Annotated in this window: 68 protein-coding genes, 2 tRNA genes and 1 pseudogene (1 of these 71 running past the window's edge); all 71 read left to right on the top strand. The window is 38.1% G+C overall.

Annotation, left to right across the window (positions count from 1 at the left end; all coding sequences use genetic code 11):
- Positions 1-666 carry the final stretch of a protein translocase subunit SecD gene (gene secD / locus PHO70_03120; GenBank protein ID MDD5431959.1) on the top strand. The gene continues 1,539 nt to the left of window position 1, outside the view, so only the last 666 of its 2,205 coding nucleotides appear in the window; its start codon lies off the left edge, out of view; its stop codon occupies positions 664-666.
- Between the two features lie 61 nt (positions 667-727).
- Complete coding sequence (mfd, locus tag PHO70_03115; GenBank protein MDD5431958.1) at positions 728-2,635, top strand: transcription-repair coupling factor; 1,908 nt, start codon at positions 728-730, stop codon at positions 2,633-2,635.
- A complete protein-coding gene (locus PHO70_03110) occupies positions 2,619-3,572 on the top strand; it encodes a peptidyl-prolyl cis-trans isomerase (protein MDD5431957.1) in 954 nt (317 codons plus the stop codon). Before mfd ends, PHO70_03110 begins: the two co-directional genes overlap by 17 nt.
- 102 nt (positions 3,573-3,674) lie before the next feature.
- On the top strand, positions 3,675-4,631 hold the full coding sequence (pdxA, locus tag PHO70_03105) for a 4-hydroxythreonine-4-phosphate dehydrogenase PdxA (protein ID MDD5431956.1): 957 nt from the start codon (positions 3,675-3,677) through the stop codon (positions 4,629-4,631).
- Positions 4,604-5,398 (top strand): 16S rRNA (adenine(1518)-N(6)/adenine(1519)-N(6))-dimethyltransferase RsmA, encoded by a 795-nt coding sequence (rsmA, locus tag PHO70_03100; protein ID MDD5431955.1) that lies wholly within the window; start codon positions 4,604-4,606, stop codon positions 5,396-5,398. The genes pdxA and rsmA overlap by 28 nt, the downstream gene beginning before the upstream one ends.
- 211 nt (positions 5,399-5,609) lie before the next feature.
- A tRNA-Thr gene (locus PHO70_03095) sits at positions 5,610-5,682 on the top strand.
- A gap of 48 nt (positions 5,683-5,730) precedes the next feature.
- A complete protein-coding gene (rpmG, locus tag PHO70_03090; GenBank protein ID MDD5431954.1) occupies positions 5,731-5,880 on the top strand; it encodes a 50S ribosomal protein L33 in 150 nt (49 codons plus the stop codon).
- A 50-nt stretch (positions 5,881-5,930) separates the two neighbouring features.
- Positions 5,931-6,002: transfer RNA gene (locus PHO70_03085), tRNA-Trp, on the top strand.
- A gap of 27 nt (positions 6,003-6,029) precedes the next feature.
- Positions 6,030-6,221 carry a preprotein translocase subunit SecE gene (secE, locus tag PHO70_03080; protein MDD5431953.1) on the top strand — a complete coding sequence of 64 codons (192 nt, stop codon included), beginning with the start codon at positions 6,030-6,032 and terminating at the stop codon, positions 6,219-6,221.
- Complete coding sequence (nusG, locus tag PHO70_03075; GenBank protein MDD5431952.1) at positions 6,218-6,745, top strand: transcription termination/antitermination protein NusG; 528 nt, start codon at positions 6,218-6,220, stop codon at positions 6,743-6,745. The genes secE and nusG overlap by 4 nt, the downstream gene beginning before the upstream one ends.
- A gap of 4 nt (positions 6,746-6,749) precedes the next feature.
- Positions 6,750-7,178: a 50S ribosomal protein L11 gene (gene rplK / locus PHO70_03070; GenBank protein MDD5431951.1), complete on the top strand. Its 429-nt coding sequence runs from the start codon at positions 6,750-6,752 to the stop codon at positions 7,176-7,178.
- Positions 7,179-7,186: 8 nt separating this feature from the next.
- On the top strand, positions 7,187-7,870 hold the full coding sequence (gene rplA, locus PHO70_03065) for a 50S ribosomal protein L1 (GenBank protein ID MDD5431950.1): 684 nt from the start codon (positions 7,187-7,189) through the stop codon (positions 7,868-7,870).
- Positions 7,867-8,394: a 50S ribosomal protein L10 gene (rplJ, locus tag PHO70_03060; protein ID MDD5431949.1), complete on the top strand. Its 528-nt coding sequence runs from the start codon at positions 7,867-7,869 to the stop codon at positions 8,392-8,394. The genes rplA and rplJ overlap by 4 nt, the downstream gene beginning before the upstream one ends.
- 14 nt (positions 8,395-8,408) lie before the next feature.
- Positions 8,409-8,798 carry a 50S ribosomal protein L7/L12 gene (gene rplL / locus PHO70_03055; protein ID MDD5431948.1) on the top strand — a complete coding sequence of 130 codons (390 nt, stop codon included), beginning with the start codon at positions 8,409-8,411 and terminating at the stop codon, positions 8,796-8,798.
- A gap of 42 nt (positions 8,799-8,840) precedes the next feature.
- Positions 8,841-12,245, top strand: coding sequence for a DNA-directed RNA polymerase subunit beta (rpoB, locus tag PHO70_03050; protein MDD5431947.1), 3,405 nt, complete (start codon positions 8,841-8,843; stop codon positions 12,243-12,245).
- Positions 12,245-16,297, top strand: coding sequence for a DNA-directed RNA polymerase subunit beta' (gene rpoC, locus PHO70_03045; GenBank protein MDD5431946.1), 4,053 nt, complete (start codon positions 12,245-12,247; stop codon positions 16,295-16,297). The genes rpoB and rpoC overlap by 1 nt, the downstream gene beginning before the upstream one ends.
- Positions 16,298-16,300: 3 nt before the next feature.
- Complete coding sequence (gene rpsL, locus PHO70_03040) at positions 16,301-16,675, top strand: 30S ribosomal protein S12 (protein ID MDD5431945.1); 375 nt, start codon at positions 16,301-16,303, stop codon at positions 16,673-16,675.
- Positions 16,676-16,691: 16 nt separating this feature from the next.
- Positions 16,692-17,162: a 30S ribosomal protein S7 gene (gene rpsG / locus PHO70_03035; protein MDD5431944.1), complete on the top strand. Its 471-nt coding sequence runs from the start codon at positions 16,692-16,694 to the stop codon at positions 17,160-17,162.
- A 3-nt stretch (positions 17,163-17,165) separates the two neighbouring features.
- Positions 17,166-19,259: an elongation factor G gene (gene fusA / locus PHO70_03030; GenBank protein MDD5431943.1), complete on the top strand. Its 2,094-nt coding sequence runs from the start codon at positions 17,166-17,168 to the stop codon at positions 19,257-19,259.
- Positions 19,260-19,283: 24 nt separating this feature from the next.
- On the top strand, positions 19,284-20,486 hold the full coding sequence (gene tuf, locus PHO70_03025) for an elongation factor Tu (GenBank protein MDD5431942.1): 1,203 nt from the start codon (positions 19,284-19,286) through the stop codon (positions 20,484-20,486).
- Positions 20,487-20,501: 15 nt separating this feature from the next.
- Positions 20,502-20,801 (top strand): 30S ribosomal protein S10, encoded by a 300-nt coding sequence (gene rpsJ, locus PHO70_03020; GenBank protein MDD5431941.1) that lies wholly within the window; start codon positions 20,502-20,504, stop codon positions 20,799-20,801.
- Between the two features lie 56 nt (positions 20,802-20,857).
- On the top strand, positions 20,858-21,493 hold the full coding sequence (gene rplC / locus PHO70_03015) for a 50S ribosomal protein L3 (protein MDD5431940.1): 636 nt from the start codon (positions 20,858-20,860) through the stop codon (positions 21,491-21,493).
- Positions 21,494-21,496: 3 nt separating this feature from the next.
- Positions 21,497-22,201 carry a 50S ribosomal protein L4 gene (rplD, locus tag PHO70_03010; GenBank protein MDD5431939.1) on the top strand — a complete coding sequence of 235 codons (705 nt, stop codon included), beginning with the start codon at positions 21,497-21,499 and terminating at the stop codon, positions 22,199-22,201.
- Positions 22,198-22,476: a 50S ribosomal protein L23 gene (rplW, locus tag PHO70_03005; protein MDD5431938.1), complete on the top strand. Its 279-nt coding sequence runs from the start codon at positions 22,198-22,200 to the stop codon at positions 22,474-22,476. Before rplD ends, rplW begins: the two co-directional genes overlap by 4 nt.
- Before the next feature lie 17 nt (positions 22,477-22,493).
- Positions 22,494-23,327: a 50S ribosomal protein L2 gene (gene rplB / locus PHO70_03000; GenBank protein ID MDD5431937.1), complete on the top strand. Its 834-nt coding sequence runs from the start codon at positions 22,494-22,496 to the stop codon at positions 23,325-23,327.
- Between the two features lie 2 nt (positions 23,328-23,329).
- The gene (rpsS, locus tag PHO70_02995; protein MDD5431936.1) at positions 23,330-23,617 is read left to right on the top strand and encodes a 30S ribosomal protein S19; all 288 of its coding nucleotides are present in this window, start codon (positions 23,330-23,332) and stop codon (positions 23,615-23,617) included.
- A 1-nt stretch (position 23,618) separates the two neighbouring features.
- Positions 23,619-23,957, top strand: coding sequence for a 50S ribosomal protein L22 (gene rplV / locus PHO70_02990; protein MDD5431935.1), 339 nt, complete (start codon positions 23,619-23,621; stop codon positions 23,955-23,957).
- A 4-nt stretch (positions 23,958-23,961) separates the two neighbouring features.
- Positions 23,962-24,648: a 30S ribosomal protein S3 gene (gene rpsC, locus PHO70_02985; GenBank protein ID MDD5431934.1), complete on the top strand. Its 687-nt coding sequence runs from the start codon at positions 23,962-23,964 to the stop codon at positions 24,646-24,648.
- A 19-nt stretch (positions 24,649-24,667) separates the two neighbouring features.
- Positions 24,668-25,084, top strand: coding sequence for a 50S ribosomal protein L16 (gene rplP, locus PHO70_02980; GenBank protein MDD5431933.1), 417 nt, complete (start codon positions 24,668-24,670; stop codon positions 25,082-25,084).
- Between the two features lie 32 nt (positions 25,085-25,116).
- Complete coding sequence (rpmC, locus tag PHO70_02975) at positions 25,117-25,305, top strand: 50S ribosomal protein L29 (GenBank protein MDD5431932.1); 189 nt, start codon at positions 25,117-25,119, stop codon at positions 25,303-25,305.
- A gap of 4 nt (positions 25,306-25,309) precedes the next feature.
- On the top strand, positions 25,310-25,588 hold the full coding sequence (rpsQ, locus tag PHO70_02970; GenBank protein ID MDD5431931.1) for a 30S ribosomal protein S17: 279 nt from the start codon (positions 25,310-25,312) through the stop codon (positions 25,586-25,588).
- Positions 25,585-25,953 (top strand): 50S ribosomal protein L14, encoded by a 369-nt coding sequence (gene rplN / locus PHO70_02965; GenBank protein ID MDD5431930.1) that lies wholly within the window; start codon positions 25,585-25,587, stop codon positions 25,951-25,953. The genes rpsQ and rplN overlap by 4 nt, the downstream gene beginning before the upstream one ends.
- The gene (rplX, locus tag PHO70_02960; protein ID MDD5431929.1) at positions 25,953-26,264 is read left to right on the top strand and encodes a 50S ribosomal protein L24; all 312 of its coding nucleotides are present in this window, start codon (positions 25,953-25,955) and stop codon (positions 26,262-26,264) included. The genes rplN and rplX overlap by 1 nt, the downstream gene beginning before the upstream one ends.
- A gap of 1 nt (position 26,265) precedes the next feature.
- Positions 26,266-26,817 carry a 50S ribosomal protein L5 gene (rplE, locus tag PHO70_02955; GenBank protein ID MDD5431928.1) on the top strand — a complete coding sequence of 184 codons (552 nt, stop codon included), beginning with the start codon at positions 26,266-26,268 and terminating at the stop codon, positions 26,815-26,817.
- 6 nt (positions 26,818-26,823) lie between these two features.
- Positions 26,824-27,009 (top strand): type Z 30S ribosomal protein S14, encoded by a 186-nt coding sequence (locus PHO70_02950; GenBank protein MDD5431927.1) that lies wholly within the window; start codon positions 26,824-26,826, stop codon positions 27,007-27,009.
- Between the two features lie 31 nt (positions 27,010-27,040).
- Entirely contained in the window at positions 27,041-27,436 is a 396-nt protein-coding gene (gene rpsH / locus PHO70_02945; protein MDD5431926.1) for a 30S ribosomal protein S8, read from the top strand.
- 16 nt (positions 27,437-27,452) lie between these two features.
- The gene (gene rplF, locus PHO70_02940; GenBank protein ID MDD5431925.1) at positions 27,453-27,998 is read left to right on the top strand and encodes a 50S ribosomal protein L6; all 546 of its coding nucleotides are present in this window, start codon (positions 27,453-27,455) and stop codon (positions 27,996-27,998) included.
- A 26-nt stretch (positions 27,999-28,024) separates the two neighbouring features.
- Positions 28,025-28,387 carry a 50S ribosomal protein L18 gene (gene rplR, locus PHO70_02935; GenBank protein ID MDD5431924.1) on the top strand — a complete coding sequence of 121 codons (363 nt, stop codon included), beginning with the start codon at positions 28,025-28,027 and terminating at the stop codon, positions 28,385-28,387.
- 20 nt (positions 28,388-28,407) lie between these two features.
- The gene (gene rpsE / locus PHO70_02930) at positions 28,408-28,890 is read left to right on the top strand and encodes a 30S ribosomal protein S5 (protein MDD5431923.1); all 483 of its coding nucleotides are present in this window, start codon (positions 28,408-28,410) and stop codon (positions 28,888-28,890) included.
- Between the two features lie 165 nt (positions 28,891-29,055).
- A pseudogene (gene rplO, locus PHO70_02925) lies at positions 29,056-29,493 on the top strand (50S ribosomal protein L15).
- The gene (gene secY, locus PHO70_02920) at positions 29,486-30,832 is read left to right on the top strand and encodes a preprotein translocase subunit SecY (protein ID MDD5431922.1); all 1,347 of its coding nucleotides are present in this window, start codon (positions 29,486-29,488) and stop codon (positions 30,830-30,832) included. Before rplO ends, secY begins: the two are co-directional and overlap by 8 nt.
- Complete coding sequence (locus PHO70_02915; GenBank protein ID MDD5431921.1) at positions 30,833-31,498, top strand: adenylate kinase; 666 nt, start codon at positions 30,833-30,835, stop codon at positions 31,496-31,498.
- Positions 31,479-32,231: a type I methionyl aminopeptidase gene (gene map / locus PHO70_02910; protein MDD5431920.1), complete on the top strand. Its 753-nt coding sequence runs from the start codon at positions 31,479-31,481 to the stop codon at positions 32,229-32,231. The genes PHO70_02915 and map overlap by 20 nt, the downstream gene beginning before the upstream one ends.
- A gap of 18 nt (positions 32,232-32,249) precedes the next feature.
- Positions 32,250-32,468: a translation initiation factor IF-1 gene (infA, locus tag PHO70_02905; GenBank protein MDD5431919.1), complete on the top strand. Its 219-nt coding sequence runs from the start codon at positions 32,250-32,252 to the stop codon at positions 32,466-32,468.
- Positions 32,469-32,515: 47 nt separating this feature from the next.
- Positions 32,516-32,629 carry a 50S ribosomal protein L36 gene (rpmJ, locus tag PHO70_02900; protein ID MDD5431918.1) on the top strand — a complete coding sequence of 38 codons (114 nt, stop codon included), beginning with the start codon at positions 32,516-32,518 and terminating at the stop codon, positions 32,627-32,629.
- Positions 32,630-32,711: 82 nt separating this feature from the next.
- A complete protein-coding gene (gene rpsM / locus PHO70_02895; GenBank protein MDD5431917.1) occupies positions 32,712-33,122 on the top strand; it encodes a 30S ribosomal protein S13 in 411 nt (136 codons plus the stop codon).
- A gap of 42 nt (positions 33,123-33,164) precedes the next feature.
- Complete coding sequence (gene rpsK, locus PHO70_02890) at positions 33,165-33,554, top strand: 30S ribosomal protein S11 (protein MDD5431916.1); 390 nt, start codon at positions 33,165-33,167, stop codon at positions 33,552-33,554.
- A 3-nt stretch (positions 33,555-33,557) separates the two neighbouring features.
- Positions 33,558-34,184 carry a 30S ribosomal protein S4 gene (rpsD, locus tag PHO70_02885; GenBank protein MDD5431915.1) on the top strand — a complete coding sequence of 209 codons (627 nt, stop codon included), beginning with the start codon at positions 33,558-33,560 and terminating at the stop codon, positions 34,182-34,184.
- Positions 34,185-34,247: 63 nt separating this feature from the next.
- Complete coding sequence (locus PHO70_02880; GenBank protein MDD5431914.1) at positions 34,248-35,237, top strand: DNA-directed RNA polymerase subunit alpha; 990 nt, start codon at positions 34,248-34,250, stop codon at positions 35,235-35,237.
- A 43-nt stretch (positions 35,238-35,280) separates the two neighbouring features.
- Positions 35,281-35,847 (top strand): 50S ribosomal protein L17, encoded by a 567-nt coding sequence (rplQ, locus tag PHO70_02875; GenBank protein ID MDD5431913.1) that lies wholly within the window; start codon positions 35,281-35,283, stop codon positions 35,845-35,847.
- A gap of 18 nt (positions 35,848-35,865) precedes the next feature.
- Positions 35,866-37,041: a pyridoxal phosphate-dependent aminotransferase gene (locus PHO70_02870; protein ID MDD5431912.1), complete on the top strand. Its 1,176-nt coding sequence runs from the start codon at positions 35,866-35,868 to the stop codon at positions 37,039-37,041.
- A gap of 3 nt (positions 37,042-37,044) precedes the next feature.
- Positions 37,045-38,298: a 3-isopropylmalate dehydratase large subunit gene (locus PHO70_02865; GenBank protein ID MDD5431911.1), complete on the top strand. Its 1,254-nt coding sequence runs from the start codon at positions 37,045-37,047 to the stop codon at positions 38,296-38,298.
- Between the two features lie 15 nt (positions 38,299-38,313).
- Positions 38,314-39,360 carry a type IV pilus twitching motility protein PilT gene (locus tag PHO70_02860; protein ID MDD5431910.1) on the top strand — a complete coding sequence of 349 codons (1,047 nt, stop codon included), beginning with the start codon at positions 38,314-38,316 and terminating at the stop codon, positions 39,358-39,360.
- A gap of 114 nt (positions 39,361-39,474) precedes the next feature.
- Positions 39,475-39,975: a 3-isopropylmalate dehydratase small subunit gene (locus PHO70_02855; protein MDD5431909.1), complete on the top strand. Its 501-nt coding sequence runs from the start codon at positions 39,475-39,477 to the stop codon at positions 39,973-39,975.
- Complete coding sequence (locus tag PHO70_02850) at positions 39,976-41,067, top strand: isocitrate/isopropylmalate dehydrogenase family protein (GenBank protein ID MDD5431908.1); 1,092 nt, start codon at positions 39,976-39,978, stop codon at positions 41,065-41,067.
- The gene (locus tag PHO70_02845; GenBank protein MDD5431907.1) at positions 41,064-41,984 is read left to right on the top strand and encodes a malate dehydrogenase; all 921 of its coding nucleotides are present in this window, start codon (positions 41,064-41,066) and stop codon (positions 41,982-41,984) included. Before PHO70_02850 ends, PHO70_02845 begins: the two co-directional genes overlap by 4 nt.
- A 7-nt stretch (positions 41,985-41,991) precedes the next feature.
- On the top strand, positions 41,992-43,281 hold the full coding sequence (gene lpdA, locus PHO70_02840; GenBank protein ID MDD5431906.1) for a dihydrolipoyl dehydrogenase: 1,290 nt from the start codon (positions 41,992-41,994) through the stop codon (positions 43,279-43,281).
- Between the two features lie 2 nt (positions 43,282-43,283).
- On the top strand, positions 43,284-44,027 hold the full coding sequence (lipB, locus tag PHO70_02835; GenBank protein MDD5431905.1) for a lipoyl(octanoyl) transferase LipB: 744 nt from the start codon (positions 43,284-43,286) through the stop codon (positions 44,025-44,027).
- 52 nt (positions 44,028-44,079) lie between these two features.
- On the top strand, positions 44,080-44,310 hold the full coding sequence (locus tag PHO70_02830; protein MDD5431904.1) for a lipoyl domain-containing protein: 231 nt from the start codon (positions 44,080-44,082) through the stop codon (positions 44,308-44,310).
- 156 nt (positions 44,311-44,466) lie between these two features.
- On the top strand, positions 44,467-44,691 hold the full coding sequence (locus PHO70_02825; GenBank protein ID MDD5431903.1) for a helix-turn-helix domain-containing protein: 225 nt from the start codon (positions 44,467-44,469) through the stop codon (positions 44,689-44,691).
- 10 nt (positions 44,692-44,701) lie between these two features.
- The gene (locus tag PHO70_02820) at positions 44,702-45,721 is read left to right on the top strand and encodes a hypothetical protein (protein MDD5431902.1); all 1,020 of its coding nucleotides are present in this window, start codon (positions 44,702-44,704) and stop codon (positions 45,719-45,721) included.
- A 3-nt stretch (positions 45,722-45,724) separates the two neighbouring features.
- Positions 45,725-46,963: a beta-ketoacyl-[acyl-carrier-protein] synthase family protein gene (locus PHO70_02815; GenBank protein ID MDD5431901.1), complete on the top strand. Its 1,239-nt coding sequence runs from the start codon at positions 45,725-45,727 to the stop codon at positions 46,961-46,963.
- Position 46,964: 1 nt separating this feature from the next.
- Positions 46,965-47,711 (top strand): 3-oxoacyl-[acyl-carrier-protein] reductase, encoded by a 747-nt coding sequence (gene fabG / locus PHO70_02810; GenBank protein MDD5431900.1) that lies wholly within the window; start codon positions 46,965-46,967, stop codon positions 47,709-47,711.
- Between the two features lie 17 nt (positions 47,712-47,728).
- Entirely contained in the window at positions 47,729-47,983 is a 255-nt protein-coding gene (locus PHO70_02805; GenBank protein MDD5431899.1) for an acyl carrier protein, read from the top strand.
- A 1-nt stretch (position 47,984) separates the two neighbouring features.
- Positions 47,985-48,434 carry a 3-hydroxyacyl-ACP dehydratase FabZ gene (gene fabZ, locus PHO70_02800; GenBank protein ID MDD5431898.1) on the top strand — a complete coding sequence of 150 codons (450 nt, stop codon included), beginning with the start codon at positions 47,985-47,987 and terminating at the stop codon, positions 48,432-48,434.
- A 146-nt stretch (positions 48,435-48,580) separates the two neighbouring features.
- Complete coding sequence (locus tag PHO70_02795) at positions 48,581-49,789, top strand: beta-ketoacyl-[acyl-carrier-protein] synthase family protein (protein MDD5431897.1); 1,209 nt, start codon at positions 48,581-48,583, stop codon at positions 49,787-49,789.
- A gap of 10 nt (positions 49,790-49,799) precedes the next feature.
- Positions 49,800-50,864 carry an SDR family oxidoreductase gene (locus tag PHO70_02790; protein ID MDD5431896.1) on the top strand — a complete coding sequence of 355 codons (1,065 nt, stop codon included), beginning with the start codon at positions 49,800-49,802 and terminating at the stop codon, positions 50,862-50,864.
- A 3-nt stretch (positions 50,865-50,867) separates the two neighbouring features.
- Positions 50,868-52,127: an FAD-dependent oxidoreductase gene (locus PHO70_02785; protein ID MDD5431895.1), complete on the top strand. Its 1,260-nt coding sequence runs from the start codon at positions 50,868-50,870 to the stop codon at positions 52,125-52,127.
- A gap of 26 nt (positions 52,128-52,153) precedes the next feature.
- Positions 52,154-52,759 carry a nitroreductase family protein gene (locus tag PHO70_02780; protein MDD5431894.1) on the top strand — a complete coding sequence of 202 codons (606 nt, stop codon included), beginning with the start codon at positions 52,154-52,156 and terminating at the stop codon, positions 52,757-52,759.
- Entirely contained in the window at positions 52,756-54,192 is a 1,437-nt protein-coding gene (locus PHO70_02775) for an NAD(P)/FAD-dependent oxidoreductase (GenBank protein ID MDD5431893.1), read from the top strand. Before PHO70_02780 ends, PHO70_02775 begins: the two co-directional genes overlap by 4 nt.
- 663 nt (positions 54,193-54,855) lie before the next feature.
- Positions 54,856-56,042 (top strand): hypothetical protein (locus PHO70_02770; protein MDD5431892.1); only part of this gene is annotated, 1,187 nt, incomplete at its 3' end.

The following is a 56,042-nucleotide window of genomic DNA, read 5'->3' as shown; positions in this document are numbered from 1 at the left end:
GCTAGTGCAACTTTGCAGCAATTTAAAGAGGATCCTAGCGTTGTATTGATAAAAACCCCAAGCTATAAAGGTGATATTGTTACAAATAAACTAAAAGAAAAGTTTCCAAATCAGGATGTGCAGATGCTTAGGGTAGAAAGTGTCGGCCCCATAGCTGGTAAACACTTAGCAGACAAAGCAATTATGGCCTTAATCTGGTCATTTGTAGGTATTTTAGTCTATGTGACTTTTAGGTTTAAACATTTTAACTTTGGGATAGCTGGTATTATTGCGATTGTCCATGACGTCCTTATTGCTCTTGGCGCATTGGCTATTTCCGGAAGAGAAATTGACCTTTTAAGTGTTACTGCATTTCTTACTATTGCCGGTTATTCAATAAATGATACTATAGTTATTTATGACCGCGTTAGAGAAAACATGCGTATACAACGAAAATCTACGCTTTATGAGTTAATTAATCTAAGCGTAAATCAAACACTGGGGAGGACGATACTTACCTCTGGAGTTACACTCTTAGTAGTTATCGCTATCTTTCTCTTTGGCGGAGAAATCTTAAGCAATTTTGCTTTTACGCTTATTGTTGGTTTTATTTCCGGTGTTTATTCTACAGTTTACATCGCGTCTCCTCTTGTAATTGCCTTCGGAGGCCGCAAGGGCTCCAAGTAGCTTATATTCAGCGCTAGCAAAAAAATATTCCTTTTTTGCTAGCGCTTTAATTCTTTCCGAAATGTTTAAATCGTTAAAACTATACCTTAATTTATCTATCAACTTTGAGGCACTTCATGCTTCATTGGTTGACCTTGGCTATAAAAGGCAAGAACGCGTTTTAGAAGAAGGAGACTTTGCCAGAAGAGGAGGCGTTCTTGATATATTTCCTTTTACCTTTGAGTTACCAATCCGCATTGAATTTGATAATGAGCTTATTCAGCATATAAGGTCTTTTAATCCTGATACAGGAGAGCCTCTTTGGGAACACAAGATTGCCATAATCTTGCCAATCAAGAAGCCGTCAAGCCTTAAAACCCATTCTTTTAAAGAAGAGGTTCCTCTTTCAAATTTTGTAGATTTAAATATCGGCGATTATGTTGTGCATAATCAGCACGGCATAGGGCGTTTCCTGGGAATTGAAAAGATTAAATCTGGTGCAAAATCTAAAGATCATTTAGTCATTGAATACGATCGTCAGGAGAAGCTTTACGTTCCGACGGATGCGATGAATTTAGTGCAGAAATACATCGCTTTTCATGTCAGAAAGCCGAAATTATTCCGGTTAGGCGGCAAAGAATGGCAGAGGATAAAAGAAAAAACCAGAAAAGGGATACAGAAATTAGCGTGGGAGCTCTTGTCATTGCAGGCAATGCGGCTTTCTTCACAAGGATTCTCTTTTTCAAAAGATGTGGATTGGCAGAAAGATTTTGAGGCTACATTTCCTTTTAAAGAAACTCCAGACCAGGTTAAAGCAACGAGTGAAGTTAAAGAAAATATGGAATCAACTAAACCAATGGACAGGCTTCTTTGCGGAGATGTAGGCTACGGAAAGACCGAAGTGGCAATGCGCGCTGCCTTTAAAGCAGTAATGGATAATAAGCAAGTAGCCTACTTGGTTCCCACAACAATCCTAGCTGAGCAACATTACCAGAATTTTAGTGCGCGCCTTAAAGAATTTCCGGTAAAAGTAGAACTTCTATGTAGGTTTAAAACACAAGCAGAACAGAAGAAAATTGTTGAAGGTTTAGCCGGAGGCAGTATTGATATTGTTATAGGCACTCATAGACTATTATCGGAGGACGTTTTGTTTAAAAATCTGGGGCTCTTGATTATTGATGAAGAGCAGCGTTTTGGGGTAAAGGCAAAGGAAAAATTAAAGCAGCTAAGGCTTTCAATAGACGTCTTAACTTTGACGGCGACACCAATACCAAGGACGTTGTACATGAGTTTAATGGGCGCCAAAGATTTGTCAGTTATAAATACACCGCCACAAAATAGGTTGCCTATCAAAACTGTTGTGGTAGAATATGATGAAGACCTGATAAAGCAGGCTATACTCAGGGAGATAGGAAGAAAAGGCCAAATTTACTACCTCCATAACCGAATCCATGATATTGAGCGGGTTAAAGATAAGCTAAAAAACTGGCTTCCATCAAATATCAGATTCGCGATAGGCCACGGGCAGATGCCAGCCAAAATTTTGGAAAAAATAATGGCAGATTTTCTGCGCGGAGAGATTGATTGCCTGGTTTGCACGATGATTATTGAATCCGGCCTTGATATTCCGAATGTAAATACAATTATTGTTGAAGATGCGGATATGTTCGGGCTGTCGGATTTGCACCAGCTGCGCGGCCGGGTTGGCAGGTTTAATAGGAATGCCTACGCATATTTTATGGTCCGCGATAAGGATGTGCTGGATTCCCCTGCAAAAAAACGCCTTAACGCGATTCAGGAGCATACTGATTTAGGTGCAGGTTTTAATATTGCAATGGAAGATCTAGAAATAAGGGGCGCTGGTAACCTTTTAGGCATTGAACAGCATGGTTTTATCGCAGCAGTAGGGTTTGATTTATATTGCCGACTTTTGAAAGAGGCAATTACGGGCTTTAAGAATGCCGGAGTCTTTAATGATAAACAAAATTAAATTTTGCTTTTTTTGCTTACTAAGCATGCTTTTTGTTTTTCCTTTAAAGAATTCTTTAGCGGAAGATAAAATTATTGCCGTAGTTAATAAAGAAAGCATTACTCAAAAAGACCTGAAGGATTTTGTTAATTTTATCCGGCTTCAGTATTCTGAGCAATTTAGCGGGAAAGAGCTAGAAGAAAAAGTAAATGAATTGAAAATGGATTTGTTGAATAAATTAATTGATGACCGTCTTATCTTACAAGAAGCAAGAAAAAACGATGGGAAGATTGAAATAGCCCCTAAAAAAACTATAAGCATTATTCCTGATGCAGGCAAGATTAAAGATAAAATTAATGAGATCAAGAAGAAATACGGCTCTGATGCGGCATTCCAGCAAGCGCTGGCTAAACAAGGACTTGTTCAGGCAGATTTAGAAAATAAGATTAGGGATCATATCCTTATGAGTAATATTCTGGAGTTTAAGGTTATGAGCAGAATTGTAGTTAGTCCGGAAGAAGTTACTAGTTATTACAATGCACATCCCAATGAGTTTAATACCGGAGAAATCCGTGATTTAGATGTCATTAATATTGAAAATAAGGATCAAGCCGATTCCTTGGTCTATAATCTAAGAAGGGGCGAAAAGCTCACAAGCCTTGCCACGAGGTATCCTCTGGTTGTTAACAACTTGAAAGTCTCCAAAGACGAAGAATTAAAAAAGGAAATCTCCGATATTGTCTATAAATTGAATGTTGGAGAAGTCTCTGATCCTGTTGAAATTGACGGCCAATGTTTTGTTTTTAGGTTAAGCAGCATATCTGCCCCTGAACAGGTTAGCCTGTCGCAAGTTCAAGACAAGATTCAAAACTTTCTTTATGAAAAGAAAAAAGAAGAGCAGCTGAAAAAGTGGCTTGCTGAAATTAAGAATAATTCCTATATAAAAATCATGCAATAAATCTGTTTAATCCGTCATACCTTTTAGTCTTGTCATACCTGCGAAAGCAGGTATCCAGGAAATAGCGTAGATTCCCGTTTCCACGGGAATGACAAAAAACCAATGAAAAAAATCAAAGTTTGCATAACAATGGGGGATCCTTCAGGGATTGGCCCGGTGATTCTCGTTAAAGCCCTTAGGAAGTTAAATAGATGTGCAGATTTTACAATAATTGGCTCTGAGTTTGTGCTTAACAAAGTTGGCTGGCACAAGCATAAGTTTAGCAATGTAAAGCTCATTGATTTAGATAATGTTCCCCGGAAGGGCTTTTCTTTTGGAAAGATAAAGAAAGAATACGGCAGGGCTTCAATAGAATATCTAAATAAAGCATTGGACTTGCTTAAAACAAATCAAGTAGATTGTTTAGTTACCTGTCCAGTTTCAAAAGAAGCCATTAATAGGGCAGGTATAAAATTTAGCGGGCATACTGAATATATTGCAGAAAGTTTTAAAGTAAACAAGTTTGAGATGATGTTAATTAATAATTGTTTAAAAACTCTGCTTGTTACCCGCCATATTCCTCTAAACAATGTCTCTTTGCGAATCGATAAACAAGGGATTAAGAAAGCTGTGCTTTTGGCAAATTGCGCTTTAAAAAGAATGTTTGCAATAAAAGAACCAAGAATTGTAATTTCCGGTTTAAACCCGCATGCTTCTGATAATGGCGTAATTGGAAATGAAGAAAACAAGGTAATTAAGCCTGCGGTTAGAGATTTAAGGCTAAAGTCTAAAGTTGACATCAGCGGCCCTTTATCCGCAGATGTGGCAATTTATAAGGCCTACAACAAGGAATTTGATTGTGTAGTGGCTATGTTCCATGATCAGGCCTTGATACCTCTTAAGTTGACAGGAAAGAACGAAGGGGTAAATATTACCATAGGGCTTCCTTTTGTAAGGACTTCTCCTTTGCATGGCACTGCTTTTGACATCGCAAAATCTCCCAATAGAGCAGACTCAGGTTCTTTAATAGAAGCAATTAAACTTGCCATACAATGCACATTAAACCAAAAAAACGGTTAGGCCAAAATTTCCTTATTGACAAGAATATCAGGAATAAAATTATTTATGCCCTTGGGTTAAAGCCTTCTGACATTGTCCTTGAGATAGGGCCCGGCAAAGGAGAGCTAACCCGCATTATCGCAGGCTTTGTAAATCACGTGTATGCAGTAGAGATTGATACCGTATTAAGCAATTTACTAAATGAAAATCTCAGTGATTTAAAAAGTATTTCAATAATAAACAAGGATATCCTAAAACTGAACATTGAAGAGATATTCGCAAAGCATAAACAAAAGATAAAGGTATTTGGAAATATCCCTTATTATATATCAAGCCCAATTATTGAGAAATTAATTGACTCAAGGGATTTTATTAGTGAAGCTTTCTTAACAGTACAGAAAGAATTTGCTGAGAGAATAATTGCAAGCCCGGGCACAAAAGACTACGGATCATTTAGTTGCTTTGTACAGTATTTTACAGAGCCAAAAATAATGTTTAAAATCAGCAGGAATTGTTTTTTCCCAGTGCCAAAGGTTGACTCCAGCTTAGTGCTTTTAAAAACAAGGCAAGTGCCTCCGGTTCACTTGAACGAAGAGGGTAGGTTTTTTAAGATAATCAGAGCAGCTTTTAATAAAAGAAGAAAAACCCTAAGGAACAGCCTTGAAAATGTTGTTTCTAAAGAACTACTTTTACACTTTTTTAAAGAATTTAATATTGATGAGAATACCCGCCCTGAATCATTGAGCCTTAATGATTTCGCAAATCTCTCAAATCTGAAAAATAATTAAAAAAAATGCTTGACAAGAAACAATTGGTAATATATACTCTTCTATCTTTACGAAATTCTGATTCATCAATATTATTGTGTAATTATAAATAAAAAGAAATAAAGAATTGAAAAATTCTTTATGGGGAAGAGTTTTTTACTATTTTGACAAATAGAAGGGTAAATGTGGAATTTACCAAGATTATTAGATTAGCCGACGAGCGCATCCATTTGCTGGAGTAGCTCAGTTGGCAGAGCACGTCCTTGGTAAGGACGGGGTCACGAGTTCAATTCTCGTCTCCAGCTTAAATTACTAAAGCCTAAAAACGAACTAAGGTCCAGGTAGGTTTAATTATGCGCGAAATAATTACGTTAGAGTGTACGGTTTGTAAAAATAGAAATTACACTACAAAGAAGAATAAGAAACTGCATCAAGACAGATTAGAAACCAAAAAATATTGCCGTTTCTGTCATAAGCATACCCCACATAAAGAAATCAAGTAGGTAAGGGGTAAGGGGGCGTCGGTTAATGGCTTCCCGCCATTTTTAAGATTAGGGACGTCGGTTAACTGGTAAACCACCGGTCTCCAAAACCGGAACTGGGGGTTCAAGTCCCTCCGTCCCTGTATCAAAAGAGTTACTACAAGGAAAAAATGAACTTAGTGCAGAAACCGATAAATTTTGTAAAAGAAGTAAAAGTAGAATTAAGTAAGGTTGCTTGGTCTAGCCGGCATGAACTGATGGATTCAACGCTTGTGGTTATAGCCATAACAACCATACTCGGGGTCTTTATAGGACTGGTAGATGTGATTCTTTCTAAATTTTTAAGCTTTTTGTTCAGATGAAAAACTGGTACGTCGTTCACACACAAACAGGATTAGAAGACAGGGTTAAGGCTACCTTGGAAAAAAGAATTGCTTCAGAGGGCTTGCAGGAAGATATTTGTAGTATAGTTATTCCAACCGAGCAGATTTCTGAGATTCGTTCTGGCAAAAAGAAGATATCTCAAAGAAAATTCTTTCCAGGTTATCTTTTAGTTGAAATGGAATTAAGCGAAAAAACCTTCCTTTTTGTTAAAACTACCCCAGGCATCACAGGATTTATCGGATTAGGGAAAAAACCAATGCCTTTGCCTCAAGGAGAAATAGACAATATCTTAAAGAAAACAAAGGACACTCAAACCAAACCAAGCCCTAAGGTAATCTTTGAAAAAGGCGAGCAGGTTAGGGTAACAGAGGGTCCATTTGTAAATTTCAACGGTACAATTGACGAAATTCATCCTGAAAAAGGTAAAATCAAGGTCAGTGTTTCAATTTTTGGCAGAGCAACACCAGTTGAATTAGAATACTGGCAAGTAGAAAAAATATAATACTATGGCTAAAAAAGTTATTAAAGCACAAATCAAGTTACACGTTCCTGCTGGCGCTGCAAATCCAGCGCCTCCGGTTGGACCTGCATTAGGCCAGCACGGTGTTAACATTATGGGTTTTTGCAAACAGTTTAATGACCAGACTAAAGGAAGAGATGGTTTGATCCTTCCTGTAGTCATCAGTGTATTTGAAGACAGGTCTTTTACCTTTATTATTAAGAGCCCACCAACATCAATATTGCTTAAGCGTGCTGCTAATTTAGCAAAGGCCTCGGGCTTAAGTGGTTGGGAAACAATCGGAAAAGTAACAAAAAAACAAATAGAGGAAATCGCTAAATTGAAAAATGCTGATTTAAATACCTCTGACCTTGTTCAGGCAATGAAAAGCATTGAAGGCACTGCCCGAAGCATGGGGATAACAGTAGAAGGCTAAATACTAATATGAAAATTAGAAGCAAGCGATACAAAGAATCAGAAAAGAGCGTTACCGATAAAGAAAAAACATTTCCTTTAAAAGAAGCGATAGCTTTGCTTAAAAAACTTCCTGCGCCGAAATTTGACGCTTCTGTGGATTTGCATTTTAATTTAAGTGTTGATACTAAAAAATCAGAACAAATGGTAAGAGGCACTGTTATTCTGCCCCATGGAACCGGTAAAAAAGTTAGAGTTGCTGTTTTCTGTAAAGGCGAGCATGAAAAACAGGCAAAAGAAGCAAATGCGGATTTAGTCGGCGGACTTGAATTAATTGAAAAAGTTGCGGGTGGTTTTATGGATTTTGATTGCGCAATTGCAACTCCGGAAATGATGAAAGATTTAAGTAAACTTGGTAAAGTACTTGGCCCCCGCGGACTTATGCCTAGCCCAAAAACAGGAACAGTAACAAATGATATTACAAAAGCTATTGAAGATGTTAAAAAAGGTAAAGTTGAATTTCGTGTAGACAAGCAAGGTGGAGTACATTTAGCAGTAGGTAAAATTTCTTTTGGCGAGGATAAATTATACGATAACGCTTCTAAAGTAATTGAAGCGCTCACCGAATCAAAGCCTTCTACAGTTAAAGGAAAATTCGTAAAATCACTTTCAATTTCCACATCAATGAACCCGGGAGTAAGGTTAGTAATATGAAAAAGGTCGGCTTAATAGTCAAAGAAGTTTCGGAAAAGAAGATTAAAAGCACAATAAAAGAATCAAGCGCAGTCTATGTTATAAAATATTCCGGCCTTAAAAGTCCGGATTTAAGCTCTTTAAGGATGGTTCTTAAAGCTGCCAACGCCAATCTTTTTGTCCCTAAGAATTCAGTTGCACGTCGTGCGCTTAAAGAAGCTGGGCTTGATACATTAATTAAGAACGTAGAAGGGCCTTGCGGCTTTGTGTTTATTAAGGAAGAGCCGGTAGCAGCTTCTAAAGCATTGTGTAATTTCTCAAAAGAACATGAACATTTAATATTAGAAGGTGGGGCTTTAAAAGATAAAATCCTTGAGAAAAAGGATATTGAACATTTAGCTTCACTTCCTTCAAAAGAAGTTTTAAGAGCACAGGTTGTTATGGCATTAAATTCGCCAATATCAGGAATAGTAATCACTTTAAATCAGGTATTGGCGAAATTTGTTATTTGCTTAGATCAAATCAAACAAAAAAAGACTAGTTAAAAGGAGGAAACAAAATGGCAACTGAAAAATTGGATGAAATGATTAAATCTATAGAGAGCATGACAGTATTAGAGCTTTCTGATTTAGTTAAAGCATTAGAGGAGAAATTTGGCGTAAAGGCTAATATGCCGATGATGGCCGCTCCTGCCGCAGGTGCTTCTGCCGGTGGTGCTGCAGCAGCTGCTGAAGAAAAAAGCACGTTTACCGTAGTTTTAACAAGTGCTGGTGCTAACAAAATCGCGGTAATCAAAGAAGTAAGAACCATGACAAGCCTTGGTTTAAAAGAAGCCAAAGACTTAGTTGATGCTGCTCCAAAGCCGATCAAAGATGGCGCAACAAAAGAAGAGGCTGAGGATATGAAAAAGAAATTAGAAGCAGCTGGCGCAACAGTAGAATTAAAATAATAAAAAAGCGGATTTAACTAAGCTTAAGGAATAGGTTAGAAAATGATTAAACGCAAGAATTTTGCAAAAATTAAAGAGGTCTATGATTTGCCTAATCTGCTTGATGTGCAGCTTGAGGCATTTCATGAATTTCTGCAACTTGATGTTCCTGTGCACCAAAGAAAACGTATTGGCTTACAGGAAGTTTTTGAAGAAATTCTGCCTATTGAGAATGCTGACCGTACTGTAAAGCTTGAGTTTATTTCTTATTCGTTAGGAAAGCCGAAATATACAATTTCTGAATCTAAAAATAGAGGGCTTTCTTTTGCCTCTCCGCTTAAGGTAAAGTTCAGGCTAACTACTCCTTCTGAGACTAAAGAGCAGGATGCTTATTTTGGCGAAATACCATTAATGACGGAAACCGGAACTTTCATTATCAATGGTGATGAGCGAGTAGTAGTAAGCCAGTTACAACGCTCTCCGGGCGTTTCTTTTGAAGAAGAATTGCACCCTACTGGCAAAAAGATTTTCTACGGCAGGGTTATCCCTTATCGTGGAGCTTGGCTTGAATTTAAATATGACTTAACCGGGACTATACTTGCTTATGTTGACAGGCGCAGAAATTTTCCTGCGACTCAAATTTTAAGAATCCTTGGATTTTCCACGGATGCTGAAATAATTAATGCTTTTGGCAAGGAATATCCGGAGATTGCGAACACCTTAAAGAAAGATACCACCAAGAATAAAGAAGAAGCGTATTTGGATTTTTATAGAAAAATGAGGCCAACAGAGCCGGTAACAAAAGAAGCTGCAGAAGGCCTGTTTTATAGATTATTCTTTGATCCGGGCAGATACGATTTGGAGCGTGCAGGAAGATTTATCCTTAACAGAAAACTAGGGATGGATGTTTCCTTAGAAAAACGTATCCTTGATTCTGCGACGGTAATCAAAGTTATTGAGTATCTTATCAGGCTAAAAGATAATGTTGGAAAAATTGACGATATTGACCATTTAGGAAACCGCCGTGTTAAGACAGTTGGAGAGTTGGTTCAAAATCAGGTTAGAATTGGTTTGTCGCGCGTTGAACGTTCTATCAGAGAAAGATTAGGAATACTTGGTGAAGTTGAGAATCTTAATGTGCACTATCTTGTAAATTCCAAACTTTTGTCTAATCAGATTAGAGATTTCTTTGCACGAAGCCAGTTATCTCAGTTTATGGATCAGGTAAACCCATTGGCTGAAATGACCCACAAGAGAAGGTTGAGTGCTTTAGGCCCCGGTGGTTTATCCCGCGAAAGAGCTGGTTTTGAAGTAAGAGATATCCATCCTTCGCATTATGGCAGGGTTTGCCCCATTGAAACTCCTGAAGGCCCGAATATCGGTTTAATTGCTTCTTTAAGCACCTATGCAAGAGTAAATACCCTTGGTTTATTAGAAACTCCTTATAGAAAAGCTGAAGATGGAAAGGTTACTAAAAAAATTGATTATTTAACTGCAGACATAGAAGAAGATAAGATAATTGCTCAGGCCAATGTTCCTTTAGACCCTGATGGAACTTTTTCTGAGTCAAGTGTTAGCTGCCGTTTTAAAGATGATTTTCCTAAAGTACCTGGAAAACAAGTCCAGTATATGGATGTTTCTCCTAAGCAGTTAGTTTCAGTCGCTGCTTCCTTAATACCATTCTTAGAGCATGATGACGCAAACCGTGCTTTGATGGGTTCAAATATGCAACGCCAGGCAGTTCCTTTAATGATTCCGCAACCACCTATTGTCGGCACTGCTATGGAAGAAAAAGTTGCCCGTGATTCCGGCACAGTTGTAGTCGCAGAAGATTCAGGAAAGGTTACCAGTGTTGATTCTACGACTATTGTTATCGGGAAAAAGATTTACCATCTTAAGAAATTTTTACGTACCAATGCTGATACCTGTTTAAATCAACGGCCTTTAGTAAAAGTAGGCGATCATGTTGAAAAAGGCGATATCATTGCTGATGGTATTGCTACAAATAACGGCGAACTTGCGCTGGGAACTAATGTACTTTGTGCCTTTATGCCATGGCGCGGTTACAATTTTGAAGACGCTATAATTATCAATGAAAAGTTAGTTAGAGAAGATGCTTTTACTTCTATACATATTGAAGAATTTGAAATTGAAGCAACAGAAACTCGTTTAGGAAATGAAGAAATTACTCGTGACATCCCTAATGTTAATGAAGATGCATTAAGGAATCTTGATGAAAACGGGATTATCCGCATCGGAGCTGAAGTAGGCCCGGGGGATATTCTTGTAGGAAAAATTACACCAAAGACAGATTCTGAACCTTCTCCGGAAGAAAGGCTTTTACGCGCAATCTTCGGGGAAAAAGCAGGAGATGTACGCGATACTTCTTTGATTGTTCCTCCCGGAGTTGAAGGTGTTGTCATTGATGTGCATATCTTTTCCCGTAAGGATCGCGGCAGAAAATCAAAAGAAGAGAAAACTAAAGAATTAGCAAAGATTAAAGAATTAAAAGCTTATTATAAGCAAGAAATAGAATTTGTTCAGACTGAAAAGATTTCCCGCTTAAGCAAGATTCTCGGCGTTGACGCTAAAAAGCTTGAAAAGATGGATCTGGGAGAAAATGAGGAAGCAAAGATTCTATCTGCTTCTTTTGATGAGCAGATTCAGGAGCTTTTGGCTGAAGAAGAACAGGAAATTGAGAAAGTAAGGCGTGGAGATGAATTACCCGCAGGCGTATTAAAAAGAGTAGTTGCGTATATTGCAACAAAGCGTAAGCTTGCTGAAGGGGATAAATTAGCAGGCCGTCACGGTAATAAAGGTGTTGTGGCGCGCATTTTACCCGAAGAAGATATGCCTTATATGCCAGATGGCCGTCCTATTGATGTAATCTTGAATCCCTTAGGCGTTCCTTCACGTATGAATGTAGGGCAGATTCTTGAATGCCACCTTGGTTGGGCTGCAAAAATGTTGGGTTTACATGTAAGTTGTCCTGTCTTTGACGGAGCAAGAGAAAGCGAAATAAAAGAAATGCTAAAGAAAGCAGGGCTTCCCGAAGATGGAAAAATCAATCTTTATGACGGATATACCGGAAGACAGTTTGATCAAAAAATTACTGTTGGATATGTGTATATTATGAAACTTATACATTTAGTTGATGAAAAGATTCATGCTCGTTCAATTGGACCATATTCCTTAGTAACTCAGCAACCATTAGGCGGTAAAGCACAATTCGGTGGCCAGAGATTAGGGGAAATGGAAGTTTGGGCGCTTGAGGCATACGGAGCTGCTTTTACATTACAGGAAATGCTTACTGTAAAAAGCGACGACGTTGCCGGAAGGACCCGCATATATGAAGCAATCGTTAAAGGTGAACAACGCTTATCCCACGGTATTCCTGAGTCATTTAACGTGTTAATTAAAGAACTTCAGGGCTTAGGCCTGGATATCAGAACAGAAAAGGCAAAATAATGGATGAGATAATTACATTTGATAGTATAAGTATAAAAATAGCTTCTCCTCAGATAATTAAGTCCTGGTCAAAAGGTGAGGTGAAAAAAGCTGAAACCATCAATTACCGCACACTTAAACCAGAAAAAGACGGGTTGTTCTGCGAAAAGATTTTCGGCCCTGTCCGTGATTGGGAATGTAACTGCGGAAAATATAAAGGAATAAAGTTTAAAGGTATTACCTGCGACCGCTGCCAGGTTACTGTAGACCGTTCTTCAGTTAGGCGCGAACGTATGGGCCATATTGAATTAGCAGCTCCTGTAACCCACATATGGTTTTTTAAGGCAGTCCCCAGCCGTTTATCAGCTCTTCTTGACATCGGCCTTAGAGATTTAGAAAAAGTTATCTATTATGAAGAATATGTTGTCGTTGATCCGGGAACCTCGCCTTTAAAGAAAAAAGAGCTTTTAAGCGAAGATAAATATCAAGAAGCCCTGGAAAAATACGGCAATAATTTTAAAGCAAAGATTGGCGCTGAGGCAGTACGCGACCTTTTGAAAGAATTGGATTTAGACGCACATTGCCGCAAGATCCGCCGCGACCTTGAGAAATCAAAAGAAGCAATAAGCAATCAAAAAGGATTCAAGGTATTAAGGATTATTGAAGACTTTAAGAAATCCGGCAATAAAGCAGACTGGATGATTTTAGAAATGCTTCCTGTAATTCCTCCGGATTTAAGGCCTTTAGTCCCTTTAGATGGCGGTAGATTTGCTACATCCGACCTCAATGATTTATATAGAAGAGTAATCAATAGAAACAACCGCTTAAAGAAATTAATTGATTTAAATGCTCCTGAAATCATCATCCGCAATGAGAAACGTATGCTTCAGGAAGCAGTTGACGCACTTTTAGATAACGGCAGGCATGGAAAAGCAGTAATCGGAGCAAATAGCCGTCCTTTAAAGTCACTTTCCGATATGCTTAAAGGAAAACAAGGCCGGTTTAGGCAGAATCTTTTAGGAAAGCGCGTTGATTACTCTGGCCGTTCAGTTATCGTCGTTGGCCCTGAGCTAAAACTGCACGAATGCGGCTTACCAAAACAAATGGCACTGGAGTTATTCCAGCCGTTTATCATCAAAAAATTAAGAGAAAAAGGTTTTGTGCATACTATTAAAGGTGCACGTAGAATGGTTGAACGTGGCAAGATTGAAGTTTGGGATATCCTTGACGAAGTAATCAAAGATCATCCTGTGCTTTTGAACCGTGCTCCTACACTTCACCGTTTAGGCGTTCAGGCTTTTCAGCCTGTTTTAATAGAAGGAAAATCGATTAAAATCCATCCATTAGTTTGTACTGCTTTTAACGCTGACTTTGATGGAGACCAGATGGCAGTGCATGTTCCTTTATCATTAGAATCTCAGTTAGAATCAAAGATTCTAATGCTTTCTATTAATAATGTTTTTTCTCCCGCAGATGGACGTCCAATTATTACCCCAACTCAAGACATAATTTTAGGAACAGCATATTTATCTAAAGAAAAACCCGGAGCTCTCGGAGAAGATAAGATTTTTGCAAATACCGATGAAGTTCTAGTTGCCTATGAAGATGGGGCAGTTGATTTACATGCTCGCATTAAATTAAGAATTAATAATCTTTGGGATGTAGAAGAAAAGAAGAATATCGTCGGAAACCAGCTGGTTACAACTACAGTTGGCCGGGTTTTGTTCAATTTACTTCTTCCTAAGGATTTTGGTTATGTAAATAAAGAATTAAATAAAAGCAAGGTTGGAGAAGTTGTCGGCGAATGTTACAAGAGATTTGGTAATCAGGTTACCGTTAATCTTCTTGATGATATTAAGAGGCTTGGTTTTGACTTCGCGACAAAAGGCGGAATTTCAATCGGCATTGACGATATGCAGATTCCCGTAGAGAAAAAAGATGTATTGAAAGAATCTAAAGAAGAGGTCTCCAAAGTTGAAGATCAATATCGCAAAGGTATTATTACCGATAGCGAAAGAAAAAGTAAGGTTATCGACATTTGGACACATGCAACCGATAAGATATCAGACCTTTTATTTAAAGGCATGGAGTCTTTTAATCCTATATTTATGATGGCAGATTCAGGTGCCCGCGGGTCTAGGCTTCAGGTAAGGCAGCTTGCAGGTATGCGTGGACTTATGGCAAAGCCATCAGGTGAAATTATTGAAAGCCCTATTACAGCAAATTTTAGGGAAGGCCTTAATGTTTTGGAATATTTTATTTCAACACACGGTGCACGTAAAGGTTTGGCAGATACAGCGCTTAAAACAGCTGACGCTGGTTACTTAACCAGAAGGCTTGTAGATGTCGCCCAGGAAGTAATTGTTAATGAACTAGATTGCGGCACTCTTAACGGAATTACTGTCGCTGCAATTATTGAAGGTGACGAAGTTGTTGTTAGCCTTAAGGACCGTATTGTTGGAAGAGTTGCTTTGGATAACATAGTAGATATTATAACCGACGAAGTTATTGTTGAAGCTGGCAGCGATATCAGCGAAGAAAAAGCTGATATGATAGAAAAATTAGGGATTGAAAGGATACGTATCAGAAGCGTATTAACCTGCGAATCGGGGCGAGGAGTTTGCACAAAATGCTACGGTAGGAATCTTGCTTCCGGGAGAATCGTTGAGCTGGGCGAAGCAGTTGGCGTAATTGCCGCGCAGAGTATCGGTGAACCTGGTACCCAGCTAACAATGAGAACATTCCATATCGGTGGAACTGCTTCTAGGACAGTTGAGCAGTCATTCTTTAAATCCAAGAATAAAGGTATTGTTAAATACCATAGCGTAAGATCAACCACAAGAAATAAAGAAAATGTTGTTTTAAATAGAAACGGCGCAGTAAGTATTAATGATAAACAAGGAAGAGAACTTGAAAGATATGCTGTTCCTCAGGGCGCATTTATCAGCATTGATGATGGCGCAGAGGTCACAAAGGGAATAGCATTTGTACGTTGGGATCCCTACACTATTCCAATCCTTACTGAAGTTCCCGGTGAAGTTAAATTTGAAGATTTACGCGAAGGCATAACAGTAAGAGAAGAGCTTAATCCTGTTACAAAATTGGTTGAGCGCGTTGTCGTTGAGCATAAACAGGAATTTCATCCTCAAATTGTTGTTTTAGATGAATCTAAATCTGTTTCAGGAATTTATCCTATTCCTATAGGAGCCCATATTTTGGTTAAAGATGGGCAGAAAGTTGACGGTGGAGAACTCCTTGCTAAAATCCCAAGACTCGTCGTTAAAACAAGGGATATTACAGGTGGTCTTCCCCGAGTAGCAGAATTATTTGAAGCAAGAAGGCCTAAGGATCCCGCAGTAATCAGTGAAATTGACGGTTTTGTTGAATTTGGTGAAACTAAAAAAGGCCAGAGAGTAATTATTGTAAAGTCCATCACAGGGATGCAGAGAGAATACGTAATTCCTCATGGAAAGCATCCTAATGTTTATAAAGGTGATAAAGTTGATGCCGGCCAACAGCTTACTGACGGGCCTGTAGTTTTACAGGATATCTTAAGAGTCTGCGGAGACAAAGTCTTGCAAGAATATCTGGTTAACGAAATACAGGAAGTTTATCGTCTGCAAGGCGTCAGGATCAATGATAAGCATATTGAAGTTATCATCAGGCAGATGCTTAAAAAAGTTAGAATTGAAGATCCGGGAGATACCGAATTTTTGGCGACTCAACAAGTTGATAAATGGAAATTCCATAAAGAAAACGCCAAAATCATTAAAAAAGAAGGAAAGCCTGCACAGGCCACGCCATTACTGCTTGGTGTTACGAAAGCTTCTATTACCACAGAAAGCTTTATTTCTGCTGCAAGTTTCCAGGAATCTACAAGAGTGCTTACCGAAGCTGCTGCATCCGGAAAGAGAGACGAACTTTTTGGGCTTAAAGAAAATGTTATTGTAGGCCATCTTATTCCGGCTGGAACAGGTTTTAGTGATCATCGCCAAATTGAATTAGTAAAAACTGCTGAAGAAAAAGTAAGTAAGAAAGAAGAAGTAAGAGAGACTGAAAAGATAAAGGAATAATCTATGCCAACAATTTCGCAATTAATTAGGTACGGAAGAATATCCAAAAAGAAGAAATCAAAATCACCGGCTTTAAAAGCATGCCCTCAGAGAAAAGGGGTTTGTTTGCAGGTTCGTACAATGACACCGAAGAAACCTAACTCAGCATTAAGAAAAATCGCAAGGGTAAGGTTAACCACAGGCATAGAAGTTACTTCATATATTCCGGGAGAAGGGCACAATCTTCAGGAGCATTCCATAGTATTAGTAAGAGGCGGACGTGTAAAAGATTTACCGGGCGTCAGGTACCATATTGTAAGAGGTACGCTTGATGCAGCCGGTGTTAACCAGCGCAGAAAATCTCGTTCTAAATACGGCGCAAAAATGCCTAAGAAATAGGAGTTAATAATTACAAATGAGAAGAAGAAAAGCTCAAGAGAAAGAAATAACAGCAGACCCAAAGTTCAACAGTAAGATTGTTGCAAAATTCATCAACATGGTAATGCTTAAAGGTAAAAAAGCAATAGCTGAAAAAATGGTTTATGGATCATTTGATATTATTAAAAAACAGCTTAATGATCAAGACGTCTTAAAAGTATTTAATAAGGCTTTAGATAATGCCCGTCCGAGGCTTGAAGTAAAACCCAGAAGGGTAGGTGGCGCAACTTATCAGGTTCCTATTGAAGTGCGTCAAGAACGTGGCACTTCAATTGCATTGCGTTGGATAAGAGATTTTGCTAAGAGTAAAAAAGGCAAAACAATGAGTGAGAAGATTGCCGAAGAAATTATTTCAGCCTACAAAGGCGAAGGTTCATGTATTAAAAAGAGAGACGATACACATAAGATGGCAGAATCAAACAAAGCGTTTGCACATTTCCGCTGGTAAACTATGAGAAAGATACCTTTAGATAAAATTAGAAATATCGGGATTATCGCGCACATCGACGCTGGGAAAACAACAACCAGCGAGCGCATCCTTTTTTATACCGGTAGAACCTATAAAATCGGAGAAGTCCACGATGGAGCTGCTACCATGGACTGGATGGTGCAAGAGCAGGAACGAGGAATTACGATTACTGCTGCTGCAACTACCTGCACATGGAAAGATATTCACATTAATTTGATTGATACTCCCGGCCACGTAGATTTTACAGTTGAAGTTGAAAGGTCTTTAAAGGTTTTAGATGGGGCTGTTGTAGTTTTTTGTGCAGTTGGCGGAGTTGAACCTCAGTCTGAAACTGTCTGGCGTCAAGCTGACAGGTATAATGTCCCAAGAATTGCTTTCGTAAATAAAATGGATAGGACTGGAAGCAATTTCTTTGACGTAGTTGACCAGATGACAAAGAAATTAGGTGCCAATGTCGCTGCTATCCAACTTCCCTATGGCAAAGAAGCAGATTTTAAAGGAATTATTGATCTCGTTGAAAAGAAATTAACTCTTTATAAAGATGATCTGGGAAAAGAATTTGAAGTTAAGGATGTTCCCGCAGATTTAATGCCAGAAGTAGAGAAATACAGGGCTATCTTGATTGAGAAATTAGCTGAAGCCGACGATAAAATTATGGATGATTATCTCCATAATAAAGCAATTTCAAATCAAGAACTTAAAGATGCAATCAGAAGGTCTGTTATTGCAAATAAATTTATTGCGGTTCTTTGCGGAACTGCATTTAAAAACAAAGGCGTTCAGATGGTTTTGGATGCTGTAAAAGATTATCTTCCTTCTCCTGTTGATGTCCCTGCTGCAAAGGGAACCAATCCTGAAACAGGAGAATTTGAAGAGATTGCTGTTTCTGATGACGCGCCTTTTTGCGCTCTTTGTTTTAAAGTTGCAACCGATCCTTTCGTAGGAAAACTAAATTACATCAGAGTTTATTCTGGTAAACTTTCGTCAGGAACTTATATTTACAATGCCACAAAAAGAGAAAGAGAACGTGTTACTAAAATTGTAAAAATGCATGCTAATAGGCAGGAAATTGTTGAGAGTGTTTCTACTGGAGAGATTGCCGCAGCAGTAGGCCTTAAAGAAACAAAAACCGGGGATACATTGTGCAATGAAGATATGCATATTTTACTTGAAGCTATGCGTTTTCCTGAGCCGGTTATTCAGCAGGCAATTGAACCAAAATCAAAAGATGCTCAGCAAAAACTTGGTATGGCATTACATAAATTAGAAGATGAGGATCCTTCATTCCGCGTTACTTATAATCAGGAAACAGGACAGACTTTGATAGCCGGGATGGGACAGTTGCATTTGGAAATTATCATTGATAGAATTTTAAGAGAATTTAATGTTGAAGCAGGAGTAGGCGCTCCTCAAGTTGCCTACAGAGAAACTCTTACTAAAAAAGTAAAATCAGTTGGAAAATTTATTTCACAAAGCGGTGGCCGCGGACAATACGGGCATTGTGTTTTAGAAATGGAACCTCAAGAAGTTCCGGGTACAGGAATAACTTTTGAAGATAAAATAAAAAGCGGTGCTATCCCAAGAGAATATATTCCTGCAGTAAAACAAGGAATTATGGGAGCTGCTAAAAATGGAGTCATCGCAGGTTACCCTGTAACGGATGTAAAAGTAACTTTAATAGACGGATCGTTTCATGAAGTTGATTCTTCAGAATTAGCATTTCAGATGGCAGGCTCACTTGGTTTCTCCGACGGATTAAGGCATGCAAGCCCAGTCCTGCTCGAGCCTATCATGGATATGGAAGTTGTAGTCCCCGAAGAATTCATGGGACAGGTTATCGGCGATTTAAGTTCTCGTCGTGCAAAAATAGTTTCTCTTGCACAAAGGCTAAATTTGCGTATAATAAGGGCTAATGTTCCGCTAGCAGAAGTATTTAACTACGCAACATCAGTAAGAAGCTTGACACAAGGCCGCGCATCCTATACAATGGAGCCTTCGTTTTATTCTGAAGTGCCTTCACATATATCGGAAAAAATTGTTGCAGGTTTTGCAACTTCTGGGAAAAGAACAACTTAAACTCTAAACAGGAGGTGTTTTAAAATGGCTAAAGAAAAGTTTGTTAGAAGTAAACCACACGTAAATATCGGGACCATTGGTCACATCGATCATGGTAAGACAACTTTAACTGCAGCTATTACACACGTTTTGGCTAAGTTAGGAAAAGCCACTGAAAGAAATTATGCTGATATCGCAAAGGGTGGTACAGTTAGAGACGAAACAAAAGTTGTTACAATTTCCGTTGCTCACGTTGAATACGAAACGGATGCTCGTCATTATGCTCATATTGATTGCCCTGGACACGCAGACTATATTAAAAACATGATTACCGGTGCAGCTCAGATGGACGGCGCTATCTTAGTAGTTTCTGCTGCTGATGGCCCTATGCCTCAAACAAGAGAACATATTCTCTTAGCAAGACAGGTAAACGTTCCTTCAATGGTAGTCTTTTTAAACAAATGCGATTTAGTTACCGATAAGGAACTTTTAGATTTAGTTGAAATGGAAGTAAGGGATTTACTCACCAAATATGGTTATCCTGGAGATAAAACTCCAATCGTAAGAGGAAGCGCTTCAAAAGCTTTAGGCGCCTCGGATGCAAACGGCGAAGATGCAAAATGTATCTTAGAGTTAATGAAAGCTTGCGACGACTTCATTCCACTTCCAACCAGAGAACTTGATAAGCCTTTACTTATGGCTGTTGAAGACGTCTTTAGCATTGAAGGTAGAGGGACAGTTGGAACTGGTAGAATCGAACGTGGTAAAGTAAAACTTAGTGAAGAAGTTGAAATAGTAGGGTTAAGGCCAGAAGTAAAGAAAACAGTAGTAACTGGTATCGAAATGTTTAGAAAGCTTCTTGATGAAGGCCATGCAGGAGATAACGTTGGTCTTCTTTTAAGAGGTATTGATAAGAAAGATATTGAGCGTGGTATGGTTATTGCTGCTCCAAAATCAATTACACCACATACTAAATTCAAAGCTCAAGTTTACGTTTTAACAAAAGAAGAAGGTGGAAGGCATACACCATTCTTTAAAGGTTACAGGCCTCAGTTCTATTTCCGTACTACAGATGTTACCGGAGCGGTAACACTTCCTACTGGAGTAGAAATGGTTATGCCCGGTGATAATGTTGCTTGTGAAGTTGAATTGATAACACCAATTGCTATGGAAAAAGAATCTCGTTTTGCAATCCGTGAAGGTGGACATACGGTAGGAGCAGGTGTTGTTACCGAGGTAATTGCTTAAAAGCTTAAAACAACTATGCAAAAGATAAGAATTAAACTAAAAGCGTATGATCACCGTCTCTTGGATCAGGCGGTAGAGGAAATAGTAGAAACCGTAAGGCGCACCGGCGCAAGTATTCACGGGCCGGTGCCTTTACCAACAAAAAGAGAAATCTACACGGTCTTGCGTTCCCCGGTTATTGATAAGAAGTCACGTGAACAGTTTGAGCTCTCCATCCACAAACGCCTTATCGATATTTTCGAACCGACATCCAAGACAATTGATTCGCTAAGAAAACTGAATTTGCCTGCTGGTGTAGATGTTGAAATAAAATAAAAAGCGCTTATTAATTAAAGCAGGCTTTTTTTGATAAGCTAAATATTGACTATAAAATGATAGGTATAATCGGAAAAAAAATTGGAATGACGCAAATGTTCACTGATAAAGGTGAGCAGGTAGCTGTTACGGCTATTGAAGCAGGGCCATGCCCTATCTTAGCTGTAAAAGAAAAGAACGTCCAGATCGGTTTTGAGTTAGCAAAAGAAAAAAGCTTGAAAAAACCAGTCTTAGGATTATTTAAAAAAGTTAACGTAGCTCCTCGTAAAATTATCAGAGAAGTAACGAAAGAATCCGGAAAAGAATATAAAGTTGGTGAAGAAATCAAGGTGGATTTATTTAAAGCCGGAGATTTTGTTGATGTTACTGGAACTTCGCTCGGAAAGGGTTTCCAAGGCGGCATGAAACGCTGGAATTGGAAGGGTGGGCCACAGACACACGGTTCTACTTCACACCGCAGGGTTGGTTCAATTGGTTCAACAACTACACCTGGCCGCGTATGGAAGGGCCATCATATGCCAGGACACATGGGCAATATCAGAGTAACTTTACAAAATTTAAAGGTAATGAAAACTGATATTGAAAATAACATACTGTTGGTAAAAGGGGCTATCCCAGGGCACAAGAATTGTTTAGTTATTATTAAAAAAGCAAAAAAGAAAGGCGCACCCAAGCAGGTTAAGGGCAAGTAAAAAATGACAAGTTTACCTATATATAACAATGAAGGAAAAGAAATAGACAAAGTAGAGTTAAATAGCAAATTATTTGACGGCATAGTAAATAAAGAAGCTATTTATCAGGCAGTTAATGCGCACCTTGCTAATAAAAGAAGGGGCCTTGCTTCAACAAAAACCAGAGGCGAGGTTTCCGGAGGCGGACGCAAACCTTGGAAACAAAAGGGCACTGGCCGGGCAAGAGTAGGTTCAACACGTTCTCCTCTGTGGAGGCACGGTGGCGTTGTGTTTGGGCCTCATCCGAAAGATTTTTCTTATAACCTTCCGGAAAAAATTAAAAACGTCGCATTAAAATCTTCTCTTAATGCTAAGCTCATTGATAATAACATAATTATTCTTGATGAATTGAAAATTAATAAAGCAAAAACAAAAGACGCAGTTAAAGTCCTTAGCAATTTAAAGATTCTCCCCAGGAAAGAAAAAAAGTCTTTTACAGCGTTAGTTTTGCTTGATAAAATAGACGATTCAACATTGCTTTCATTAAGAAATATCGGGTTTATTGATTTTAATTTAGCAAAGAATACCCATACTTACGAAGTAATGTCACATACAAAATTGATTGTCACAAAAGATGCTCTTAAGGAAATAACCAACCGGTTAAACCGAGAGGGCAAATCAGAAAAGGTAGTTAAAACAGCCAAGGCATCTAATAAGGATAAAAAATGATTGCGCAAGACATTATAAAATCATTAATGAGAACGGAAAAATCAACGGCTTTTGAGCCATCTGGCAGGTATCTGTTTTTAGTAAACAATGCCGCGAATAAAATCCAGATTAAACAAGCAGTTGAGCAGATTTATAAAGTAAAAGTTGAGCATGTAAATGTTTTAATTTCAAGCGGAAAACTAAAGAGGGTAAGGCACCAATTAGGAAAGACACCCGATTTAAAAAAAGCTATAGTAACGTTAAAAACCGGCCAGAAGATTGACACTGCCGTATAGTTTAAGGAAAACTAAAAATGGGAATAATTAAATTCAAACCAACAACACCATCAAGAAGGCATATGAGCGGTTATGATTTCTCTGAAATCACTAAAACTAAGCCTGAGAAATCATTGATTGTGCCTCTTAAAAAAACAGGCGGAAGAAATTCATATGGCCGGCTTACAGTAAGACATCAGGGTGGCGGGCATAAAAGGATGTTACGCTTGATTGATTTTAAGAGAGATTTATTAGATATGCCAGCAAAAGTAATTGCAATTGAATATGATCCTAACCGTTCCGCAAGAATTGCTTTGCTTGAGTATAACAATAAAATAAAAAAATATATTTTAGCTCCGGCAGAATTAAAAGTTGGAGATGAAATTGTATCTTCTGATAAGAAGGATATTGATATAAAAGCCGGAAATGCTCTTCTTTTAAGGCATATTCCATCGGGAACTCTTGTGCATAATATAGAGTTATTTAAAGGAAAGGGCGGCCAAATAGTAAGAAGCGCGGGGTCAAGTGCTCAAATCATGGCTAAAGAAGAAAATTTCGCCCACATTCGCTTGCCTTCTGGTGAAGTTAGAATCGTAAGTTTGGATTGCCGTGCAACTATAGGTCAACTTGGAAACATTGAGCACGAAGCTATTATTAAAGGAAAAGCAGGTAGATCCAGATGGTTAGGTATAAGGCCTACAGTTAGAGGCCTTGCGATGAACCCGGTAGATCACCCTCATGGCGGTGGCGAAGGAAAATCTGGACAAGGAAATCCGCATCCAGTTACTCCTTGGGGAGTACCAACTAAAGGCTATAAAACAAGAAGAAAAGCAATATATTCAGATAAATTTATACTTAAGCGAAGGAAATAAAAATGCCACGTTCATTAAAAAAAGGCCCGTTTGTAGAAGAGAAATTAATAAAGAAAGTGGAAGCTGCACGACGTATGGGAGGCCGCCAGGCAATTAAAACATGGTCCAGGCGCTCAACCATAATCCCTGATTTTGTAGGTACAACTTTTGCTGTATACGACGGCAGAAAGCATATTCCGGTTTTTATCACCGAAAATATGGTAGGGCATAAATTAGGAGAGTTTGCACCTTCTAGAATATTTAAGAAACATGGCGGCGTAAAAGCCAAGAAAGCTGCGGAGAAGACTTAAAATGATTGCTAAAGCTGAAGGAAAATTCTTAAGACTCGCACCAAAAAAAGTTTGCCAGGTAATGGATTTAATCCGTAGAAGAGATGCTGTAGAAGCTGAGAATATACTTTTAAATCTTAATAAACGGCCGAAAGAATACTTGATTAAAATATTAAGGTCTGCTATCGCGAATGCTAAAGTAAAAGGTTTTACCGCAGACCAATTATACGTTTCTAAAATAACTTGTAATCCCGGTCCAATGTGGAAAAGATTTAAGGCAGCTGCCTTTGGTAGAGCGGCCCCAATTTTAAAAAGAACTTCACATATAAGAATTGAGTTAGATCTAAAGTCAGGAGAATAATTCTATGGGTCAAAAGGTACATCCATTTGTATTAAGAGTCGGTTTCATCAGGACGTGGCATAGCCGTTGGTTTGCTAGCTTTAAGGATTTCCCGAAATTTGTGCACCAGGATTATGAAATAAGGAAATACATTAAGAAGAAATTCAAACAGGCTGCTATTGCTAATATTATCATTGAAAGGCTTGCTCAAAAAGTCAAGATTAAGCTGGTTACTGCACGTCCTGGCCTTGTAATAGGGCGCCATGGCGCAGATATTGAACGATTGAGAAGCGATCTTAATGGAATGGTAAAAACAGAGGTTGCAATTGACATAGAAGAAGTAAAAAATCCGGCTTGGAACGCGCAATTAGTCGCAGAAAACATCGCATTTCAACAGGAAAAGAGAGTAGCGTTTAGAAGGGCTGTAAAAAGATCTATGGAGCAATCCATGAATGCGGGAGTAAAAGGAATCAGGGTAAGCTGCGCAGGGAGGCTTAACGGGGCAGAAATGTCTCGTACAGAAACCTATAAACAAGGAAAGGTTCCATTACAGACATTGCGTGCTGATATTGACTATGGATTTTGCGAAGCCTTGACAACTTACGGGCTTATCGGGGTAAAAGTATGGATTTATAAAGGCGATATACTAACAAAAAGAGGAAGTGAAACAGTACAGCAAGCGCCTGCTGAAGAAGAAACACCCAAAGCATAAAAACGAGGGAGAAATTTAAATGGTATTAATGCCAAAGAGGGTTAAATATCGCAAGCTGCAAAAAGGGAATCGCCGTGGTGTTGCAACTACCGGAGCCCAGCTTGCTTTTGGTGAATATGGCCTAAAAACATTGGAAAATGGCTGGATAAAGAATACTCAAATTGAAGCCGTGCGTGTTATCTTGGCTCGGCAGCTGCATAAAGGTGGCAAACTTTGGATCAGGGTTTTCCCAGATAAATCAATTACAAAGAAACCGGCTGAAGTTAGAATGGGTAAAGGCAAGGGAGATCTTGACCATTGGGTTGCAGTTATTAAGAGAGGAAGAATATTGTTTGAGTTAGGGGGCATCCCCGAGGAATACGCTAAACAGTGTTTCCGCTTAGCTGCATATAAGCTGCCTTGCAGGACAAAATTTGTTACAAGGATTCACAGGTAATATTAAGTTAGACTCGTTCGAGGAGTAATAGAATGAAACCAAAAGACTTTCAAAATTTATCAAAAGAAGAATTACTGCTAAAAGAAAAAAGCTTAAAGGAAGATTTGTTTAAACTTAACGACGCGCGTTTCGGTGGAAGAGTTGAAAAGCCCCATATGTTTTCCGTTATAAAAAAGGATATTGCCCGGATTAAAACAATTTTAAACTCAAAGAAAGAATAATAAAATGGCCAGAAAAACATACATAGGAACAGTAACAAGCAACAAGATGCAGAAAACCATTATTGTCAAGATAATGCATATGAGCAAACACGCCAAATACGGCAGAATCATGAAAAGATATACAAAATTTAAGGCTCATGATGAAAAAGGTGTTGCTAAAATTGGCGATAAGGTAAAGATTGAAGAAACAAGGCCTTTGTCTAAAGAAAAGTGCTTTAGGCTTATAGCAGTTATTGAAAAAGTAAAAACACCTCAAATAGAAATTAAAGAGGAGATAAAATGATTCAGTTACGTTCAATTTTAGATGTAGCAGATAACACAGGAGCAAAGAAAGCCGCTCTTATTTGCGTTCTCGGCAAAAAGAATTGCCCAACAGCAGAAATTGGTGATGTGGTTAATGTGCACATCAAAGAATCTGCTCCAAATGCCGCTATTAAAAAAGGCGAGAAAGCAAAAGGGGTTATCGTAAGGACAAGAAATCCAATCAGGCGTTCAGATGGATCAGTGCTTAGATTTGACAGGAATGCAATTGTTTTTATTGATACTGCGCAGAATCCAAGAGGGACTCGTGTTTTTGGGCCGGTTGCCCGTGAATTAAGAGAAAAGAATTTCAGTAAAATTATATCTTTAGCGCCAGAGGTTATTTAATGCAAAAAATTAAAAAGAACGACATAGTGGAAGTAACAAAAGGAAAAGACAAAGGCAAAAAAGGCAAGGTTTTAGAAGTTATCTCTGAAACTAAGCGTGCCGTAATTGAAGGAATCAATTTAGTAAAAAAACATAAGCGCCAAACAAGGCAAGAGGAAAAAGGCGGCATAGTTTCCATTGAAAAGCCGATTAGCGTATCAAACCTCATGGTTGTTTGCAAGGAATGCAATAAGGGTGTGCGCGTAGGCATGTTAATCAACAAAGACGGAACTAAATCCCGGATTTGCAAAGTTTGTAAAGGGGTATTATAAAATGGTGCCAAGATTATTAGAAAAATACAGGACTGAAGTAAGTGTTGAATTAATGAAGACCTTTAATTTAAAAAATAAGCTTGCTTGCCCAAAGCTTGATAAAATTGTGGTAAATATGGGTGTTGGAGAAGCAATTCAAGACATCAAGATACTTGATAGAGCAATGGAAGAATTAGGTGTTATTACAGGACAAAAGCCTATTATTAGAAGAGCAAAAAAAGCCATATCTAATTTTAAGATTAAACAAGGCCAGCCTGTAGGCTGCAAAGTTACATTAAGGCGCGCAATGATGTACGAGTTTATGGATAGGCTTATAAATATCGCACTTCCTCGTATTCGCGATTTTAGAGGAGTTCCTGCTGAATCTTTTGATAAAGCCGGAAATTATACCTTAGGATTGAGCGAACAGGGAATTTTCCCTGAGATTGACTACGATAAAATTAGCCGCGCACAAGGCATGGATATTACTTTTGTAATCAAGAACGCTAAAAACAAAGAACAGGCAAAAGAACTATTAAAGTTATTCGGTATACCTTTTAAAACTAAGGATTAATAAAGAATGGCTAAAAATTCACAAATAGCAAGATGGAAAAGAGCACCTAAGTTTTCTACGCGTGCACACAACAGATGCCAGATCTGCGGAAGGTCAGGCGGTTATTTAAGGCGTTTCCAGCTTTGCCGAATTTGCTTCAGAGAGTTGGCATGGCAAGGTTTAATACCTGGTATTAAAAAAGCCAGCTGGTAATTAATTAAGAAAATCGAAAAGAAGGAGACAAATGTCAAGAACTGATTTAATTGCCGATGCGTTTACTATTATCAGAAACGCCATAATGGCAAAAAAAGAAACTGCAGATATGCCAGCTTCAAATACCTTAAAATCAATTTTGGGTATTTTAAAACAAGACGGATATATTGAGAATTTTAAGCTTATTGAAGACAAGAAACAAGGCATGATCCGTGTTTATCTTAAATACATTGCTGGTAAAAGCGCTATTAAAAATATCAAGAGAATCTCCAAGCCCGGTATTCGTATTTATGTTAGAAACAATAAGGTTCCGTCTGTTTTAAGAGGCAGAGGACTTGCAATTATTTCAACTTCCAAGGGTGTTATTACTGATCAAAAAGCCCGAGAATTGGGAGTCGGTGGAGAAATTATCGGTTATATCTGGTAAAACTAATTATACTAAAATGTCTAGAATAGGAAAAAAACCAATAGTAGTACCAAAAGAAATAAAAGTTGAGATTAAAGATAAGGAAATCTTTATTGAAGGCCCTAAAGGAAAAATCAGCAGGACGATCCATCCGAGGATTACGATAGAATCAAAAGACGGGCAATTACTTGTAAAAAGGGCATCGGACATCAAAACAGATAAATCCTTGCATGGCCTTTATCGCGCACTTATTGTAAACATGATTAAAGGGGCAATGGAAGGCTATACAAAAGAATTGGAAATTATCGGAGTCGGGTTTAAAGCCGCTGTTCAAGGCAACAAGCTTAACATGGCATTAGGTTATTCCCATCCAGTCATAATGGAGATACCTGCTGGGATAAAAATTGAAACACCAAAACCAACTCAAATTGTCATAAGGGGAATCGATAAAGAATTAGTTGGAGAGATTTCTACTGAGATTCGCGCATTTTATCCTCCTGAGCCCTATAAAGGAAAAGGTATTCGATTTGTTGGTGAACACGTTAAGAAAAAGATTGGAAAAGCACAGGCAACAAGCAAGTAACTTAAACTAAAATTTAGGTAATTAAAATGAAAAATAAAAAAGAGCTATCAAGATTAAAAAGGCACCATCGCATCAAGGTAAGAATGTTTGGCACCATTGAAAAGCCAAGATTAGTTATACACCGGAGTTTGAACAATTTTTCTGCTCAAGTAGTTGATGATGCTAATAAAAAAACCATATTCTCTTTATCAGGAAATAACAAAGAAATCAAGCAAAAGCTTGCTACCTGCGGAAATATAAAAGCTGCTCAATTCTTAGGCGAGTTATTTGCTCAAAAAGCTAAACAAAAAGGGATTAGTAAGATTATCTTTGACCGTGCAGGGTATTTATATCATGGCAGAGTAAAAGCATTTGCAGAAGCCTTAAGAAAAGGCGGATTAGAATTCTAATTAGAGGAGCCAAGTAAAAAATGCGAGAATTAAATATTGATCAACATGCTGAATTGGTAGAAAAAATTATTACCATAAACAGGGTAACTAAGGTTACTAAGGGTGGTAAAAAACTACACTTTAGCGCTCTGGTAGTTGTAGGAGACACGAAAGGAAGAGTTGGTTTTGCATTAGATAAAGCAAATGAAGTTGCAGATGCGATACGCAAATCTTTAACAAAAGCGAAAAAGAGCTTATTTAAGGTGCCAATGGAAGGCTCCACGATCCCTCATCAAATTATCGGTGAATATGGCGCTGCAAAAGTCCTTCTTAAGCCTGCTTCTGAAGGAACCGGAGTTATTGCTGCAGGTCCAGTAAGAGCTATATGCGAAGCTGCAGGTATAAAGGATATATTGACAAAATGCCTTAAATCAAACAATCCTATCAATGTCATCAAAGCTACTGTTGACGGGTTACAGAATTTGATCGTAAAGGAACCTGTTGCTAATCCAGCAGAAAAATAATCAATAGGAATATTTAAAATGGAAAAGAAAATCAAAAAAGAGAAAATAGAAAAATCAAAAGGAAAAGTAAAAACTCATAAAACAGAAGTTAAAGAAACCAAACCTGTTGCCAAAAAAACCCGTCCGGCGAGAAAAAAGGTTCAGGCAAGCACTGTTACCTTCGGTTTACATAATTTAGCTGTTCCTAAGGGCGCACACAAAAAAAAGAAGTTGCTTGGCAGGGGTTCAAGTTCAGGGCATGGTAAAACTTCCACAAGAGGAAGTAAAGGACAGACTTCGCGTGCAGGAAGGCATTTTTATATTGGCTTTGAAGGAGGAACCTCTCCTTTAATCCGCAGGATGCCTAAACGCGGTTTTACAAATATTTTTAAGAAAGAATACCAGATTATTAATCTTGGACAGTTAGATAAGATTAAAGAGGCAATAGTTAGCATAGAATTATTAGCTCAAAAAGGTTTAATAAAAGATAAAGCGAAGCTTGTTAAGGTCTTAGGAGATGGCACCATAGGAAGCGCTAAAACCATCCAAGCCCATGCTTTCTCAAAAAGGGCCTCTGCCGAAATTATTAAGGCAGGCGGAAAGACAGAAATTATAAATGCTTAGTGCATTAGTTAATTCATTTAAGATCCCTGATTTAAAAAGGCGTCTTCTAATTACTCTTGCACTTATTACCGTTTACCGGATAGGTTGCTATATACCTACTCCCGGGATTGACGGATCGGCTTTAGCAGAGTTTTTTAGCCGTGTTGCAAAGACTCAAGGCGGAACGCTCTTTGGCATAATGAATATGTTCTCGGGTGGCGCAATGGAGAGACTGACCATTTTTGCGCTTGGGATCATGCCCTATATATCATCTTCAATTATCATGCAGCTTTTGACCGCAGTAATTCCTGCTTTGGAAAAAATCGCCAAAGAAGGAAAAGCAGGGCACGAAAGAATCAACCAATTTACCCGCTATGGGACCATAGTCCTTTCACTAGTTCAATCATTCTTTATCGCATTGTGGCTTGAAGATCCTGCCCGGTTTGAAGGATTAAAAATCGTTATGACTCCGGGGATCGGATTTAGAATACTTACAATGCTAACTCTTAGCACAGGAACTATTTTTATTATGTGGCTGGGAGAACAAATACAGGAAAAGGGGATAGGAAATGGTATCTCATTAATCATCACTGCGGGTATTGTTTCCAGGATTCCATCGGCATTTCACCAGCTTTTTGTTTTAATTTCACCCTTTGCTCCAAGCCGCAGGCAGATTCAACCTTTTACACTGTTAATTATGGCGGTCTTTCTTGTAAGCGTGGTCTTTGCAGTTATAATGATAACTCAAGGGCAAAGAAAAATTCCAGTTCAATACGCAAGAAGGATTGTAGGAAGAAAGATTTACGGAGGCCAATCAACATATATACCGCTTAAAGTTGACACTTCCGGTGTTATTGCTATTATCTTTGCGCAGTCAATTATACTTTTTCCGGCGACATTGGCTTCTTTTATCCCAAATCCGGGTTTCCAAAGGTTAGCACAAGGATTAATCAGAGGACACATTCTTTATACGGTAATTTACGCACTGTTAATTATATTCTTTTGTTATTTCTATACAGCAATCGTTTTTAATCCGTTGGACTTATCTGAAAATATGAAGAAATACGGCGGATTTATTCCCGGGATCAGGCCCGGAGCGCCTACGGCAGAATACCTGGATTATGTTATGACAAGGATTACTTTAGCAGGTGCAATGTTTATTGCTTTTATTGCGATATTTCCCGATCTAATCATGGCCTGGCTTAAAGTGCCGTACTTAGTTGCATCATTTTTTGGAGGCACAGCAATCCTTATCGTTGTTGGAGTCATGTTAGATACATTAAAACAAATCGAATCTCATCTTTTAACGCACCACTACGAAGGCTTTATTAAGGGTGGGCACATTAGAGGAAGGCGATAAATGAGAATAGTTTTCTTAGGTCCTCCTGGCGCAGGAAAAGGAACACAGTCAAAAAGATTAGCTGAAGAGCTTCATTTAGCACATATTTCAACGGGAGACCTTTTACGCCAGAATGTCAAAGATGCAACTAATTTAGGCAAGGAAGCAAAAGGATACATGGATAAAGGCCTTTTAGTCCCTGATGAGCTAGTTGCTAAAATGCTCATGCAAAGATTCGACGAGCCCGATACGAAAAAAGGCTTTATCCTTGACGGGTATCCACGTAATTTGGCCCAGGCGAAATCTTTGGATGAGATGTTCAAAAAAAGAAACATGTCAATTGATTTAGTTTTTTATCTTGATACTTCTGATCCGGTAATCATACAAAGGCTTTCCGGAAGAAGGGTATGCAGTAATTGCGGTGCTAATTTCCATATAACCAACATGCCTTCTAAAGTTGAAGGCATTTGCGATAAATGCAACGGCAAGCTTTATCAAAGAAGCGATGACAATATTGAAACCATTAAAAAGAGGATTGAGGTTTATAAAAACGAAGTCGCATCTTTAATAGAATATTACAAATCAAAGAATAAATTTAATAATTTATCCGCTGATGCAGAAGCGGGAGTCGTTCTTAAAGAAATAATTAAGCTTGCAAAGGCTTATAATGATTCCGTTAAAATCTGAATTTGATCTTCGGATGATGAAAAAGTCCGGAGAAATTTTAAGCTTGGTGATGGAAGAGCTTAAAAAGTTCGTTAAGATTGGGATCACAACTGGCCAAATAGATGATTTGGCGCAAGAGCTCATTGTCAAAAAAGGCGCGAAAGCTGCCTTTAAAGGATATAACGGTTACCCGGCAACAGTCTGTACTTCAATAAACGAAGAGATTGTGCATGGTATTCCCGGCCCAAGAGTGCTTCTTGAAGGAGATATTTTAAGCCTTGACCTTGGCGTTAATTTGGAAGGATACTTCTCTGACGCGGCAATTACAATAGGAATAGGTAGAGTAGGCTCAAAAGAAAAAAAGCTCATAGATGTAACAAAGAAAGCTTTGGAAATCGGGATAAAAGAAGCAAGGGTAAGGAATTACTTAGGAGATATTTCCTACAGTATTCAGAATTACGTTGAGAGAAATGGTTTTTCAGTGGTTCGGCAATTTGTAGGGCACGGTATTGGAGTTAAGTTGCACGAAGACCCGGAAATCCCGAATTTCGGAAGAAAAGGATTCGGGCCACAATTAAAAAGCGGCATGGTTTTAGCCATTGAACCAATGGTAAACATGGGCTCCTGGGAATCAGAAATTCTTGAAAATGGCTGGACAGCAGTTACAAAAGACGGTTCGCTCTCAGCGCATTTTGAGCATACTGTAGCTGTGACGGAAGACGGACCTCAAATTTTAACGGCTTTTGCTTCATAAAACTTTAAAGACAAAGCTATGGCTAAAGAAGAATTGATTGAAACAGAAGGCAAGATAATTGAAGCGCTCCCAAATGCGATGTTTAAAGTTGAGCTGGAAAATGGGCACGTTGTCCTCGCTCATGTTTCAGGAAAAATGCGCATGAATTTCATAAGAATACTTCCCGGGGACAAAGTAAAGCTTGAGTTATCTCCTTATGATTTAACAAGAGGCAGGATTACGTTTAGAGTCAAATAAGCCTCTTAATATAAATCTTATAATGAAACATTTGAAAGGAAAATTAAGTGAAAGTAAAAGCTTCCATTAGAAAAATATGTGATAAGTGTAAAATTATTAAAAGAAGAAGAGTTCTACGGGTAATTTGCACAAATCCAAAACATAAACAAAGACAGGGTTAGATAAAATTTGTTTACCCCCTTTCTTCGTTCGAGATTAACCCCTCTGAATTAAGCTAAAGGGAAATTAAGGAGAAAAAAATAAATGCCAAGAATTCTAGGTGTTGACATTCCTAAAGAAAAAAGAGTTGATATTGCATTAACATATTTATACGGCGTTGGGAAAGTTGTTTCAATCAAGCTTTGTAAAGATGCCGGGATTGAACCAAGCAAGCGCGCCAAAGACCTGACAGATGAAGAGATCTCTCATATTACCAATACAATTCAAAAGAGTGGCCTTAGGATTGAAGGCGACCTTCGCAGAGAAATATCTCAGAATATTAAAAGGCTTATGGATATCGGTTCATATAGAGGTTCACGCCATAGAAAAGGGCTTCCTGTTAGAGGGCAACGTACCCGTACAAACTCAAGGACCAGAAAAGGCCCTCGTAAAGGCAATTTAGCTATTGTTAAAAAAGAAGCACCGGCAAAAGCAGCACCTAAAGCTGCAAAATAGGCTTAAATAAACACTATTTAGAGGAAAAGGAGTAAAATTAATATGGCAACAAAAGATAAGGCAAAAAAGAAGAAGATTGCCAGAGGGGTTACAGCAGGGATTGCTCACATTCAGGCAAGTTTTAATAATACAATTATCACTATTACAGATAGGCAGGGGAATGTGTTAGCTTGGTCTGCTCCGGGTATCGTAGGATACAGCGGTTCAAAGAAATCAACCCCTTTTGCAGCCCAGATTGCGGCAACAGACGCGGCAAGAAAAGCCAAAGAAATTGGCATTAAAGAACTTGAGGTGCGCGTAAAAGGGCCGGGATTTGGAAGAGAATCGGCTATTAGAGCCTTACAGGCTGCGGGGCTTATTATAACCTTAATAAAGGATGTGACTCCGATTCCTCATAATGGTTGCCGTCCTAAGAAGAAAAGGAGAGTGTAATCAATGGCTCGTTATACAGATGCAGTTTGCAGGTTGTGCCGTAGGGAAACAGATAAGCTTTTTCTAAAAGGCACAAAATGTTTTACGGAAAAATGCCCGGTTACTAAAAGGGCATACGCTCCCGGAGACCATGGAGAAGGAAGAAGAACAAAGCTTTCCAACTATGGTTTACAGTTGCGCGAAAAACAAAAAGTAAAAAGAATGTACGGAGTTTTGGAAAAACAGTTCCGTAGATACTTTGAAGTTGCTTCTCACACAAAGGGCGTCACAGGTAAAGTGCTTTTACAGATGTTGGAACGCAGGCTTGATAATGTAATATTCAGGCTCGGGCTTTCCTTATCAAGGGCACAGGCAAGGCAAATCGTACGCCATAACCATGTGTTGGTAAATTCTGTAAGGGTAAACATCCCTTCTTATCAGATCGCAAAAGACGATGTGATTCAAATAAAACCAAACGATAAATCTAAAAACATGAAGGAGACCATGGAGATTACAAAAGAAAGGACTGTCCCTTCATGGCTTGAGTTTAATGCAAAAGAGTTGACCGCCAAAGTTATAAGGCTTCCTGAAAAAGAAGATATTGAACATATAATTCAGGAACAGTTGATCGTAGAGTTGTATTCCAAATAAAGTTTAAAAGTATTACACTTTAAAGTTCTAAACTTTAAAATTAATATTAATTAGGAGGACTAGATGGGTATAAAATGGAGAGATTTTCAACTACCAAAAAGATTAGAGTGCGATGAATCTACCTACACAGAAACTTATGGGAAGTTTTCTGCGGCACCTTTTGAAAGAGGCTATGGAGTTACTTTAGGGAACTCTTTAAGAAGAGTCCTTCTTTCATCTATTGAAGGAAGCGCTGTTACCTCAATTAAAATTATCGGCGCCGAGCATGAATTCTCCAGTATTCCCGGAGTCCTTGAAGACCTTCCGGAGATTATTTTAAATATAAAGAGCCTTATCATTAACTCTCATTCAAAGATTCCAAAGACTATCTACATCAAAAAGGACTCAAAGGGTGAGATTAAGGCAAAAGATATAATTGTTGATGAAACAATTGAAATAATCAATCCAGAGCTTCATATTGCCACACTGACAAAAGATGTTAAATTCAACCTGGAAATGGAAGTTGCAAGAGGCAGAGGCTATGTCCAGGCAGAATTAAACAAAAAAGAGGATAAAATCATAGGGCTTATTCCTGTTGATTCAATCTTTACTCCAGTAATTAAAGTAAATTACTTTGTAGAGAATACGCGAGTCGGGCAAAAAACAGACTATGATAAACTTATCTTGGAGATTTTTACTAACGGAGCAATCAGCCCAAAAGATGCACTTCTCTATGCTTCAAATATCTTACAGAGGCATCTTGATATTTTTGTCAGCTTTGGACAGCTTCCTGATGATATCGCCGAGGAAGAACCTGAGATGAATAAAGAAGAGGCTATTGTTTATGAAAAACTAAGGCTTCCGATTTCCGAACTTGAGCTCTCCGTCAGAAGCTCAAATTGCTTAAGAGAAGCGAATATTAAAACCGTCGCTGATCTAGTGAAGAGAAGCGAAGAGGAGATGCTTGCTTTTAAAAATTTCGGTAAAAAATCCCTGACTGAAATTAAAGAATTGCTTATGGGTATGGGGTTAACTTTAGGCATGCAAGTTGACCAAAAGAAACTTAAAAAATAATATTCGTTAGCTTTAAATATAACTAACTTCAAGGAAATTTAAAATGAGACATAAAAAATCCAGATATCAATTAAACCGCTTTACGAGTTGGCACAAAGCTACCGTGAAAAGCTTGATTAGAAGCCTTCTTATAAACCAGAGCATAAAGACAACTTTGCAAAGAGCAAAAACAACTCAGCCTTTATTTGAGAAATTAATCTCAACTGCCAAAAAAAATACCTTAGCAGGAAAAAGGGATGCGTTCTCAATATTAGGCGACCATAAACTGGTAAGCTTGCTTTTTAGTGATATCGCTCCTAGGTTTGCGAATAGGACTGGCGGTTTTACAAGGATAATCAATTATGGGATCAGAAGAGGGGACAGCGCTAAGTTAGTTATTTTTGAGTTAACTGAAATTAAAAAGAAAGAAGTCAAAAAAGAAAAGAAAGCAAAAGAAACTAAAACCGAAGAGGTTTCCAAAACTGAACAGATTGAAACTGCGCAGAAAGAAGAAAAGGCACAAGAAAGCAATGTCGCAGTTAAAGAAAAGCCTCCGGTTACAAAAAAGCCTTCAAAGAAATTTTTAGGTGGCCTTAGAGGTATCTTTAAAAAAGAGAGGGATTCTTTATAATTTTAATTTCATATCCCTATGCGAACAGATACAACTTTAGCCGTTCGTTTAAAGAAAATTAACCCTTCCTTAACTCTTGCTATAACATCAAAAGCAAAGAAACTAAAAGCAGAGGGTAAGGATATCGTTACGCTTGCTGCGGGAGAACCTGATTTTGATACCCCTGATTTTATCAAAAACGCCGCAATTGAAGCTATTAAAAGCGGTTTTACAAAATATACCCCTACCACAGGAACTCCTGAATTAAAAAAACTCATTTCGGAAAAATTCAAGAAAGACAATTCACTAGAATACGCGCCTAACCAAATCATAGTTTCTTGCGGTGCAAAACACAGCATTTTTAATGCTTTGTTTGTATTGGTAGACCGTGGAGATGAGGTTATTATTCCGTCTCCTTACTGGGTCAGCTATCCGGAAATGGTTAATTTGTGTGAAGGAGAACCGGTTTTTATCAAAACCTTGCCGGAAAATAATTTTAAAATTACCACTGCGGAACTTAAAAAAGCAATAACTAAAAAAACAAAGGTGCTTATTTTAAATAGCCCATCAAATCCAACCGGTTGTGTTTACGAAAAAAATGAACTGGAAGAAATTGCACAAATCTGCGTGGATAATAAAATCTATGTCATAAGCGACGAGATTTATGAAAAGATTATTTTTGACAACTTAAAACACTTTTCCATCGGCAGCTTGAATAAGAGTATCTACGATCTAACAATTACAGTTAATGGGCTATCAAAAAGTTACTCCATGACTGGTTGGCGTATTGGATACCTCGGAGCTCCCAAGGAAATTGCTGATGCAATCTCAAACCTTCAGGATCATTCAACTTCAAACCCAAATTCTATTGCTCAAAAGGCAGCTGTTGCAGCATTAAGCGCTCCTGATGAATTTTCTAAAAGCCTTTGCATAGAATTTGAAAAAAGAAGAAATTATATAATCTCCCGCCTCAAAAAGATGGATAAAATTTCATATGTGGTTCCGCAGGGAGCATTTTATATCTTTTGCGGGATTGAAAGAACAAAACTTGATTCCATGACTTTTGCAAACAGGATGCTTGATGAAAAATTTGTAAGTATAATCCCCGGGATAGGATTCGGGCTTAATAATTATGTACGCATAAGTTTCGCTAATTCAATAGAGCAGCTTACGATTGCCATGGATAGGTTAGAAACCTGGCTTAAGGAAATTTAATTAATGGGAAAGACTGTCGCAGAAAAGATATTAAGTAATCACGCAGGAAAAGATTTAAGCGCAGGTGATTTTGCTGTCTGTAATATTGAACTTGCTTTTGGGCAAGACGGGACATCGTCAATTATTATTGATCGAGTCAAAGAGCTCGGCATAAAAGAGCTAAAAACAAAGTTTTGCATGGTTATAGACCATAGTGCTCCTTCGCCAAGTGAAGGCGTTTCAAGAGTGCACAAAAAGATGCGCGACTTTGCATCAGGCCTTAAAACCAAACTTTACGATATTGGCTGCGGAGTTTGCCATCAGGTTATCCCTGAATCAGGGCAGGTTTTACCCGGATACTTAGTTTTAGGTGCTGATTCACACACATGCACATATGGAGCTTTGGGAGTTTTTTCAACCGGGGTCGGCTCAACTGATCTTTCAATTGCATTAGCAAGCGGGAAAAACTGGTTTAAGGTCCCGGAAACAATTAAAATTATCGTTAAAGGTAAAATACCGAAAGGTATTTATGCCAAAGATATTATTCTCCATATAATCGGCGAAATTAAGGCTGATGGCGCAACCTATAAAGCTGTAGAATTTTACGGCCCTGTAATTGACCAGCTTAGCATGGATGCAAGATTTACTATCTGCAATATGGTTGTTGAAATGGGAGCAAAGGTGGGCCTAATGCCGGTTGACAAAACCACTCTTGATTGGTTAAAGCCAAGAATGCCGAAAGGGACAAAACTTAACCCACAAATAGCAGATAAAGATGCTAAATATGAATCTGTCTTGGAATTTGACATTTCTAAACTCAAGCCTTTAGTTTCAATACCTCATAGCGTTGATACAGTTTCAACGGCGCAAGAGTTAAAGAACGTAATCATTAATGAGGCTTTTTTGGGCACTTGCACTAACGGAAGATTAAGCGACCTAAAGGTTGCTGCGAAAATACTTAAAGGAAAACGCGTTGCCTCAGGAGTTAGATTGATAATCGCTCCAAGTTCACGCGATATTTATCTGGACGCCTTAAAACTAGGAATTGTTGATACTCTTATAAAAGCAGGTGCAGTAATAGTTGCTCCCGGATGCGGGCCGTGTGTAGGAACTCATAATGGCGTACCCGCAGATGGAGAGAGCGTTATTTCAACTGCTAACAGAAACTTTAAAGGTAGAATGGGAAACCCAAATAGTTTTATCTACCTTGCTTCACCGGCCACAGTTGCAGCATCCGCACTCCGCGGCAGGATAACAGACCCCAAGCAATATCTATAAAAAGAGAGGACTAGAATGGAGATAAGAGATCTGCTTGTAATGTGTATAGAAAAACAGGCTTCAGACCTGCACTTAACAGAAAACGAACCTCCAATCCTGCGTATTGATGGAAAATTAAACCGCACAACCCTTCCTGTCATGTCCAAAGACACTCTTAAGAAAATGATTTACGGCATTTTGACAAATACGCAAAAAGAAATGTTTGAAAGAGACCTTGAGCTGGACTTTTCTTTAGCGCTTCCGGATTTGGACAGGTTCAGAGTCAATATCCACATGCAAAAAGGCTCTGTTGAAGCAGCCTGCAGGCGTGTGCCTTTAGTTATCCCTACTATGGAAAGCCTTGGCCTTCCAGCAATTATTCCTGAGTTAGCTCGCCGTCCAAACGGCTTAGTCCTTGTTACTGGGCCAACCGGCATGGGTAAAACTACTACCCTTGCCGCCATGATAGACCAGATTAATAATGAAAGAGAGTGTTTAATAGTTTCTATTGAAGACCCTATTGAATTTGTTTTCAGTAATAAAAAGAGTGTTATCAAGCAGAGAGAAGTTTACGCTGACACGCATTCATTTGCTGAATCCCTGAAACGAGCTTTAAGGCAGGATCCTAACGTAATCATAGTAGGAGAGATGCGTGACCTTGAAACAATCTCCACTACTTTAACAGCAGCAGAAACCGGGCACTTGGTTTTGGCAACATTACATACCCCTGATGCTCCTCAGACAGTTCAAAGAATTATAGATGTTTTCCCTCCACACCAACAGATGCAGGTAAAATTGCAGCTAGCAGACTCATTACAGGCAGTTGTTTCCCAGTTATTGCTTCCGCATGCTTCAGGCAAAGGCCGTGTTATGGCAAATGAAATCATGGTTGCAACTCCTGCAATTAGAAATTTAATCCGTGAACAGGAAATTGAGCAAATCCCGACAATCATGCAAACCGGATCTCAATTCGGAATGAAAACCATGGATAAGTCATTAAAGGAACTGACTCAAAAAGGATTAATAACCTTAGACGTGGCAATGTCAAAAGTAAAGAATCTAGACGAATTTAAACAGCTCTAAAAAAAGTTGTCATCCCTGCGAAAGCAGGGATCCAGGATGTAACATAGATTCCCGCTGGAGTTTACCCCTGTGGAAACAGGGGCGGGAATGACAGATGAGTAAAGGATACTTAAAATGAAATTTGACGGCAAAGCAATAAAATTAGGAGATAACATTAACACGGATTTTATTATTTCCGGGCGTTATAAATTCGCAATTACTGATATTAAGGAGCTCGCGAAACATATCATGGAAGATATTGACCCGAGCTTCCCTTCAAAGATTACACCCGGAAAATCAATAATCGTTGCCGGTAAGAATTTCGGAATGGGCTCGTCAAGAGAACAAGCGCCTTTAGTTATTAAAGAATCGGGGATAGTAGCAGTAGTAGCGAAATCTTTTGCCCGGATTTTCTACCGCAATGCATTTAATATCGGCCTTCTCTTGATTGAACTGGATACTGATAAGATTAATGAGTTTGACATCCTTGAAGTTGACTTAGATAACGGTATTGTAAAAAATACAAGTAAGAATATAGAATTTAAGATTAAACCTCTACCTGCATTTATGCAGAAATTATTAGAAGAAGGCGGAGTAGTTAATTATTTCAAGAAATATAAGGAATTAAAGGTCTAGATGAATCATAAAGTTACCCTGATTCCCGGTGATGGTATCGGCCCAGAAGTTGCCCTTGCTGCGAAAAGGTGCATTGATGCAACAAATGTAAAAATAGAGTGGGTTGAAGCTTTAGCTGGGCAAGCTGCCTTAGAAAAAACTGGCGAACTCCTACCGCAAGCAACACTTGATTCGGTTAAAGAAAATAAAGTTGCTCTTAAAGGCCCGATTACAACTCCTATCGGCACAGGTTTTCGCTCAGTCAATGTTGCCATACGCCAAGCTTTGGATCTTTATGCCTGCGTCCGGCCGGCAAAAACTTACATCGGAGTAAAAAGCAATTTTAAAGATATCAACCTTTTAATTGTAAGAGAGAACAGTGAAGATTTATATGCGGGGATTGAATTTGAAGAAGGCAAACCTGAAACCAAAGAACTTATAGAAAAGATAGAAACTTTTAGCAAGAAAAAAATCCGCCCCGGATCAGGTATTTCCATTAAGCCTATCTCAAGATTTGCCACAGAAAGAATCGTAAAGTTCGCTTTTGAATACGCATTAGAGAACAATAGAAAAAAAATTACAGTAATTCAGAAAGCGAATATTATGAAATTTACTGATGGTTTATTCCTTAAAGTTGCCCGGGAAGTTGCAAAAAAATACGAAGGAAAGATAGAATTTCAAGAAGCACTGGTTGATAATATGGCCATGCAATTAGTGCAGAAACCAAATGATTACGATGTACTGGTCCTTCCAAACCTTTATGGGGATATTCTTTCCGACCTTTGCGCAGGGTTAATCGGAGGATTAGGAATTGCCCCGGGAGCAAACATAGGGGATGATGTAGCAGTTTTTGAAGCAGTTCATGGCTCGGCTCCAAAATACGCAGGGCTTAATAAAGTTAATCCTACTGCGATGATTTTATCAGGCGTATTGATGTTAAGATATTTAAAAGAGAATAAAGCTGCTGATACACTTGAAAACGCAATAAAAGATGTTTTAAAAGAAGGTAAAGATGTTACTTATGATTTAAAACCGCACAGAGATGATCCAGGCAGCGTCGGCACTCAAGAAATGGCTGATGCTATTATCAAAAAAATTAAAGAAAAACTATGAAAATCAGTATTATTGGTGCTGGGAATGTGGGAAGCACAACCGCTATGCGCTTAGCTCAAGAGGGTGTAGGCGATATTTTAATCGTTGATATCCTTAAAGGCTTAGCTCACGGAAAAGCGCTTGACTTAGAAGATGCCCGCCCGATTTTAAAACAAAACTACAATATCACAGGAAGTGATGACATTACGCAGATAAAAGACTCTGACATTGTCGTTATGACTGCCGGCCTTGCACGTAAGCCCGGAATGACCAGAGAAGAGCTCCTGGCTAAAAATGCCCAGATCATCAAAGATGTTTCAATTAATATTAAAAATCTGGCAAAAGAGGCGATACTAATTGTAGTTACCAATCCTTTGGATTTAATGACTTTTTTTGCTTTAAAGCAAACCGGATTTAAGAATAATAAAGTTTTCGGTATGGGGATCGGCCTTGATTCCGCGCGTTTTGCAAACCTCATTGCTTTAGAATTAAAAGTTCCTCAAACAAGCGTTGAGGCTTGCGTTATTGGAAGCCATGGAGAAGCAATGCTTCCTTTAGCAAGATTTACAAAAATTAATGGCATTGCGTTAGACGAATTTGTAGATAAAGCTAAGCTAGAAACTTTAATCAATCGGACAATAGGCAGAGGCTTGGAGATTGTTTCTAATTTGGGATCGGGTAGCGCATATTATGCTCCATCTGCTGCAATCGCTGATATCGTAAAAACAATAGTTAAGAATGAAAAACGGACTATTGGCGTTTGTGCCAGCTTGAATGGAGAGTATGGCATTAAAGACGTCTGCCTTGGAGTTCCCTGCAGGATCGGAAAAGACGGGATTGAAAAAGTTATTGAGCTTGATCTTAATAAAGAAGAAAAAGACAAATTTATCGCTTCAGCTGAGAGTATTCGTAAATTAACCGCACAATTACCTCTTTAAATTTATAATGTATGACATTGTTGTAATCGGCGCAGGATGGGCTGGGTTTAACGCAAGCATCAAAGCAAAAAAACTTGGGGCTAAAGTATGCCTCATTGAAAAATCAAAAATAGGAGGCACCTGCCTTAACTGCGGCTGCATTCCCACTAAAGCTTTAATCCAAAGCGCAAAAATATATTCTCTTGCCAAAAAATCTTCCATATTCGGAGTAGATTTAACCAACTGTAGCTTTAATTTCGCAAAAATCCAGGAAAGAAAAAATAAAATAGTCCAACAGCTCACCCAAGGAATGCAATTTATGCTCCAGGGGATTGATTTATTAAATGGGGAGGCTCAATTATTATCCCCTGAAAGAATTAAAGTAAATGAAAAGATAATTGAAACTAAGAAATTAATCATTGCTACCGGATCAAAACCGATGGAATTGCCGATTTTCAAATTTGACGGTAAGAATGTGCTTTCAAGCGACGATTTGCTTAATCTAAACGAGATTCCAGCATCACTCTTAATTATCGGAGGAGGAGTAATCGGCTGTGAATTCGCCAGTTTATTTAACAATTTAGGAGTAAAAGTCACGCTAGTTGAAAAGATGCCTTTTCTGTTACCCGAAGAAGACGCTGAGATTGCCAAAAAGTTAGAAACGATCTTTAAGAAAAAGGGGATTAAAGTCTGTACTAATACTGATGCTAAAGATTTGGACCTTAAAGGAATTAGTAAAATTTTGGTTTGCGTAGGCAGAACTCCTGATACCTACGGCCTTGGACTTGAAGAATTGGGAATCAAAATGCAAAAAGGTAAAGTTATTATTAATGACTACCTACAGACAAGTAATCCGAAAGTTTTTGCTTGCGGAGATTGCACAGGAAAAATCATGTTGGCCCACTATGCTTCTTATCAAGGGATTCTCGCCGCTTCAAACGCTGTTACCGAAGGAAATTTGCAAAAAGCGGATAACACGACTGTGCCTAATTGTATTTTTACAGATCCTGAAATTGCAAGCGTAGGGCTAAAAGAAGCTGAAGCCAAAGAGAAAAAGATTGAAATTAATATTGATAGATTTGATTTCCTTGGAAACGGCATGGCGCGAATCTTAGATGAAACAGAAGGCTTTATAAAGATTATCTCCCATAAGCAATCAAAAGAAATCTTAGGAAGCTCATTAATCGGGCCTCGCTCAACAGAGCTAATTGGAATTTTAGCACTAGCAATTTCTAATCATTTCACAACAGCAAATTTAAAGAATATAATCTTTGCACACCCGACAGTGTCAGAAGCAATCCACGACGCAATCAAATAAAAATGCAAGTTAAAATCTTTGATTTAGGCTTGATTGACTACAATAAGGCTTTAGCCTTTCAAACACAAACCCACACAGCTGTAAAAAATGAAGATTATCCGCTTGCACTTATTTTTTGCCAGCATAATCCGGTGATTACAATCGGCAGGGCAGGCTCCAGGCAAAATTTAGTAGCTCCTCCGGAAGAAGTAAAAGCAAAAAAAATTCAAGTTATTGAATCAACGCGCGGAGGAGATATAACCTATCATGGCCCCGGGCAGCTGACAGTTTATCCCATATTCAGCCTTAAATATTTCAAAAAAGACATTCACCTTTTCTTAAGATACCTTGAAGAAACTATCATGGATATACTTTGTGAAATGGGAATTAACGGAGTAAGGCGTCCCGGATTAACCGGCGTATGGGTTCAAGATAAGAAAATCGCCTCAATCGGGATATCAATTAAAAACTGGATAAGTTTCCACGGCCTTAGTATCAATATTAAGAAATTTGATTTAGAAAACTTTAATTTAATCAGGCCGTGTGGAATGGATATTAAAATGACTTGTTTAGAAGCTGAATTAGGAGCTTCCATGCAAATCAAAGAATTAAAAGATAAAATTGCTGCTAAATTTAACAATACGCTGCCTGAAGAACCCAACTGTGAGATTTTTCCGGAATTTAATGCGGTTTTTTCAACTGCAAGTTTAACAACAACATCAATTAATAAACTGGGGCTAAGAAGACGCTTACCCCCAATACTATGACCCCTGTTTCTATCGGATGAAACAGGGCGGGCTGGTGCCCAGGGAGGATACCATGGTTAAAGTAGTTCTTCCGGAATTAGGAGAAGGAATCACAAAAGCAACCCTTTCCTACTGGTTTTTTAAATTAGGAGACAAGGTAAGCGAAAAAGACGACCTTGTTGAATTTGCAACCGATAAAGCTACATTCAATCTTCCCAGTCCAGCTACCGGAACTATCTCCGATATCATGTTTCAGGAAGGAGATACTGTTAACGTTGGAGACACTTTAGCAATTATAGATTAAAAAGGTAAATAAAGGGGACGGTTCTATTTTTACGGTCAAGAAAACCAAAAAAAATAGAACCGTCCCCTTTATTTTGTCCCTAAATTCTTTATTGACAAGTCATGGTTTTGATAGTATATTTATAGCAAGTGTAAATATGCTAAAGTGAGGTTAAATATGTCACAGAATAAAGAAATTTGGACAGCGAAAGATGTAGCAGAATACTTAAATGTCCACCTTTTAACAGTACAAAAATACGCTCGTGAAGGGAAACTCCCGGCTTTTAAAATTGGGACAGACTGGAGATTCCACAAAAAACATATTGAAAGATGGATTAAAGAGAAATCAGAATATAATTATTCAAAAAGAGACCGCAGAAAATCATCTTTAGAGGAAAACTAACCAACCTAACATGATAAAAAGCTTTGCTTTTGTAGTAAACCCGACAAATCTGGATGAAGCTAAAGGATTCTGGCCTGCATTTAAACGCATGCCCGGTTTTTTTGCGAAAATGTTCTCCAAAGGAAGTTATCCTTGCAAAGTAATTCATCTAAAACGTATCCAATCAACTCAAGGAAAAGAAATACAAGGCCATGTTATCATTAGCCCATTATTAGACAACGAGGCTCCAAACCTTGATGAAGAATTCGTTCTAAACACGATTTACTCAGCAGGTAACATTGCAAAGCAGCTTAAAGCAAGCCTTTTAGGCTTGAGCGGATATGCAGGATACCTGGCAGAAAAAAATCATCAAAAAATTGAAGAAAAGGTTCCTCTTCCAGTAACAAACGGAAAATATTATTCCGCTTGGGCAATTTATGAAACTATTTATAGGACCTGCAGAGAAAGAGGCTTAAAAACAAATAATTTAACCCTTGTCATAATCGGTGCGGACTGCTCAATAGGCAAACTTTGCTCGGAACGATTTTCAAGCTGCATAAACAAAATTATCCTGCAAGGAGATGATCCTAAAATATTACAAAGAATAGAAGAAACAATTTTACACAATAACAATACCATGATTTGCGTAGAACCAGATATAAATAAAGCTATTAAAGAGGCTGATATCATCATTAATCTGGATTTTTCAAAAGTGAATTTAGAAAAAATGGTTTCCGAATTAGAAAAAAAGCCGATCTTTTGCGATGCTACTTTAAATTCAAAATCAGAAAATAACATCTGCAAAGGGCTTCCGGTAATTAGCGGCACCTTAGTAAAAGTTCCGTTTCCGGAAGATATTAATATTGACTTAGGGCTTCCCAAAGGCGTGATTAATGCCTCTATGGCAGAAACAATGCTTTTAACTTTTGAAGAGAAATCATTCCATCATTATTTAGGAGAAAGTTCGTGTTCTGACAAAATGGAAGAAATTTCTGATATTGCGGTCCAACATGGCTTTGAGGTATGGGCGCCGCATGCACCGGTAAGATAAACTATGAAAAACTTTGAAACTGTTATTACAGGAATTGGGGTAATTGCCCCGAACGGAATCGGTAAGGCTGAGTTCTGGCAGGCTCTTGAAAACGGCTTAAATTCATCAACACAGATTTCTTTCTTCAACACAGATGAATTTAAAGTAAAATCTGCCTGCGAAGCTAAAAACTTTGATCCAAAAGAAATCTTAGGCGCTAAGGGTTTGAGGAATTTAGATAGAAGCGCATTATTTTTAATATCAGCGGCAAAACTTGCCATTGACGATGCTAAAATTGAAATAACAGATGAGAATACGGATAAATTCGGCGTTTGCACAGGGACAACCTTTCCGCATTTATGGTCTATTACGGAATTTGACAAAGAAGTATTTACCGAAGGCATAGAATTCGCAAGCCCGGCGCTTTTCCCCTCAACAGTAATGAACGCAGCTTCTTCTCAAGTTTCAATCCGTTTTAATATACAAGGCTTTAATGCAACAGTGAGCACGGGGTTTTGTTCGGGCCTTGCCGCGTTGAAATACTCCATAGACGCCCTGAAAACAAACAAAGCAGAAATTATTTTCTCTGCAGGTGTCGAAACTTTAACCTCATCATTATTTATGGGCTTACAAAAACTTGGCTACATGGCCGGGTTAAACGGAAAAGAATTAAGCTGCCCCTTTGACAAAAAAAGAAATGGCCCTATACTAGGAGAAGCTGCCTGTGTTTTTTCTCTAGAAGAAAAGGATAGGGCAAGGGAACGAGGCGCTAATATTTACGCTAAAATTAAAAGTGTTTGTAATTATTTTGACGCGAGTAAGATGGGAACGATTAACCCGCAAGGAGAAGGCCTTGAGATCGCAATAATTCAAGCAATTAAAGAAGCGGGAATCGACATTAAAGATATAGACTATATCTCAAGCTGCGCTAATTCAACTCAGGATTTGGATAAAACAGAGGTAAAAGTCCTTAATAAAATCTTTGGAAAAGAATTAAGAGACATCCCAGTTAGTTCAATTAAGTCCATGATTGGTGAAACTTTTGCAGCTTCAGGTGCTCTTCAGGTTGCTTCTTGCATAGGAGCAATGCAGCGTGGAATTATTCCACCGACAATAAACTATGAAGAAAAAGACCCGGAGTGCGAAATCAACTGTGTTCCTAACAAAGGGGAGAAAAAAGACGTAAAGATTGCATTAATTACTTCTTTTGGCCCAGGAGGATACAATAGCGCCTGTATCCTCGAAAAATTTACGGAAAATTAAAATGAATGAATTAAAAGGAAAGATTGCGATTGTTACCGGCGGCTCTCGCGGAATCGGCAGGGCTTGCTGTGTTGCGCTTGCTAAAGCAGGAGCAAGTGTAGTATTTACTTATAATAAAAATATAGAGGAAGCGGAAAAACTTAAAAAAGAAATTGAAGGATTAAATATTGAATGCCTCAGCTTACAAACAGATGTCAGAGACCTTGAGCAATGCCGGAAAGTAATTGAAAAAACTATGGAAAAATTCCAAAAAATAGATATACTCATCAATAACGCAGGTATTACCAAAGATAAAGCATTGTTAATGATGGCTCAGGAAGACTGGAAAGATGTTTTAGAAACCAATCTCGGCGGGACGTTTAACATGAGCCGGGCCTGCATAACAACAATGTTGAAACAAAAATCAGGCAAGATAATTAATATGAGCTCGGTAAGCGGGATAACCGGATTACCGCGCCAGACAAATTATAGCGCTTCAAAAGCAGGGATAATAGGCTTTACAAAAGCTTTAGCAAAGGAAGTAGCGGCATATAATATTACCGTAAATGCTGTCTGTCCGGGCTTTATCAATACAGATATGGTAAGCGGGATGAGAGAAGAAATGAAAACCGAAATTCTAAAAATCATACCAGTGAAACGATTAGGCGAAGCCGAAGAAGTGGCAAACTTGTGCGTTTTTCTTGCATCGGAAAAAGCTAATTACATTACCGGCGAAGCAATTAAAATCGACGGTGGCTTGGCAATCTGACAACCAAGGGAGAGGCTATGGCTAAAAAGAATTTTGAGGAAATCAAGCTTGAGGTAAAAAAACTAGTCGCTGAAATTACCGAAGTTGAAGAAAAAGAACTTTTAGAAAATGTTAAGTTTTCAGAAGACTTAGGTATTGACAGCATGATGGCGCTTGAAATTATCGCAAGCATTGAAAAGAAATACAAGGTAGTTGTGCCTGAAGAGAAAATTCCTACTTTAAGAAGCCTTGGCGATGTTTACAAAGTCCTTCAGCCATTACTAGAAAAATAATATGCCTGCTATCTGGGATATAAATAAAATCCAATCAATCTTGCCGCAGAAATACCCTTTTCTTTTTGTTGATTCTGTCCTTGAAATAAATGCGCCTTCAAGAGAAATTACTTGCTTAAAAAATGTCACTATGAATGATTATTTTTTTCAGGGGCACTTTCCGGGGAATCCTATCCTGCCGGGGGTTGTAATCATTGAAGCGCTTGCGCAGGCCAGCATACTTCTTTTTGCTGCACTTAAACCTGAAATCGCAGAAAAACACCCGACATACTTTTTAGGTAGAGTTGAATCTAAATTCTTAAAGCCGGTGCGGCCCGGAGATCAGTTAATTTTAAAGATAAAAGGTGAGAAAATCCTTGGCAACGCCGGAATTGTCAAAGCCTGCGCATTAGTTGATAACGAAACAGTCGTTGAAGCTAACATCGTCTTTGGAATCAAACCAAAAGAATAAAACAAGGTTATGTCGTAGATTCCCACTGGAGTTTACCCCTGCGGAAGCAGGGGCGGGAATGACGGATGAATATTGTCATCCCTGCGAAAGCAAAGATCCAGAAAATAGCGTAGATTCCCGCTTTCGCGGGAATGACACCATTAATTATGATGAATAGAAGAGTTGTGGTAACCGGATTAGGAATTGTTTCCTCAATTGGGATAGGAATAGAAGATTTTTGGAAGAATTTAATCTTAGGAAAGTCCGGAATAAGCAAAGTTGATTTGTTTGACACCTCCAAATTTACCCGCAAAAACGGGGGAGAAGTAAAAAACTTTAATCCCGAAGATTTTGTCCCCAAACAAATGCTGAAATTTATGGGGCGAGCTTCAGTTTTTTCAATTGCCGCGACAAAACTTGCATTAAAAGACGCAAAAATCCCCATCCCGTCAATCAGAAAAACAGAGCCGGCATTTGTTATTGGCGTAACTATTCCTGAAGGAAATACTATAGACCTGTCATCACACATGATTTTGGAAAATGACCCTGACAGCCTGACAAATAAATTCCTACTTAATATTTTCTCTCCTTCAATTGCAAGAAACACCGGATATTTCTTTAAAACAAAAGGGGCTAATCTTTTAATCCCCAATGCCTGTTCTGCGGGAAATTATAGCCTAAGCTATGGCTTTGATTTAATCAAAACCGGACAGGTAGATTTAGCGATTGCGGGAGGCGCTGAGGCACTATCAAGGATTGCATACCAAGGATTCCAGAAATTATACGCGATGGCGCCTGATATTTGCGCCCCATTTGACAAGAACAGGAAAGGGATGCTTCTGGGGGAAGGCGCAGGCATTCTTATTCTAGAGCCCTTAGAAAAAGCTATTGAAAGAAAAGCTCCCATATACGCGGAGATTCTCGGAGCCGGCTTATCTTGCGATGCTCATCATATGACTATCCCGGCAAGAAGAGGGATTAGAAAAGCAATGGAGAAAGCAATAAACGACTCCGGGCTTAAGCCGGATGATATTGACTATATCAATGCCCATGGCACAGGAACAACTCAAAATGACAAAGAAGAATCTACTGCCATAAAAGAAGTTTTCGGAGAAAGAAAACTACCTGTTAGCTCAAGTAAATCAATGCTTGGCCACTGCATGGGGGCTGCGAGTGCCATTGAAGCAGCTGCATGCTGCATGGCGATTAAAGAAGGAGTCTTGCCTCCGACAATCAATTTTACTGAACCTGACCCTGAATGCGACATTGACTGCGTACCAAACACAGCAAGAAAACTTAAAATTAACACAGCACTCAACAACGCCTTTGCCTTCGGCGGCAACAACTGCTGCATAGTCTTTGGAAAAACGGGATAAAAACGATTTCATGAACTCTCAAAAAACAATTTTTCTCACCGGTGGAACAGGGCTGCTTGGCTCCTACCTCTTAAAAATATTCTTAGAGAACAACCATAAAGTTTTTGCGCTTTCCAGAAGTTCAAAAGAAAAAACCTCACAAAATAGAATCTTAGAAGTGTTAAAATTCTGGGATACTAAATTTCAACCCGATAATTTAGTTATTTTAGAAGGAGATGTCGGTAAAGATAACTTGGCGTTGAGTAATCAAACGCTTCAGGAATTACGGGATTCTGTTGAAGAAATATATCATAGCGCCGCAATCACAGATTTAAACCGCCCAATAAATGAAATTACCAATATAAATGTTACAGGCACCAAAAGAATACTTGATTTAAGCGATAGTTTTGCAAAAAATGGCTTACTCAAGAAAATCAACCACATCAGCACAGCTTATGTTTACGGTAATTATCATAATAAATTTACCGAAAAGGATCTGGATGTCGGACAAGGGTTTGATACAAATTACGAAAAAACAAAGTTTGAAGCAGAGAAAATTGTGGTAGAATTCCGTAAAAAAGGGCTTTGGGTTGATATATTTAGGCCTTCTATGATCATGGGAGATTCTATAGAAGGAAAAACATTCCAATTTAAACACGTCTATCAATTTATTAACCTGTGCAGGATTGAATTGTTTGATACTCTGCCGATTAAAGACGCCCGCCTAAGCTTGGTGCCGATTGACCTAACAGCAAACGCGATTTACGTATTAGCAAACACCACAAAAGAAAAAAACAAGACATTCCATCCTATCCCAACAGATTTAGTTCCAATAGAAACAATAATTAATACTGCAGCTAAACTGGCAAACTTTAAAAAACCCAAGATTACAAGCTTGGAAGAATTTATTGCCGATAAGTTTACCCCTACGCAACAGGCAATTTTACGCGCTACAATCCTTTCGGTAAATTTCAAAATAAATCTTGACTCTACTGATACAAATGCGATACTAAAAAGTTGTGGCTTTACTATGCCAAATATCACCAACAGCCTCTTAGAAAGAATACTAACTTACTTCCTAAGAAAACAGAGGTGAAAAATGGAAAAAAAATATGATTATATAATTGTAGGAGCCGGGCTTTGCGGATTAGTGCTTGCTAAAGAATTAGTTAAAAAAAATAAAACCGTATTGCTTTTAGAAAAAGGCGGGATTATTAATAACTTGGGTTCGGTTTTTCCTGCTGCGCTTTTTTATGATAAATTTGCTCTTGCAAAAAGTATCCAAGGAGTTACGATTTTTAGGGTTTTCGGCGTTGGAGGCACAAGCATTGTTAGCTGCGGAAACGCGGTTGATTTCACCGACAAAGAATACAACCAACTTAGCATTGACTTCAAAGATGAAATTGCCGAGGCGAAAAAAGAATGTTTTGTCAGAGATAGCGGCCTTGAAATTGGTAAAACTTCGCACAGGATAATGGATGCTGCGAATAAACTTGGCTATGAGATGTTCCCTATGCCTAAGTTTAGTATTACGGGAAAATGCCTTGACTGCGGACATTGCTCTGAAGGGTGCAAATTTGGCATAAAATGGTCGGCAAAAAAATGCTGGGAGGAAATCAAACACCTAGGCATTGATTTAATTACTAGATTCTCAGTTAAAAGGATTATTGAAGAAAGCGGGAAAGCCACTGGAGTAGAAGGAAAGAATGGAAAGAAGTATTTTGCTGACAAAATCATCCTTTCCGCAGGAGGCATAGGAACTCCAATAATTCTACAAAATTCAGGGATTGAAGCTGGAGATAATCTTTTTGTAGATTTGTTTCATATGACTTATGGAGTTGCAAAAGATTCTACACAGGCAAAAGAATTATCAATGTCTGTAGTTTGTACTAAATTCCACAAAACCGAAGGATTTGTATTGTCGCCATTTGTAGACCCTAATTGCATCGGTTTATTCTCCGGATTAGAGCCAAAAGACTACCTAAACATTTTCAAAAGAAGAAAATTAATCGGAATCATGACAAAGATTAATGACGATTCTATTGGAAAAGTTTATCCTGATGGCACAATATCCAAAGCCCCTACAGAAAACGACCTAAGAAAACTAAAAAAAGGAAGAGATATTGCCAAAACAATTCTTGTTGAATGCGGAGTTGACCCAAAGAACATATTTGTCACAAAATTAAAAGGCGCGCATCCGGGTGGAACTGCGGCTATTGGAAAAGTTGTAGATAACAACTTAGAAACAAAACTAAAGAATCTTTTTGTCTGCGATGCCAGTGTATTGCCATTTGCTCCGGGCCTGCCGCCAATGCTTCCACTAATAGCAATGACAAAATGGTTTGCTAAGAAAATTTAATCTTCACCAGCCACGGAAGGTTTTGTATGAAAACTGATGTACTCAAACTTATCAAAGAGCGCGCGACAGTAAGAAAATATAAAAACAAATCCATCCCTAAGAAAATCTTGGATAAGATTATTGAGGCGGGGATCTGGGGGCCGTCAGTTCCAAGCTTCCTAAGAATCCAACCTTGGTTTTTTGTAGTAATAACAAATAAATCGATAAAAAAACAACTATCGGAAATCGTTTTGAAAAAATCCAAGAATTCCGGAGCAGGAGTTAATATTTTACTTCACTCCGCATCAAATATAATTAAGTCAGCTCCTGTTACAATTGCAGTATATAATTCCGGAGATATGGATAAAATGAAAAATAGATTTAAAGAAATTTACTCAAGGTTTTCAGGCATAATCAAGAAGGCTGAATTTAGCGCAATTTCTGCGGCCATCCAAAATATGATTCTTGGTGCTGAATCTTGTGGAATTGGCTCCTGCTGGCTTGACACTCCTCTATTTTGCAAAGAAGGAATTAATAAACTACTTAAAACCGATAAAGAATTAATAGCAATTCTGACCTTTGGTTATCCAGCGGAAAAAGGCAAACGTTCTATTCGCAAAAATAGCATAGAAGCAGTTAAACATATAAAATGAAAAACAAATACGATGTAGTAATAATTGGAGCGGGAATCGGGGGCCTTACTTGCGGGTGTTATCTTGCTAAAGCTGGGTTGAAAGTGTTAATTGTTGAAAAACACTCAATGGCAGGTGGCTATTGCACTTCTTTCACGCGAAAAGGTTATAAATTTGACACATCTATCCACTATATTGGCGGGATAAAACATGGATCGCTAAACCAAATTATTAAAGAACTCGATCTAACCAATATAATAAAATTTAATCAATTTGATCCGGCTGATAAAATAATCCTACCTGATTCAATTACTTACATTAGAAAAAATTATTTTGACACAATTAATGAATTTAAAAAAAGTTTTCCAAAAGAAAAAAATAATATTGAACGTTTTTTTAAGTTCATTTCTAAAAAAGAAATTTTTCTTCAATTTAAAGCGACTAAAAACTTAAGCACAAAAGATTTGCTTGATTATTTCTTTAAGGATATTAATTTAAAATCATCAATTGGATTGCTTTTATTAGGCAATATGGGTTTACCACCAAGTAAAATTCCTGCTATCATCGCTATTGTATTCTTTAATGAATTCATACTAGACCCGGGATACTATCCAAGAGGAGGAATGCAAGATTTTACTGAAGCATTCGTAAAAAGATTTAAATCACTTGGGGGAGAAATTATTCTTTCAAAAGAAGTCATTAAAATCTTAGTTAAAGATAACATTGCTATAGGAGTAGAGTTGGTATCCAAAGAAAAGATTTATTCTAAAAGAACAGTTTCTGCTTGTGATGCTACCTTAACTTTTAAGAAATTAATTAAAACCAAAACTAAGGAAAGAAAAACGGTAGATAGACTTAAGCCTTCAAATTCAGTGTTTGCAGTCTACTTGGGAATAAAAAAAGACCTAAAAGAGACCTCTAACAACTGCTCTAATATTTGGTATTTTTCAGAAAACAATATTGAAAATTGTTACAAGAATTTAAGAACCAACTTAAAAGAAAATATAATTAGTGGCTTATTAGTGTCTTTTCCTTCTTCAAAAGACAAGTCTTTAGTTAAATCTCAAAAAAATACTATTGAAATATTTACAATGGCTACTTTTGAAAATCAGAATTTTTGGAAACAAAAAAGAGGTCAATTAACAAACAAACTAATAGACATTTCTAATAGGATAGTGGACGACCTCAAAGAAAATATCGATTTAATTGAAACAGCCACTCCTTGTACTTTCCATAGATACACTTTAAATAGGAATGGAGCTGCTTTTGGGTGGGCTTCTACAAAAAATCAAACTAAGGGCAATTTAATTCCGCAAAAAACTTCAGTAAAAAATCTTTATCTTGCAGGTCATTGGTGCACTAGAGGGGCAGGACAAGGAGGGATTTCAACAGTAGCTGTTTCTGGTAGAATTACGGCAAAAAATATTTTAAGTACGTTTAGTGATAAATTATAACTAAAAATGAACCTATTTGCTTGGTCCTGTATATTCACATTAATTACAAATTCTTTTATTGCTATTTTCACATTTACAAAAGGCAAAAATAAGCGCCTTTCTAATGTCTGGGGTATGGTTTGCGTTGCTTGTGCAATTTGGGCTTTAGGTGCTTACAAGTTTTCAACTACTAATTCAAAAGAAATTGCCTTATATTGGACTAAAATAGCACATATAGGAGTAACATTAACCTGCACTTTTTTCATTCATTACGCGCTAATACTTACCAAAACAAAACGTAGAACATTTCAAATCATTTTAGTTTATATTTTAACTATCCTATCTCTTTACTTAATTTTCTTTAAAAAAGATTTTATTCTTTTAGAATATTCCTTTAATCAATTTTATTTCTTTGTTTTAAATCTAAAGATTAATCCACTTTACCTGATTTATTATATTATTTTTTATAATTTAATCCTCTTTTATACTTTCTTTCTAATATTCAATCTTTACAGGGGGAGTACTAACGGAAGCCAAAGCAATCAGCTAAAATATTTCTTAATCGGATCAGTAATTGGCTGGCTAGGACCAGAAGGAATGTTCTTATATATTATATTTGGATTACCTGTTTATCCTTATTCAAACATTCTTATCGGACTATATCCTTTTATTTTTGCTTATGCAATGTTTAGATATAGACTTATGGATGTTTCCATAGCCATCACCCGAGCAGGCGTATTTATCGCTGTTTACACCCTCGTTCTCGGCATACCTTTCGCAGCGACTATTTGGCTTAAAAGCTGGCTTGTTGATATGCTTGGTTCACAATGGTGGATTGTGCCGTTTGGCTTGTTAACCCTCTTAGCCACTGTTGGCCCGTTCCTTTATATCTACATCCAAAGAAGAGCAGAGGACCGCCTGCTTAAAGAGCAACGACGCTATCAGCAAACCTTAAAACAGGCTTCACTCGGCATGACTCGCGTGCGCAACCTAAACAAACTCCTTAACCTAATTGCGCACATTATGACCAAAACCGTCAAAATTTCCTATTTCTCGGCCTATCTTTACGACCGGCAGGCAGATGAATATGTCTTGCAAGTTTGCCGGGATAAAGGAAGGGTGCCGATTCAGAAAATTTCTTCCGACAATACTCTTGTTTCATGGATTATGGTTAAGCGCGAGCCGCTTGTTTACGAAGAAATTAAACGCCAAGCCCAAGACACCAATGAAGTAACTTTTAAGATATTAGAAGAAAAAATGCATCTGCTTGACGCTTCGGTAATTATCCCGAGCTTTCTGGAAGATAAATTCATGGGATTTTTTGTTTTAGGAGATAAAATTTCAGGAGAGATTTTTACAATTGACGACCTTAATGTATTCCAAGTGCTTGCAAGCCAGGCAGCGCTTGCAATTGAGAACGCGCAGTTCTATGCTGAAACAAAAGAAATGCAGGAGCAAATCGGACAGGCAGAGAAAATGGCAACAATCGGGACCATGGCCGATGGATTATCACATCAAATAAATAACCGTTTCTACGCTCTTTCATTGATCGCAGGAGATAGTATTAATACTCTGGTAAATACAGACACTTCAAAATGCACTCCCGAAGTTAAAGAAATGCTTAAAGACATAAACCATGCCCTTGAACGCATTCAGGCAAATGTTGTGCAGGGAGGGGAAGTTGTGCGTGGAATTTTGAAATATTCCCGCCGCGGCGATGAGAATTTTGAATTACTTGAATTAAACACAATACTTGACACTACTTTAGAGATGGTTCAATACAAAGTTAAACTTTCTGAAATAGATATTATCCGCGATTTTACCAGCGAAACGCCAAAGATAAAAGGCAACTTAACCCAGCTTCAAGAAGT

It is taken from the genome of Candidatus Omnitrophota bacterium (genome assembly GCA_028715415.1).
Lineage (GTDB): Bacteria > Omnitrophota > Gorgyraeia > Gygaellales > Profunditerraquicolaceae > JAQURX01.
Note: the sequence above shows the minus strand (reverse complement) of the source record. Positions and strands in the feature narration are given on the sequence as shown.

Excerpts from the sequence above, each read along its gene's own strand:
- PHO70_02795 (MDD5431897.1), top strand. The coding sequence starts at position 48,581 with ATGATGAATAGAAGAGTTGTGGTAACCGGATTAGGAATTGTTTCCTCA.
- rplR (MDD5431924.1), top strand. The coding sequence starts at position 28,025 with ATGAAAAATAAAAAAGAGCTATCAAGATTAAAAAGGCACCATCGCATC.
- rpsQ (MDD5431931.1), top strand. The coding sequence starts at position 25,310 with ATGGCCAGAAAAACATACATAGGAACAGTAACAAGCAACAAGATGCAG.
- rpsJ (MDD5431941.1), top strand. The coding sequence starts at position 20,502 with ATGCAAAAGATAAGAATTAAACTAAAAGCGTATGATCACCGTCTCTTG.
- pdxA (MDD5431956.1), top strand. The coding sequence starts at position 3,675 with ATGAAAAAAATCAAAGTTTGCATAACAATGGGGGATCCTTCAGGGATT.
- PHO70_02780 (MDD5431894.1), top strand. The coding sequence starts at position 52,154 with ATGAAAACTGATGTACTCAAACTTATCAAAGAGCGCGCGACAGTAAGA.
- PHO70_02855 (MDD5431909.1), top strand. The coding sequence starts at position 39,475 with ATGAAATTTGACGGCAAAGCAATAAAATTAGGAGATAACATTAACACG.
- PHO70_02845 (MDD5431907.1), top strand. The coding sequence starts at position 41,064 with ATGAAAATCAGTATTATTGGTGCTGGGAATGTGGGAAGCACAACCGCT.
- rpsC (MDD5431934.1), top strand. The coding sequence starts at position 23,962 with ATGGGTCAAAAGGTACATCCATTTGTATTAAGAGTCGGTTTCATCAGG.
- rpsE (MDD5431923.1), top strand. The coding sequence starts at position 28,408 with ATGCGAGAATTAAATATTGATCAACATGCTGAATTGGTAGAAAAAATT.
- rpsD (MDD5431915.1), top strand. The coding sequence starts at position 33,558 with ATGGCTCGTTATACAGATGCAGTTTGCAGGTTGTGCCGTAGGGAAACA.
- PHO70_02850 (MDD5431908.1), top strand. The coding sequence starts at position 39,976 with ATGAATCATAAAGTTACCCTGATTCCCGGTGATGGTATCGGCCCAGAA.
- lpdA (MDD5431906.1), top strand. The coding sequence starts at position 41,992 with ATGTATGACATTGTTGTAATCGGCGCAGGATGGGCTGGGTTTAACGCA.
- rpsH (MDD5431926.1), top strand. The coding sequence starts at position 27,041 with ATGTCAAGAACTGATTTAATTGCCGATGCGTTTACTATTATCAGAAAC.
- PHO70_02775 (MDD5431893.1), top strand. The coding sequence starts at position 52,756 with ATGAAAAACAAATACGATGTAGTAATAATTGGAGCGGGAATCGGGGGC.
- rplB (MDD5431937.1), top strand. The coding sequence starts at position 22,494 with ATGGGAATAATTAAATTCAAACCAACAACACCATCAAGAAGGCATATG.
- PHO70_02870 (MDD5431912.1), top strand. The coding sequence starts at position 35,866 with ATGCGAACAGATACAACTTTAGCCGTTCGTTTAAAGAAAATTAACCCT.
- rplQ (MDD5431913.1), top strand. The coding sequence starts at position 35,281 with ATGAGACATAAAAAATCCAGATATCAATTAAACCGCTTTACGAGTTGG.
- rplC (MDD5431940.1), top strand. The coding sequence starts at position 20,858 with ATGATAGGTATAATCGGAAAAAAAATTGGAATGACGCAAATGTTCACT.
- map (MDD5431920.1), top strand. The coding sequence starts at position 31,479 with ATGATTCCGTTAAAATCTGAATTTGATCTTCGGATGATGAAAAAGTCC.
- mfd (MDD5431958.1), top strand. The coding sequence starts at position 728 with ATGTTTAAATCGTTAAAACTATACCTTAATTTATCTATCAACTTTGAG.
- PHO70_02785 (MDD5431895.1), top strand. The coding sequence starts at position 50,868 with ATGGAAAAAAAATATGATTATATAATTGTAGGAGCCGGGCTTTGCGGA.
- secY (MDD5431922.1), top strand. The coding sequence starts at position 29,486 with ATGCTTAGTGCATTAGTTAATTCATTTAAGATCCCTGATTTAAAAAGG.
- fusA (MDD5431943.1), top strand. The coding sequence starts at position 17,166 with ATGAGAAAGATACCTTTAGATAAAATTAGAAATATCGGGATTATCGCG.
- rplV (MDD5431935.1), top strand. The coding sequence starts at position 23,619 with ATGATTGCTAAAGCTGAAGGAAAATTCTTAAGACTCGCACCAAAAAAA.
- rplP (MDD5431933.1), top strand. The coding sequence starts at position 24,668 with ATGGTATTAATGCCAAAGAGGGTTAAATATCGCAAGCTGCAAAAAGGG.
- rplK (MDD5431951.1), top strand. The coding sequence starts at position 6,750 with ATGGCTAAAAAAGTTATTAAAGCACAAATCAAGTTACACGTTCCTGCT.
- rplE (MDD5431928.1), top strand. The coding sequence starts at position 26,266 with ATGGTGCCAAGATTATTAGAAAAATACAGGACTGAAGTAAGTGTTGAA.
- fabG (MDD5431900.1), top strand. The coding sequence starts at position 46,965 with ATGAATGAATTAAAAGGAAAGATTGCGATTGTTACCGGCGGCTCTCGC.
- PHO70_02805 (MDD5431899.1), top strand. The coding sequence starts at position 47,729 with ATGGCTAAAAAGAATTTTGAGGAAATCAAGCTTGAGGTAAAAAAACTA.
- PHO70_02950 (MDD5431927.1), top strand. The coding sequence starts at position 26,824 with ATGGCTAAAAATTCACAAATAGCAAGATGGAAAAGAGCACCTAAGTTT.
- PHO70_02820 (MDD5431902.1), top strand. The coding sequence starts at position 44,702 with ATGATAAAAAGCTTTGCTTTTGTAGTAAACCCGACAAATCTGGATGAA.
- rpsG (MDD5431944.1), top strand. The coding sequence starts at position 16,692 with ATGAGAAGAAGAAAAGCTCAAGAGAAAGAAATAACAGCAGACCCAAAG.
- rsmA (MDD5431955.1), top strand. The coding sequence starts at position 4,604 with ATGCACATTAAACCAAAAAAACGGTTAGGCCAAAATTTCCTTATTGAC.
- PHO70_02865 (MDD5431911.1), top strand. The coding sequence starts at position 37,045 with ATGGGAAAGACTGTCGCAGAAAAGATATTAAGTAATCACGCAGGAAAA.
- rplD (MDD5431939.1), top strand. The coding sequence starts at position 21,497 with ATGACAAGTTTACCTATATATAACAATGAAGGAAAAGAAATAGACAAA.
- rplW (MDD5431938.1), top strand. The coding sequence starts at position 22,198 with ATGATTGCGCAAGACATTATAAAATCATTAATGAGAACGGAAAAATCA.
- PHO70_02825 (MDD5431903.1), top strand. The coding sequence starts at position 44,467 with ATGTCACAGAATAAAGAAATTTGGACAGCGAAAGATGTAGCAGAATAC.
- PHO70_02790 (MDD5431896.1), top strand. The coding sequence starts at position 49,800 with ATGAACTCTCAAAAAACAATTTTTCTCACCGGTGGAACAGGGCTGCTT.
- rplX (MDD5431929.1), top strand. The coding sequence starts at position 25,953 with ATGCAAAAAATTAAAAAGAACGACATAGTGGAAGTAACAAAAGGAAAA.
- nusG (MDD5431952.1), top strand. The coding sequence starts at position 6,218 with ATGAAAAACTGGTACGTCGTTCACACACAAACAGGATTAGAAGACAGG.
- PHO70_02860 (MDD5431910.1), top strand. The coding sequence starts at position 38,314 with ATGGAGATAAGAGATCTGCTTGTAATGTGTATAGAAAAACAGGCTTCA.
- PHO70_02830 (MDD5431904.1), top strand. The coding sequence starts at position 44,080 with ATGGTTAAAGTAGTTCTTCCGGAATTAGGAGAAGGAATCACAAAAGCA.
- tuf (MDD5431942.1), top strand. The coding sequence starts at position 19,284 with ATGGCTAAAGAAAAGTTTGTTAGAAGTAAACCACACGTAAATATCGGG.
- rpsM (MDD5431917.1), top strand. The coding sequence starts at position 32,712 with ATGCCAAGAATTCTAGGTGTTGACATTCCTAAAGAAAAAAGAGTTGAT.
- rpmG (MDD5431954.1), top strand. The coding sequence starts at position 5,731 with ATGCGCGAAATAATTACGTTAGAGTGTACGGTTTGTAAAAATAGAAAT.
- infA (MDD5431919.1), top strand. The coding sequence starts at position 32,250 with ATGGCTAAAGAAGAATTGATTGAAACAGAAGGCAAGATAATTGAAGCG.
- lipB (MDD5431905.1), top strand. The coding sequence starts at position 43,284 with ATGCAAGTTAAAATCTTTGATTTAGGCTTGATTGACTACAATAAGGCT.
- rplJ (MDD5431949.1), top strand. The coding sequence starts at position 7,867 with ATGAAAAAGGTCGGCTTAATAGTCAAAGAAGTTTCGGAAAAGAAGATT.
- rpsS (MDD5431936.1), top strand. The coding sequence starts at position 23,330 with ATGCCACGTTCATTAAAAAAAGGCCCGTTTGTAGAAGAGAAATTAATA.
- PHO70_03110 (MDD5431957.1), top strand. The coding sequence starts at position 2,619 with ATGATAAACAAAATTAAATTTTGCTTTTTTTGCTTACTAAGCATGCTT.
- PHO70_02815 (MDD5431901.1), top strand. The coding sequence starts at position 45,725 with ATGAAAAACTTTGAAACTGTTATTACAGGAATTGGGGTAATTGCCCCG.
- rpoB (MDD5431947.1), top strand. The coding sequence starts at position 8,841 with ATGATTAAACGCAAGAATTTTGCAAAAATTAAAGAGGTCTATGATTTG.
- rplF (MDD5431925.1), top strand. The coding sequence starts at position 27,453 with ATGTCTAGAATAGGAAAAAAACCAATAGTAGTACCAAAAGAAATAAAA.
- PHO70_02880 (MDD5431914.1), top strand. The coding sequence starts at position 34,248 with ATGGGTATAAAATGGAGAGATTTTCAACTACCAAAAAGATTAGAGTGC.
- rplL (MDD5431948.1), top strand. The coding sequence starts at position 8,409 with ATGGCAACTGAAAAATTGGATGAAATGATTAAATCTATAGAGAGCATG.
- rplA (MDD5431950.1), top strand. The coding sequence starts at position 7,187 with ATGAAAATTAGAAGCAAGCGATACAAAGAATCAGAAAAGAGCGTTACC.
- rplN (MDD5431930.1), top strand. The coding sequence starts at position 25,585 with ATGATTCAGTTACGTTCAATTTTAGATGTAGCAGATAACACAGGAGCA.
- rpmC (MDD5431932.1), top strand. The coding sequence starts at position 25,117 with ATGAAACCAAAAGACTTTCAAAATTTATCAAAAGAAGAATTACTGCTA.
- fabZ (MDD5431898.1), top strand. The coding sequence starts at position 47,985 with ATGCCTGCTATCTGGGATATAAATAAAATCCAATCAATCTTGCCGCAG.
- rpoC (MDD5431946.1), top strand. The coding sequence starts at position 12,245 with ATGGATGAGATAATTACATTTGATAGTATAAGTATAAAAATAGCTTCT.
- rpsK (MDD5431916.1), top strand. The coding sequence starts at position 33,165 with ATGGCAACAAAAGATAAGGCAAAAAAGAAGAAGATTGCCAGAGGGGTT.
- rpsL (MDD5431945.1), top strand. The coding sequence starts at position 16,301 with ATGCCAACAATTTCGCAATTAATTAGGTACGGAAGAATATCCAAAAAG.
- secE (MDD5431953.1), top strand. The coding sequence starts at position 6,030 with ATGAACTTAGTGCAGAAACCGATAAATTTTGTAAAAGAAGTAAAAGTA.
- PHO70_02915 (MDD5431921.1), top strand. The coding sequence starts at position 30,833 with ATGAGAATAGTTTTCTTAGGTCCTCCTGGCGCAGGAAAAGGAACACAG.